At 30.9% G+C, this 57,671-nt stretch carries 62 protein-coding genes and 3 pseudogenes; 20 read left to right on the forward strand and 45 right to left on the reverse strand.

Translation table 11 applies throughout. The annotated features are described in order from the left end of the window. Positions 1-183: 183 nt before the first annotated feature. On the reverse strand, positions 184-801 hold the full coding sequence (locus LQK79_RS05250) for a carbonic anhydrase (protein ID WP_053241688.1): 618 nt from the start codon (positions 799-801) through the stop codon (positions 184-186). Positions 802-996: 195 nt separating this feature from the next. Between LQK79_RS05250 and cooS the strand changes: the two genes are divergently transcribed. Continuing rightward, the gene (gene cooS / locus LQK79_RS05255; RefSeq protein WP_053241687.1) at positions 997-2,916 is read left to right on the forward strand and encodes an anaerobic carbon-monoxide dehydrogenase catalytic subunit; all 1,920 of its coding nucleotides are present in this window, start codon (positions 997-999) and stop codon (positions 2,914-2,916) included. 38 nt (positions 2,917-2,954) lie between these two features. Further along, positions 2,955-6,479, forward strand: a complete 3,525-nt coding sequence (nifJ, locus tag LQK79_RS05260; RefSeq protein WP_053241686.1) for a pyruvate:ferredoxin (flavodoxin) oxidoreductase — start codon at positions 2,955-2,957, stop codon at positions 6,477-6,479. A 77-nt stretch (positions 6,480-6,556) separates the two neighbouring features. On the opposite strand, the gene LQK79_RS05265 is transcribed toward nifJ, so the two are convergent. Next, positions 6,557-6,724 carry a CDIF630_02480 family spore surface protein gene (locus LQK79_RS05265; protein WP_084756906.1) on the reverse strand — a complete coding sequence of 56 codons (168 nt, stop codon included), beginning with the start codon at positions 6,722-6,724 and terminating at the stop codon, positions 6,557-6,559. 237 nt (positions 6,725-6,961) lie between these two features. On the opposite strand from LQK79_RS05265, the gene LQK79_RS05270 reads away from it, so the two are divergent. Further along, positions 6,962-9,892, forward strand: coding sequence for a CIA30 family protein (locus tag LQK79_RS05270; protein ID WP_231015790.1), 2,931 nt, complete (start codon positions 6,962-6,964; stop codon positions 9,890-9,892). A gap of 96 nt (positions 9,893-9,988) precedes the next feature. On the opposite strand, the gene LQK79_RS05275 is transcribed toward LQK79_RS05270, so the two are convergent. Beyond that, entirely contained in the window at positions 9,989-10,489 is a 501-nt protein-coding gene (locus LQK79_RS05275) for a GNAT family N-acetyltransferase (RefSeq protein WP_231015791.1), read from the reverse strand. A gap of 28 nt (positions 10,490-10,517) precedes the next feature. Beyond that, complete coding sequence (locus tag LQK79_RS05280; protein WP_231015792.1) at positions 10,518-10,970, reverse strand: hypothetical protein; 453 nt, start codon at positions 10,968-10,970, stop codon at positions 10,518-10,520. Positions 10,971-11,093: 123 nt separating this feature from the next. Here LQK79_RS05280 and LQK79_RS05285 point away from each other — a divergent pair, with 123 nt between their 5' ends. Together LQK79_RS05285 and LQK79_RS05290 are read left to right on the forward strand one after the other, a co-directional pair. After that, a complete protein-coding gene (locus tag LQK79_RS05285; protein WP_053241683.1) occupies positions 11,094-11,699 on the forward strand; it encodes a TetR/AcrR family transcriptional regulator in 606 nt (201 codons plus the stop codon). A 525-nt stretch (positions 11,700-12,224) separates the two neighbouring features. Further along, positions 12,225-15,326, forward strand: coding sequence for an MMPL family transporter (locus LQK79_RS05290; protein WP_231015793.1), 3,102 nt, complete (start codon positions 12,225-12,227; stop codon positions 15,324-15,326). A 123-nt stretch (positions 15,327-15,449) separates the two neighbouring features. On the opposite strand, the gene LQK79_RS05295 is transcribed toward LQK79_RS05290, so the two are convergent. The 13 genes and pseudogenes from LQK79_RS05295 to LQK79_RS05355 all read right to left on the reverse strand — a co-directional run bounded on the left by LQK79_RS05295 (position 15,450) and on the right by LQK79_RS05355 (position 25,268). Next, positions 15,450-15,854 (reverse strand): nuclear transport factor 2 family protein, encoded by a 405-nt coding sequence (locus LQK79_RS05295; RefSeq protein ID WP_053241681.1) that lies wholly within the window; start codon positions 15,852-15,854, stop codon positions 15,450-15,452. A 44-nt stretch (positions 15,855-15,898) separates the two neighbouring features. Then, positions 15,899-16,435 (reverse strand): annotated as a pseudogene (locus tag LQK79_RS05300) (DUF1848 family protein). A gap of 39 nt (positions 16,436-16,474) precedes the next feature. Then, positions 16,475-16,831, reverse strand: coding sequence for a hypothetical protein (locus LQK79_RS05305; protein ID WP_231015794.1), 357 nt, complete (start codon positions 16,829-16,831; stop codon positions 16,475-16,477). Between the two features lie 224 nt (positions 16,832-17,055). Next, complete coding sequence (locus LQK79_RS05310; RefSeq protein ID WP_053241678.1) at positions 17,056-17,853, reverse strand: urease accessory protein UreD; 798 nt, start codon at positions 17,851-17,853, stop codon at positions 17,056-17,058. Next, positions 17,853-18,461, reverse strand: a complete 609-nt coding sequence (gene ureG / locus LQK79_RS05315) for an urease accessory protein UreG (protein WP_231015795.1) — start codon at positions 18,459-18,461, stop codon at positions 17,853-17,855. The genes LQK79_RS05310 and ureG overlap by 1 nt, the downstream gene beginning before the upstream one ends. Positions 18,462-18,648: 187 nt before the next feature. Continuing rightward, positions 18,649-19,335, reverse strand: coding sequence for an urease accessory protein UreF (locus tag LQK79_RS05320; protein ID WP_231015796.1), 687 nt, complete (start codon positions 19,333-19,335; stop codon positions 18,649-18,651). Beyond that, on the reverse strand, positions 19,328-19,789 hold the full coding sequence (gene ureE, locus LQK79_RS05325) for an urease accessory protein UreE (RefSeq protein ID WP_053241675.1): 462 nt from the start codon (positions 19,787-19,789) through the stop codon (positions 19,328-19,330). Before ureE ends, LQK79_RS05320 begins: the two co-directional genes overlap by 8 nt. A gap of 284 nt (positions 19,790-20,073) precedes the next feature. Next, a complete protein-coding gene (ureB, locus tag LQK79_RS05330) occupies positions 20,074-21,792 on the reverse strand; it encodes an urease subunit beta (protein WP_053241674.1) in 1,719 nt (572 codons plus the stop codon). Continuing rightward, a complete protein-coding gene (gene ureB, locus LQK79_RS05335) occupies positions 21,793-22,164 on the reverse strand; it encodes an urease subunit beta (RefSeq protein WP_231015797.1) in 372 nt (123 codons plus the stop codon). A gap of 56 nt (positions 22,165-22,220) precedes the next feature. After that, a complete protein-coding gene (gene ureA, locus LQK79_RS05340) occupies positions 22,221-22,523 on the reverse strand; it encodes an urease subunit gamma (RefSeq protein WP_231015798.1) in 303 nt (100 codons plus the stop codon). Between the two features lie 347 nt (positions 22,524-22,870). Beyond that, on the reverse strand, positions 22,871-23,254 hold the full coding sequence (locus LQK79_RS05345) for an OsmC family protein (protein WP_231015799.1): 384 nt from the start codon (positions 23,252-23,254) through the stop codon (positions 22,871-22,873). Between the two features lie 434 nt (positions 23,255-23,688). Next, positions 23,689-24,309: a manganese efflux pump gene (locus tag LQK79_RS05350; RefSeq protein WP_231015800.1), complete on the reverse strand. Its 621-nt coding sequence runs from the start codon at positions 24,307-24,309 to the stop codon at positions 23,689-23,691. 266 nt (positions 24,310-24,575) lie between these two features. Further along, positions 24,576-25,268 (reverse strand): YjgB family protein, encoded by a 693-nt coding sequence (locus LQK79_RS05355; RefSeq protein WP_231015801.1) that lies wholly within the window; start codon positions 25,266-25,268, stop codon positions 24,576-24,578. Positions 25,269-25,446: 178 nt separating this feature from the next. Here LQK79_RS05355 and LQK79_RS05360 point away from each other — a divergent pair, with 178 nt between their 5' ends. Together LQK79_RS05360 and LQK79_RS05365 are read left to right on the forward strand one after the other, a co-directional pair. Next, positions 25,447-25,587: a hypothetical protein gene (locus LQK79_RS05360; RefSeq protein WP_231015802.1), complete on the forward strand. Its 141-nt coding sequence runs from the start codon at positions 25,447-25,449 to the stop codon at positions 25,585-25,587. 129 nt (positions 25,588-25,716) lie between these two features. Continuing rightward, positions 25,717-25,980: a glutaredoxin gene (locus tag LQK79_RS05365; RefSeq protein WP_231015803.1), complete on the forward strand. Its 264-nt coding sequence runs from the start codon at positions 25,717-25,719 to the stop codon at positions 25,978-25,980. 123 nt (positions 25,981-26,103) lie between these two features. Here LQK79_RS05365 and LQK79_RS05370 read toward each other — a convergent pair whose 3' ends face one another. The 22 genes and pseudogenes from LQK79_RS05370 to LQK79_RS05475 all read right to left on the reverse strand — a co-directional run bounded on the left by LQK79_RS05370 (position 26,104) and on the right by LQK79_RS05475 (position 43,191). Continuing rightward, positions 26,104-26,766 (reverse strand): YjgB family protein, encoded by a 663-nt coding sequence (locus LQK79_RS05370; protein ID WP_231015804.1) that lies wholly within the window; start codon positions 26,764-26,766, stop codon positions 26,104-26,106. 129 nt (positions 26,767-26,895) lie between these two features. Next, the gene (locus LQK79_RS05375) at positions 26,896-27,615 is read right to left on the reverse strand and encodes an alpha/beta hydrolase (protein WP_231015805.1); all 720 of its coding nucleotides are present in this window, start codon (positions 27,613-27,615) and stop codon (positions 26,896-26,898) included. 30 nt (positions 27,616-27,645) lie between these two features. Beyond that, positions 27,646-27,819 (reverse strand): DUF5050 domain-containing protein, encoded by a 174-nt coding sequence (locus LQK79_RS05380; protein WP_231015806.1) that lies wholly within the window; start codon positions 27,817-27,819, stop codon positions 27,646-27,648. 274 nt (positions 27,820-28,093) lie between these two features. Continuing rightward, on the reverse strand, positions 28,094-28,426 hold the full coding sequence (locus LQK79_RS21180) for an HAD-IA family hydrolase (protein ID WP_407928520.1): 333 nt from the start codon (positions 28,424-28,426) through the stop codon (positions 28,094-28,096). Between the two features lie 178 nt (positions 28,427-28,604). Further along, positions 28,605-30,953 carry a sensor histidine kinase gene (locus LQK79_RS05385; protein WP_231015807.1) on the reverse strand — a complete coding sequence of 783 codons (2,349 nt, stop codon included), beginning with the start codon at positions 30,951-30,953 and terminating at the stop codon, positions 28,605-28,607. Between the two features lie 190 nt (positions 30,954-31,143). Then, a complete protein-coding gene (locus LQK79_RS05390; protein ID WP_053241659.1) occupies positions 31,144-31,467 on the reverse strand; it encodes a hypothetical protein in 324 nt (107 codons plus the stop codon). A 447-nt stretch (positions 31,468-31,914) separates the two neighbouring features. After that, positions 31,915-32,427: a YcxB family protein gene (locus LQK79_RS05395; RefSeq protein ID WP_231015808.1), complete on the reverse strand. Its 513-nt coding sequence runs from the start codon at positions 32,425-32,427 to the stop codon at positions 31,915-31,917. A 26-nt stretch (positions 32,428-32,453) separates the two neighbouring features. Beyond that, positions 32,454-33,209 carry a class I SAM-dependent methyltransferase gene (locus LQK79_RS05400; RefSeq protein WP_231015809.1) on the reverse strand — a complete coding sequence of 252 codons (756 nt, stop codon included), beginning with the start codon at positions 33,207-33,209 and terminating at the stop codon, positions 32,454-32,456. 43 nt (positions 33,210-33,252) lie between these two features. Next, positions 33,253-34,155: an NAD-dependent epimerase/dehydratase family protein gene (locus tag LQK79_RS05405; RefSeq protein WP_053243468.1), complete on the reverse strand. Its 903-nt coding sequence runs from the start codon at positions 34,153-34,155 to the stop codon at positions 33,253-33,255. A 358-nt stretch (positions 34,156-34,513) separates the two neighbouring features. Beyond that, positions 34,514-34,963 (reverse strand): GNAT family N-acetyltransferase, encoded by a 450-nt coding sequence (locus LQK79_RS05415; protein ID WP_053243467.1) that lies wholly within the window; start codon positions 34,961-34,963, stop codon positions 34,514-34,516. Between the two features lie 145 nt (positions 34,964-35,108). Continuing rightward, a complete protein-coding gene (locus LQK79_RS05420; protein ID WP_053243466.1) occupies positions 35,109-35,465 on the reverse strand; it encodes a YkvA family protein in 357 nt (118 codons plus the stop codon). A 12-nt stretch (positions 35,466-35,477) separates the two neighbouring features. Beyond that, positions 35,478-36,776: a hypothetical protein gene (locus LQK79_RS05425; protein WP_053243465.1), complete on the reverse strand. Its 1,299-nt coding sequence runs from the start codon at positions 36,774-36,776 to the stop codon at positions 35,478-35,480. Between the two features lie 58 nt (positions 36,777-36,834). Further along, complete coding sequence (locus tag LQK79_RS05430) at positions 36,835-37,278, reverse strand: hypothetical protein (RefSeq protein WP_053243464.1); 444 nt, start codon at positions 37,276-37,278, stop codon at positions 36,835-36,837. A gap of 46 nt (positions 37,279-37,324) precedes the next feature. Then, positions 37,325-38,188 carry a damage-control phosphatase ARMT1 family protein gene (locus LQK79_RS05435; protein ID WP_231015810.1) on the reverse strand — a complete coding sequence of 288 codons (864 nt, stop codon included), beginning with the start codon at positions 38,186-38,188 and terminating at the stop codon, positions 37,325-37,327. Positions 38,189-38,771: 583 nt separating this feature from the next. Next, entirely contained in the window at positions 38,772-39,167 is a 396-nt protein-coding gene (locus tag LQK79_RS05440; protein WP_231015811.1) for an HD domain-containing protein, read from the reverse strand. 45 nt (positions 39,168-39,212) lie between these two features. Beyond that, complete coding sequence (locus LQK79_RS05445) at positions 39,213-39,692, reverse strand: DUF1284 domain-containing protein (RefSeq protein ID WP_231015812.1); 480 nt, start codon at positions 39,690-39,692, stop codon at positions 39,213-39,215. A 242-nt stretch (positions 39,693-39,934) separates the two neighbouring features. Continuing rightward, a complete protein-coding gene (locus LQK79_RS05450; protein WP_231015813.1) occupies positions 39,935-40,189 on the reverse strand; it encodes a phosphotransferase in 255 nt (84 codons plus the stop codon). A 135-nt stretch (positions 40,190-40,324) separates the two neighbouring features. Further along, positions 40,325-40,711, reverse strand: a complete 387-nt coding sequence (locus LQK79_RS05455; RefSeq protein WP_053243121.1) for a fructosamine kinase family protein — start codon at positions 40,709-40,711, stop codon at positions 40,325-40,327. 131 nt (positions 40,712-40,842) lie between these two features. Beyond that, positions 40,843-41,295 (reverse strand): HIT family protein, encoded by a 453-nt coding sequence (locus LQK79_RS05460; protein ID WP_053243122.1) that lies wholly within the window; start codon positions 41,293-41,295, stop codon positions 40,843-40,845. 98 nt (positions 41,296-41,393) lie between these two features. Then, positions 41,394-41,864 (reverse strand): pyridoxamine 5'-phosphate oxidase family protein, encoded by a 471-nt coding sequence (locus tag LQK79_RS05465; protein ID WP_053243123.1) that lies wholly within the window; start codon positions 41,862-41,864, stop codon positions 41,394-41,396. A 268-nt stretch (positions 41,865-42,132) separates the two neighbouring features. After that, positions 42,133-42,588 (reverse strand): annotated as a pseudogene (locus tag LQK79_RS05470) (DUF4158 domain-containing protein); the annotation flags it as partial. Positions 42,589-42,615: 27 nt separating this feature from the next. Continuing rightward, positions 42,616-43,191 carry a tyrosine-type recombinase/integrase gene (locus tag LQK79_RS05475; protein ID WP_231015815.1) on the reverse strand — a complete coding sequence of 192 codons (576 nt, stop codon included), beginning with the start codon at positions 43,189-43,191 and terminating at the stop codon, positions 42,616-42,618. Positions 43,192-43,497: 306 nt separating this feature from the next. On the opposite strand from LQK79_RS05475, the gene LQK79_RS05480 reads away from it, so the two are divergent. The 13 genes from LQK79_RS05480 to arsA all read left to right on the forward strand — a co-directional run bounded on the left by LQK79_RS05480 (position 43,498) and on the right by arsA (position 51,943). Next, positions 43,498-43,593 carry a thioredoxin family protein gene (locus LQK79_RS05480; RefSeq protein ID WP_331000641.1) on the forward strand — a complete coding sequence of 32 codons (96 nt, stop codon included), beginning with the start codon at positions 43,498-43,500 and terminating at the stop codon, positions 43,591-43,593. 62 nt (positions 43,594-43,655) lie between these two features. Then, a complete protein-coding gene (locus tag LQK79_RS05485) occupies positions 43,656-44,468 on the forward strand; it encodes an arsenite methyltransferase (RefSeq protein ID WP_231015816.1) in 813 nt (270 codons plus the stop codon). A 195-nt stretch (positions 44,469-44,663) separates the two neighbouring features. Further along, on the forward strand, positions 44,664-44,957 hold the full coding sequence (locus LQK79_RS05490; RefSeq protein ID WP_231015817.1) for an ArsR/SmtB family transcription factor: 294 nt from the start codon (positions 44,664-44,666) through the stop codon (positions 44,955-44,957). Between the two features lie 30 nt (positions 44,958-44,987). Beyond that, entirely contained in the window at positions 44,988-45,227 is a 240-nt protein-coding gene (locus LQK79_RS05495) for a thioredoxin family protein (RefSeq protein WP_231015818.1), read from the forward strand. 114 nt (positions 45,228-45,341) lie between these two features. Then, positions 45,342-46,310, forward strand: coding sequence for a permease (locus tag LQK79_RS05500; protein WP_231015819.1), 969 nt, complete (start codon positions 45,342-45,344; stop codon positions 46,308-46,310). Between the two features lie 36 nt (positions 46,311-46,346). Beyond that, on the forward strand, positions 46,347-46,832 hold the full coding sequence (locus LQK79_RS05505; protein ID WP_231015820.1) for a permease: 486 nt from the start codon (positions 46,347-46,349) through the stop codon (positions 46,830-46,832). Next, positions 46,829-47,362 carry a permease gene (locus LQK79_RS05510; protein WP_231015821.1) on the forward strand — a complete coding sequence of 178 codons (534 nt, stop codon included), beginning with the start codon at positions 46,829-46,831 and terminating at the stop codon, positions 47,360-47,362. Before LQK79_RS05505 ends, LQK79_RS05510 begins: the two co-directional genes overlap by 4 nt. 67 nt (positions 47,363-47,429) lie before the next feature. After that, positions 47,430-47,669, forward strand: a complete 240-nt coding sequence (locus tag LQK79_RS05515; protein ID WP_231015822.1) for an ATP-binding protein — start codon at positions 47,430-47,432, stop codon at positions 47,667-47,669. Positions 47,670-47,890: 221 nt separating this feature from the next. Then, positions 47,891-48,274: an ArsR/SmtB family transcription factor gene (locus LQK79_RS05520; protein WP_231015823.1), complete on the forward strand. Its 384-nt coding sequence runs from the start codon at positions 47,891-47,893 to the stop codon at positions 48,272-48,274. 11 nt (positions 48,275-48,285) lie between these two features. Further along, on the forward strand, positions 48,286-49,341 hold the full coding sequence (arsB, locus tag LQK79_RS05525; protein WP_269144058.1) for an ACR3 family arsenite efflux transporter: 1,056 nt from the start codon (positions 48,286-48,288) through the stop codon (positions 49,339-49,341). A 31-nt stretch (positions 49,342-49,372) separates the two neighbouring features. After that, positions 49,373-49,783, forward strand: a complete 411-nt coding sequence (locus tag LQK79_RS05530) for an arsenate reductase/protein-tyrosine-phosphatase family protein (RefSeq protein ID WP_231015824.1) — start codon at positions 49,373-49,375, stop codon at positions 49,781-49,783. Between the two features lie 14 nt (positions 49,784-49,797). Continuing rightward, positions 49,798-50,178 carry an arsenite efflux transporter metallochaperone ArsD gene (arsD, locus tag LQK79_RS05535; protein ID WP_231015825.1) on the forward strand — a complete coding sequence of 127 codons (381 nt, stop codon included), beginning with the start codon at positions 49,798-49,800 and terminating at the stop codon, positions 50,176-50,178. A 13-nt stretch (positions 50,179-50,191) separates the two neighbouring features. Then, positions 50,192-51,943: an arsenical pump-driving ATPase gene (arsA, locus tag LQK79_RS05540; protein WP_231015826.1), complete on the forward strand. Its 1,752-nt coding sequence runs from the start codon at positions 50,192-50,194 to the stop codon at positions 51,941-51,943. Between the two features lie 562 nt (positions 51,944-52,505). Here the strand turns inward: arsA and LQK79_RS05545 are convergent. The 6 genes and pseudogenes from LQK79_RS05545 to LQK79_RS05570 form a co-directional block, all read right to left on the reverse strand. Next, entirely contained in the window at positions 52,506-53,540 is a 1,035-nt protein-coding gene (locus tag LQK79_RS05545; RefSeq protein WP_231015827.1) for a tyrosine-type recombinase/integrase, read from the reverse strand. Further along, positions 53,537-54,499 (reverse strand): tyrosine-type recombinase/integrase, encoded by a 963-nt coding sequence (locus LQK79_RS05550; protein WP_231015828.1) that lies wholly within the window; start codon positions 54,497-54,499, stop codon positions 53,537-53,539. Before LQK79_RS05550 ends, LQK79_RS05545 begins: the two co-directional genes overlap by 4 nt. Continuing rightward, entirely contained in the window at positions 54,496-55,743 is a 1,248-nt protein-coding gene (locus LQK79_RS05555) for a site-specific integrase (RefSeq protein WP_231015829.1), read from the reverse strand. Before LQK79_RS05555 ends, LQK79_RS05550 begins: the two co-directional genes overlap by 4 nt. Positions 55,744-55,940: 197 nt before the next feature. Continuing rightward, positions 55,941-56,330 (reverse strand): annotated as a pseudogene (locus tag LQK79_RS05560) (SdpI family protein). 163 nt (positions 56,331-56,493) lie between these two features. Continuing rightward, positions 56,494-57,189: a class I SAM-dependent methyltransferase gene (locus LQK79_RS05565; protein WP_231015830.1), complete on the reverse strand. Its 696-nt coding sequence runs from the start codon at positions 57,187-57,189 to the stop codon at positions 56,494-56,496. 58 nt (positions 57,190-57,247) lie between these two features. Continuing rightward, positions 57,248-57,643 (reverse strand): GNAT family N-acetyltransferase, encoded by a 396-nt coding sequence (locus tag LQK79_RS05570; RefSeq protein WP_231015831.1) that lies wholly within the window; start codon positions 57,641-57,643, stop codon positions 57,248-57,250. Between the last annotated feature and the right edge of the window lie 28 nt (positions 57,644-57,671).

Raw genomic sequence — 57,671 nt, forward strand, 5'->3', positions numbered from 1 at the left:
TTACAAGACTTCTTGGCAATTACCTTGACTGGACTTTCACCAGTTAGTATAGTCCAGCTTAGCTGGACGCACGAGCATTTTTTAAGCGAGTAAACATGCACGGGGCATGGGCTTTGCCAATTATCCTTCTATGCCCTGAGCAGGTACTCGCTTAAATTCACCACTTAGATTTATAGGATTCTTTTAACGCGACGAAGCATTGTTACTTTGCAATACCTTAACTTCTCCAGTGCTCAAAAAATATTTAGCTTTGTCTATAGCTATCTTTTCTTCTCTATAGAGTTTACTTAACATTTCACTGCTCAAAAGTTTTTTAACTCCTTCTTCTGCATTTTCCTCTTCAACTCTGGACGCCAAATCACTAATTAATATATTATTGTTTTTTAATCTAACATTATTTATTGCATTTTCCATAGGCTTTATAAAACCATGAAGCTTTTCACCAACTTTAATTTTTTCTACTGCTTCGGCTACTGCACCACACTTTTCATGTGCCATAATTAATATATATCTTGCCCCTAAATGGCTCACTGCAAATTCTACATTTTCTATAACACTTTTATCTACAATATTTCCTGCATTTCTTATTACAAATAATTCACCAAGTTCAACATCGAATATAAATTCTGGTACAACGCGAGAATCGGAACACGTAATTACTACGGCTTTAGGAAATTGACCTTTTTCATATAATTCTCTACGTAGTTTATCATAAGAATCCTTGCTTCTTAATTTATTCATTATAAAGCGCTTATTTCCATTCATAAGACCTTTTTTTATCATTAAAAGCTCATCACTCATATAGCCTCAACGTCCCCCTTTATTCTATATTAATTTATCTATATTATACTAATTTAAAATTTAAAATAAAATATTTTTATCAATATTCTTCTTAAATATATTCACTTATTAAATTTTTACATTATACATAATTAAATGATTAATAGGAAAACTTACTAATAATAGCTTAACTAAAATTAAGGAGTGATGTTTTTTATGAGTGAAACTATAATGGAAAAATCAGAAGGACGAGTAAGCTATCATGATTCCGTAGAAGAAATGGTAAAAAGAATAAGAAAAGACGGAATGTCTAATGTATTCGATAGATATGCTCTTCAAGAAAAAATAAGATGCAAATTTTGTCTTCAAGGTTTAAGTTGTCAGCTTTGTTCAAATGGTCCTTGTAGAATAAGCGAAAAATCTGGTCAGGAAAAAGGAGTTTGTGGAATAGGTCCAGATGCTATGGCCATGAGAAACTTTCTTTTAAAAAATATAATGGGTGCTGGTACATATAGTCATCATGCATATGAAGCCTTTAGAACATTGAAAGAAACTGCGGAGGGAAAAACACCATTTAAAATAACTGATGTGAATAAGCTTAAATGGATGTGTGAAAAAGTTGGTATAAACACCAATCAGGAAATAAACGACATGGCAATAGAACTTGCGGTACTACTTGAGGATCAGCAGAGAATTGGAATTGAAAAAGATAACATAATGGTAGAGGCTTTTGCCCCAACAAAAAGAAAAGAGGCTTGGAAAAAGCTAAGTATATATCCTGCTGGAACTGTACATGAAGAGCAAAACTGCGTTGCAAGCTGCCTTACAAATGTAGATGGAAGTCATGTATCCTTAGCTATGAAAGCTCTTAGGCTTGGAATTGCCACCATATATAACACTCAAATCGGTCTTGAAATGGTTCAAGATATACTTTTTGGAACTCCAACCCCTCATGAAGTAAATATGGATTTAGGAATTATGGATCCAGAATACGTAAATATAGTATTTAACGGACATCAACCTTGGGTTGGCGTTGCTACACTATTAAAAGCAAAAACCAGTGAAATTCAAGAAAAGGCAAAAAAAGCTGGAGCAAAAGGACTTAGAATTGTAGGTTCAATAGAAACAGGTCAAGAACTTCTTCAAAGATTTCCTGTTGATGATGTCTTCGTAGGTCACATGGGAAATTGGCTTGCTATAGAACCGCTGCTAGCAACAGGAACAGTAGATGTCTTTGCAATGGAAGAAAACTGCTCACCTCCTGCCATCGATATGTATGCTGAAAAATATCAAGTCACTTTGGTTTCTATAAGTACCATAATCGATTTACCTGGAATTAAATATAAATTTCCATATAATCCATCTGAAGTTGATTCTACTGCAGATAAATTAATTGAGCTTGGAATACAAAATTTCAAAAAGAGAAAAGAAAGAAATATAGAAGCTGTAGTTCCTAAAAAAATTCAAAAAGCTTTAGCTGGTTTCTCAACAGAAGCAGTACTTGGAGCACTTGGAAATAAGCTTGACCCATTAGTAGATGTAATAGCAAAAGGAAAAATCAAAGGAGTCGTGGCTCTTGCAAACTGCTCAACCTTAAGAAATGGTCCTCAAGATTGGGTAACAGTAAACCTCACAAAAGAGCTTATAAAAAAGGATATTTTAGTGGTAGCTGGTGGCTGCGGAAATCATGCTCTTGAAGTTGCTGGTCTTTGCACATTGGAAGCTGCAAATACCATGGCAGGAGAAGGTTTAAAGGAAATATGTAATGCTCTTAAAATCCCACCAGTATTAAGCTTTGGAACCTGCACAGATACAGGAAGGATTTCTATGCTTGTTACTGCTCTTGCTGAACATTTAAATGTTGATGTACCGGATCTTCCTATAGCTGTTACAGCGCCAGAATGGATGGAACAAAAAGCTACTATAGATGGAATTTTTGCTCTTGCTTACGGAACATATACTCATCTTTCTCCTACTCCATTTATGACTGGAGCTCCTGAACTCGTTGATCTTTTAACTAAGAAAGCAGAAGATGTTACGGGTGGAAAAATAGCTTTGGGAGATGATCCTGCAGAAGTAGCTAATAACATTGAAGCTCACATTATGGAAAAACGAAAGAAGTTAGGCTTAAGCTAAATTTATATATAACACAATTTTTAAGGAGGAAACAAATTATGGCAAAAAAATTAAAAACTATGGATGGAAATGAAGCAGCTGCCTATGCTTCATATGCTTTTACAGATGTTGCAGCTATTTATCCTATAACACCATCCACTCCAATGGCCGAACTTGTAGATAACTGGTCATCTCATGGTAGAAAAAATATATTTGGTCAGCCAGTTAAAATTGTTGAAATGCAATCAGAAGCTGGTGCTGCTGGAACAGTTCATGGTTCTCTTGCAGCAGGTGCACTTACAACCACCTATACCGCTTCTCAAGGTCTTCTTCTCATGATACCTAATATGTATAAAATGGCAGGAGAATTACTTCCAGGAGTATTTCATGTAAGTGCTCGTGCTCTAGCAACTCATGCTCTATCAATTTTTGGTGATCATCAAGATGTTATGGCGGCAAGACAAACAGGTTTTGCACTTTTAGCATCTTCAAGTGTTCAAGAAGTCATGGATTTAGCAACTGTAGCCCATTTATCGGCTATTAAGGCTAATATGCCATTTTTACACTTTTTCGATGGATTTAGAACCTCACATGAATATCAAAAAATTGAAATGATTGACTATGAAGATGTTGCGAAGCTAGTAGATTACGAGGCAATACAAAGATTTAGGAATAGATCACTTAATCCAGAACATCCAACTGTTAGAGGAACTGCTCAAAATCCTGATATTTATTTTCAACAAAGAGAAGGCTCAAATAGATTTTATGACGCTATTCCAAACATTGTAGAAAGTTATATGAGAGAAATAGAAAAAATCACTGGAAGAATATATCATCCATTTGATTATTATGGTGATCCTAACGCAGAAGAAGTTATAGTAGCTATGGGATCTGTTTGTGATACTGTAGAAGAAACCGTAGACTATCTAAGAGGAAAAGGAGAAAAAGTTGGAGTTCTTAAAGTTCATTTATACAGACCATTTTCTCCTGATTACTTCTTTAAATATCTTCCTACTACTGTCAAGAAAATTGCAGTATTGGATAGAACAAAAGAACCAGGTTCTGTTGGTGAACCTCTTTACTTAGACGTAGTAAATTTATTTTATAACAATCCAAACAAACCTATTATAGTTGGTGGAAGATACGGTTTAGGTTCAAAAGATACAACACCATCGCAAATATTAGCAGTATTTAAAAATCTTAAAAGTGTTAATCCTAAAAATAGATTCACAATTGGAATAGTTGATGATGTTACAAATACATCTCTACCAGAAGAAACAGTAATAGATACTTCACCTCAAGGAACAAAGAGATGTAAATTTTATGGCTTGGGTTCTGACGGTACAGTTGGAGCCAACAAAAGTGCTGTTAAAATAATAGGTGATAACACAAATTTATATTGTCAGGCTTATTTTTCATATGACAGTAAAAAATCAGGTGGAAGCACCGTATCTCACTTAAGATTTGGAGATAAACTTATAAAATCACCTTACTTAATTTACGAAGCAGATTACATTGCTTGTCACAATAAGTCTTTTATATATAATATAAACGTATTGAAAGGCTTAAAGAACGGAGGAACCTTTGTATTAAACTGTCCTTGGAATGATCAACAATTAGAAGAAAAACTTCCTGCATCTATGAAGAAATATATAGCTGAAAACAACATTCAATTTTATACAATAGATGCAATTTCAATATCTCAGCAGGTAGGTTTAGGTTCCAGAATAAACATGGTAATGCAGTCCTTATTTTTCAAACTCGCAAATATAATTCCAGTGGATAAAGCAGTTCAATACTTAAAAGATTCAGTTGAATATACTTATGGCAGAAAAGGTGCAAATATAGTAAATGCTAATAAGGCTGCTATAGATGCAGGTGTAAATGCTGCTCATAAGGTTACAGTTCCAGAAGCTTGGAAAAATGCTAAGGATGAACATAAACAGGTTAAAGACCTTCCTGACTTTATTAAGAGAATTGAAAGACCAATGGCAAGACATGAAGGTGATGAGCTTCCTGTTAGTGCCTTTAATGGAATGGAAGATGGAAGATTTCCTCTTGGAGTAACAGCCTATGAAAAACGTGGTATTGCAGTTACTGTTCCTGAATGGCAAATTGATAAGTGTATTCAATGTAATCAATGTGCATTTGTCTGTCCCCACTCTGTAATTAGAGCTTGTCTTTTAAATGATGATGAAAAAGAAAAAGCTCCAGAAAAGTTTATGACCAAAAAACCCGTTGGTAAAGAATTTACTGCATATCACTATCGTATTCAAATAAGTCCTCTTGACTGTACTGGCTGCGGAAACTGTGCTGACATATGTCCAGCTCCAGGCAAAGCTTTAATAATGAAACCAGCTCAAGAAGAAATTGAGGAACAATCAGAAAATTTTGAATATGCATTAAAACTAACTCCTAAAGAAGGAATAATGAGTCTTCACACTGTAAAGGGAAGTCAATTTGCTAGACCTCTCCTAGAATTTAATGGTGCTTGCCCTGGATGCGGTGAAACTCCTTATATAAAACTTTTAACACAGCTTTATGGAGACAGAATGATGATAGCTAATGCTACAGGTTGTTCATCAATTTGGGGAGGTAGTGCACCTGCAATTGCTTATACCACAAATAACTGCGGCAAAGGTCCTTCTTGGGGAAACTCACTCTTTGAAGATAACGCTGAGTATGGCTATGGAATGTTCTTAGCTGTAAAACAAATGAGAGAAAGACTTGCTGAATTAATGACTCAAGGATTAAATGCAGCTGATATTAATCCCCAGCTTAAAGAATCCTTTAAAGAATGGTTAGATGGCTTTGATGATGCAGATACATCGAAAAAGGCTTCTGCAAGAATCTTAGAATTACTTCAAAAAGAAAATTATGCTCAAAATAATATCTTAAATGAAATATTTATGAAAAAAGACTATTTAGTTAAAAAGTCTCACTGGCTGATTGGTGGTGACGGCTGGGCATATGATATAGGCTTTGGAGGATTAGATCAGGTTCTTTCCTTAGGTGATGATGTAAATATATTTGTTATGGATACAGAAATATATTCAAATACAGGAGGTCAATCTTCAAAATCAACTCCTACTGGTGCCGTTGCAAAATTTGCTTCAGCTGGCAAAAAGACCAGAAAGAAAGATCTAGGTTTAATGGCTATGACCTATGGAAATGTCTATGTAACCCAAATATCTTTAGGAGCAAATATGAACCACGCTGTTAAAGCTATTACAGAAGCAGAAGCTTACAAAGGTCCATCTCTAGTAATTGCCTATGCACCTTGCATAAGTCATGGTATCAAAACAGGTATGGGAACTAGCATATCTGAAGAAAAAAAGGCAGTTGAAGCTGGATATTGGCATTTGTATAGATATAATCCTCTGTTAAAGCAAGAAGGCAAAAACCCATTTGTACTTGATTCTAAAGAACCTGCTGCTTCTTATACAGATTTTATTAATGGAGAAATTCGTTATTCTTCACTCAAAAATACTTTTCCTGAAGCAGCTGAGGAAGCCTTCAAAAATTCTGAAATTAATGCTCATGAAAGATACAACTTGTACAAAAAGTTATCTGAAATAAAATAACAGTAAATTATATAAAAAGAAAGTGCTGCATTAGGAATTATTCAATTCACTAATACAACACCTTCTTTTTATAAGCATTATTTTTCATTAGAATCTACATATTCCTTGGCGTTTTTCATATCAAATTCACTTGGCACAGATACCTTAGAAATTGGCTTTAATTTTTCAATATTGGCCCACGCTGCGGTATCATGTTTTTCAATTGGCATTTCCATAAAACTATCCTTTAATCTATCTCCTTCCATATCCATTCCTCCCTTCACGTATATTATTTTCATTTTGGGGTGAATGTATTAACATTTTATAAAATTAAAAACAATAATTTTCTGTAAAGGTTTAAATAAATGAAAATATGTTAAGAAATACTAAAAAGTGTTATGTCAATAAAGTAAATATCTATTTATAATTTACTTTATGAGGGAAATTATGGTTATATACTGTAATTTAACTGTACTATATATAAAACGAAATGGGGGAATAATATGAATAAGAGAAAATTTATCTCTTTAGCTGTAGTTTTCACATTTATATTTACAACTATTAATCCAAGTGTAAACACCGTAGTTAAAGCTACAGACAACACACCAACAATAATTTACAATAATGATTTTGAAAATGCTTCAAATCTACCTTCAGGAAAAACCGCATCAGATCTTTCAAAAAATGTAAACGATAGCACAGCATTAAGATATGATGTTAAGTTTGACCCTAACTCAACCTGGGATGAGAAAGCTGAAATGGATTTAAACTATGAATATTCAAAGCCTATTAATTCTGGAGCTAAATTGCAAATTGATTTAATACTTCCAGCAAACAGCGCTTATACTGGTTCAATTAAAGTTGTAGGTGTAACTAAAATGGGTTCTGGCTGGACCTGGACTCAAAGTAATACTATACCAGAAGTAAAAGCAAGTGATTTTACTCAAAGTAATGGTTATTTAGTTAAAACCGCAGAAATTCCTTTTGGAGATGAAATTACCACTAATACAGGCTTACATCAAATAATCTTTAAACTTGCAGGATATAAGTGTAATTATAATGGAAAAGTTTATATAGATAATGTAAAATTAATTGATGGAGCAGAAAGCAGTCAAGATAATAAATACGTAGATAAAACAGTTCAGCCTATTAAACAAACAAAGGTTAACCCTAGTTTATTAAACATTCCTTCAGAAGTTAATTTAGTAGATGGAAATGCTATAAATCAAACTGCTTCACTTTATGCTTACTTAAAAGGTATTGGTACTTCAAATTATGTTATATATGGTCATCAAAACGACACTCACCATAAAGCATTTTTAACAAACAGTGGGACTAATTCTGATACAAAAGATATAACAGGTTCCATTGCTGGAGTTTGTGGCATAGATGGTCTTTCTCTTACCGGTTCAGAACTTTCACTTCCTCAGGGACAAACTGATTTAGTTACCGCCGCTGCAAACGTTTCAATAAATGCAGCAAAAGAGGGTTCCATTGTAAGCTTATCTGCACATATGCCTAATTTTGATTTAGTTGCAAAAAAAGGTTTAGTTAATGGTAATTATGATTATTCTGGATATACACCAGATATAACTAGTGGCAATGTAGTTCAAAGAATTATGCCTGGTGGAGATTTAAATAAAGTTTATGCAGGATATCTTGACTTAATTGCAAATTACGGTAGCAAGCTTCAAGATCAAGGTATTCCAGTTTTATTTAGACCTTTCCACGAAAACAATGGAAGCTGGTTCTGGTGGGGTGCTGCTTATTGTGACTCTGCAGCCTACAAAAATTTATATAAATATACTGTAGATTATTTACGTGATGTAAAAAATATTCACAACTTCCTGTATGTATATTCTCCAGGTGGCCCTTTTGAAAGCGAGGATGCTTACTTAGACCGTTATCCTGGTGACAATTATGTAGATATTCTTGGTTTTGATATGTATGATGACAATCCTGCAGCAGGCGATAATACATGGTTAAATTCATTTAAAAACACTATGAATGTAGTAGACAATATAGCTAAAGCTCATAATAAGCTTTCAGCTGTTACAGAAGTTGGAATACGCGATACTCCATCTATGAATGGAATGAAAGTTTCAGGCAACTCGACACCTGATTGGTTTAATGACATACTTAATGCAGTGTCTGGAACTAATATGTCTTATTTCATGACTTGGGCAAACTTTAGTGAGCAAAATTTTTATGAGCCTTATATGGTAAGTTCTACCAAGGGGCAAGAGATGGTTAACAACTTCATTAACTTCTATAACAACGAAGATTCTGTATTTGCTGATGGCATAGGCGATTACAGTAAAATATCTGTAACAAGTGCAAAACCTAGTACAACAGGTTTTATTACCTCGCCAGCTTCTGGTTCAAGAATACTTAATCCTACAACTTTAACCGCCAATATTAAAAATAGTGATAGCAGTAACGTAAGTTTTGTAATAAAAGATGGTGATGGAAATTTAAAAGGTACCATACAGGCGCAAAAATCTGATAATAGTACGTATACCGGAGAGCTTACACAGGATATTCTAAAAAACATAGCTCCAACTTATGGTTCTATTGAATTAAATATCGATGGTAAGCAGTACGATAAAATTAATGCATTAATTAATATACCAGAACAAGCCACAGATCCAGCACAAGTGGATAACTTTGAATCCTATTATGGAAATGATGCATTACTCCAAACAAATTGGACATCTAATGTTGGTCCAGGCTGCAGTATATCTCCTTCACTAACTAAGGATCCTTTGCAGCACAATAGCGGAAGTTATGGTCTTGCTTTTAACTATAATATCACTGGAACATCATCGTCAGAAGGTTGGGCTGGTATCACTAAAAAAGAAAATGTTGATTGGTCTAATTATGATGCTCTACAGTTATGGATTAAACCAGATGGAAAAGGTCAAAAATTAGTAGTTCAAATCACTTCAAATGGAGAAGATTTTGAAGTATACCTTCCTGAATTTGCAGCTACTACAGAGCCTAAACTTTTAACTTTACCATTTAGTAAATTCGTAGGAAAAAATAATGGTAAATTTGATCCTTCAAAAATAACCAAAGTAGGTTTATGGTGTAATACTATAGTACCTCAAGGCAGTAAAGATATTACTGTAAACTCTACAATGTATTTTGATGATATTAAAGCTGTAAATACAAAAGCACCTTCAAATGGGCAAGGATCACAGACTGGAAACTCTACTAGCACAAATACAAGCGGAAGTCAAAATGGAAATACAGCTGCCAATCAAGCAAGTACTACTAAAAATTCGTCAACTCAAGCTTCTAAAGTAGCTACATTACCACAAACAGGTTCAGCTATAGATGGATTTGTACTTGTTATATTAGGAACAATTTTAACCTTAATAGGTGCGGCATTTGTTGTTTTCTCAAAAAGAAAAGCCTTTATCAAAAAGTAATTTTCTAAAAAATTAAGGACAGTAAATAGAATAATACTATTTACTGTCCCTTTCTTTCATTTATAACCTCCTCGGACTTAACTGCATTTTTACTCCTCAATTTCTTACATACCTAACTTCATTCAACTTTTTTCCAATATTAATTTTATTAACTGTTCCATCAAACTTAAATCCAACTTTTTCATAGAACCCTCTGGCACTTAAATTTTCCTCAAGCACCCATAATGTAATTTTCTTATAGTTTCTTTTTTCAAGTTCAGCTAGTCCCCAATTTATTAGTTTAGTTCCTAGCCCTCTATCCCAATATTCTGGCAGCAAGTACAATCCACATATCTCACCATAAGAACCATCTTTATCCTTATCCCTACACTTTCCAATGCATATAAACCCAGCTGGCTTATTGTCTTCAAATATTATTGCATCCTCTTCAAGTTCTTCTGACAATGCCTTTTTAAAATATTTTTCTCTTTTTTCAGCAGTAATATTATCTAATATCTTATCTGGTATTATACTTTTATATGCAGCCTTCCAGGAACTAGAATGAATCTCACCCAAAGCCTTTGCATCACCTACGTTAGCATAACGAATCTTATACATAAAAAACCACCCCTATAAAATTACTAATCTACGCTTCTTCATACTTGTCAGTAATATACCACACATTATTTACTTTTTTAACCGTAAATTTTATAGGTACATTCCATGAACCACCAACTTCTTTATTTTCCGAATCTTTTATTTTTACAGAATATGTCATTTGTACATACACTGTATTAAATATTTTACTTTGTGAATTTTCCTTAAGTTTAAAATCCACCTTAAAAGGTTCTTTGTATTTTTTATCATTTACCGCATAGACCTTATACACATTTATATGATTAAATACCTTTTCTGATATATGTTTCGACAATTCATTAGAATATTCCTTATCCGTAGTAAAGGCTTCTTGTACTACATTGTAAATATCAACATACTTATTGTCCTTTCCGCAAGCCATAAATAGAATTATGCATATTACACATAAAATTAAGTAAATCTTTTTATCCTTTTTTATAATTATGTTAATCACACCTTTCATCTATATTTTGTTATTTTCATTATATACTTTTAAGCAATGCTAAAAATCACAAAACTATAAAAAACTATTTACATTTTTCCAAAAGTGATATACAATTAAGTAAAAATGAACGGAGGTTCACAAATGCAATATTTAAAAGATGAAGTAAGAGAAAAAATACTTTCATCAGCTTTGATAGAATTTAAAAATAATGGATATTTAGATGCATCAATGAGAAATATTGCATCAAAATCAGGAATAGCTTTAGGAAGTACATATAGATACTTCAAAAACAAAGAAGAGCTTTTTAATACATTAATAGAACCTGTATATAATAAACTTCTTCTATATGTTGTTAAAATACAAGTGCAGATAAATAATTGTACAAATGAAAACTGCCCTGAAATTGCAAAATACATAACAGAGATATTAAATAATATAACATCCTTCGTAAAAGAATCAAATAATGAACTACTCATTATATTCAATAAAAGTAAAGGTTCAAAATTTGAAAACTTTAAAAAAGAATTAATATCTTTAGTTAACGATATATTTATTAAATATCCAACAGCAGAAACAACAGATGAAAATACAAAAATAATAGTTTATACAGTATCACATGATTTAATTGAAGGAATTTCTTTTATATTAGAGCAGGACTATGATGGAGACAAAATAAAGATTCTAATTAATAAACTTTTGTATTTTTATATTACAGATATGAATAGACTATTTAGCCCTAAAGTTTAATATAAGGTTTTACAATATATATCATTATAGATAGACACCTGAAAATTTAAAATGATGGATGTTATAATTTTACAAGTAATATTTTGTATGATTTAATCAGTTGACAATGGACAGAGAACAATTGACAGTTAAGGATGATTTACATTTTGCTTTGCTCACGTAAATCTTAAAACTTAATAATGTCAGCTGCACTGAATACTATATTTTATGCCATGCGCAAACATTAAATTTAAGATTTTTCGAAGCGATAACGGAGAAAAATCATCCTTCACTGTCCTCTGTCAATTGTACTCTGTGCTCTAAGTCAAATCTTAGTTTGTCAGAATAAACTTGGAATTTGTAGTTTTCAAATTTCAAGTAATCTATTAATACGCTAATAATGAACAATTGTTCACAATCAGCATTTATTTTTTTGCTATAATAATGAACGCTAGTTCACTTGCAGTTTTAACTGCATTTTATTTGAAGTCAATAATGAACTTCCGTTCACTACAATAATAAATATTACATTAAGGAGGAAAAATTATGCGTAAAATATTAAAAATGAGGTGGCTCCTATTTGTTGTATGGATAATTTCCCTAGCATTATCCATAACTTACTCACCAGATTTAAACAAAGTACTTAGATCAAAAGGTCAGCAATATCTAAGCAGCGACACCCCCTCTGTTAAAGCTGATAATATCCTAAAAAAAATGGATAAGACCTCTGGGAACACAGACATAATAGTATTTAACAGTAAAAATGAGTTAAGTTCCAGTAATATGGACAGTATAGAAGCTGGAATAAACAACATAAAAAGTGATAAAAGTTCTCTTGGAATAAGCAATTTAATTGATCCCTTTAATATCCCCTCTATAAAGTCAAAGCTTATATCTAAGGATAAAAAAACCCTCATGGTTACTTTTAAACTCAATAAAAAAGGCAGAGAAGTAAAAGATATTAAAAATGAAATTAACAGCAAACTAAAAAATGTAAAATCAAATCATTATCTAACAGGAACAGATTTCATAAGTGATGATTATATGAGAACAGTTTCCACTGGTGTTGATAAAAGTGCACTCTTGACTATATTTTTTATTTTAATAGTTCTAATAATCTTATTTAGATCTGTAATAACACCGCTTATATCTTTATTTGCAGTTGGAATATCCTATTTGGTTTCATATGCAATAGTAGGACAGCTTGTTTATAGATTTGATTACCCTATTTCTTCACTTACACAATTAGTACTTGTACTTATACTTTTTGGAATTGGTACAGATTACAATATACTTTTATTTAACAGATTTAAAGAAGAAATGTCACACAGTGATTCTATAGATGAAGCAATTATAAGCACATATAAAACAGCAGGAAAAACCATAGCCTTTAGTATTCTCACAGTATTTGTAGCCTTTTTAAGTTTAACTCTAGCAAAATTTGGTTTGTATCGTTCAGCAAACTGTGTTGCTATTGCAGTTGTAGTTCTGCTGCTTGAAATACTCACATTTACACCAATTATAATGAAAATTCTTGGCACAAAACTTTTTTGGCCATCTAAAAAAATTACCAATCACGGTGAAAACAAGCTTTGGGCTAAAGGAGCTGCATTTTCAGTAAAAAAGCCTATTTTAGTTTCGAGTATTATAATTCTTATACTAATTCCAATAGTTTGTTTTAATACACAGAAATTTTCCTATGACACAGTAAACGAGCTTGGAAACTCTGTAGATTCGGTAAAAGGCTTTAATCTAATCACTCAAAATTTTGGAAAAGGTGAAGCACTTACTACAACAGTTGTTATTGATAATAGCAAACCTATGGATAATAATAACACACTTACAGTTATTGATAGCTTGACAAATAAATTAAAAAATATAAAAGGTGTTAAAAGTGTATCAAGCATTACCCAGCCACTTTCTAATCCAATTGATTCACTTTATCTAGGAAGTCAGACTAAAACCGTGTCAGATGGCCTTTCAAAATCTAAAGATGGTGTTGACACCATAAATAATGGTATAGGAAAAATTAATGAAAGCTTAAATTCAGTAAATTTAAATAATCTATCAAAAACAGATGCTCTTGTAACAGGAACAGGTAAAGTTCAAAATGGACTAAATGCTATAACTTCAGGTCTTAAACAAATAAACTCTGGTATTTCAAGTGGAGCTGATGGTGCTGATAAAATAGCAGCTGGAATAGCTGAAGCCAAAAGTGGTATGGATACAATATCAAAATATACAAAACAACTATCTGACAACTTAGCAATAATTCAAAAAGGTTATAGTGATCTTGGAAATGCTATACCTAATGTTACTGAACTCCAGCAAGCTGTAAGGCAAATGAATGATTTAATGGTTTTATTATCAAAGAATTATGGATTTTCAAATGACAAGAGCTTTCAAGGTGTTGAAGCTTTCTACAACAATATAAACGCTGGTCTTTCAAAGTTAAATTCTGGTCTTAGCATTTTTAAACAAAACTATACAAAGCTTACTTTCGGCTTAAGTGAAGTTACATCAAATTTAAATCAAATAAATGCTAAACAAAATGAGTTATCAAATGGTCTTACGCAGCTCCAAAATGGCTCGACTGCTTTAAGTGACGGACTAAAAAAAGGAGCAGCTGGTCAAAATACGGTAATTGAAAATATGGCAAAGTTAAACTCTGGTTTGGATCAAGTTAAGGCTGGACAAACACAACTTAACAGTATGCTAAATAAGCTTGGATCAAGTGTTCCTCAGCTTAAAGATGCCTTAAACAAAAGCAGCAATGGATTATCTCAAATTTCAAACGGACTTTCAAAAACTAACAATTATATGCAGGAACTTAACGATTCTAAAGACTTTTTTGCACCAAAAGAAACCTTTAGTAATGCATCAATAAAAGAAGCCTTAGATATGTATATGAACAAAAGCAGAACAATAACTAAACTAACAATTGTTTTAGATGCTGATCCATATTCAGCAAAAGCTATGGATACAACAAATGAAATTAACGATACAATTCCAGGCATACTTAAAGGTACCGTCCTTAGAAATGCTAAGTTTGGAACCTCTGGAACAAGCGCTTCGGACTATGATTTAAACAAAACAGCTACAGGCGATTTAAATACAATGAAAGTAATTGTTTTGGCTAGTATATTTGTAATACTTTTAATAGTAATAAGATCTCCATTAATTTCATTTTATATATCCGCAGCATTAATGGCAGCTTACTATATATCCTCCTCCGTTTTAAACTTTGTAGTATTTAATATTTTCAAGTTAGATGGAGTATCCTGGAATGTGCCATTTTTCTCCTTTGTAATGATTGTAGCACTGGGAGTTGATTACAGCATATTCTTAATGATGAGATTTAAAGAATACAAAGATATGGATGCTAAAGAAGCCATAGTTTTAGCTTCTAAACACATAGGTACAGTTGTTATGTCCGCTGCTTTAATTCTTGGAGGTACTTTTGTAACACTCGTTCCAGCAGGAGTTAAACTTTTAACGCAGCTTGCCATTGCAGTAGTTGTCGGCTTAATAGCTCTTTCAATTATACTACTACCTCTGTTTTTACCTGCACTAATAGCACTTCCAGCTGCAATCAAAAATATTTCTAAGAAGAAAAGTAATTCATATAAGGAGGATATTAGTGCTTAACATGATACATTTAGGAAAAAGCTCAGATAACTTACTATAGATTCTTAAAAAACAGAACACATTAATTAAGGAAACTTCAAATTAGAAGTTTCCTTAAAATTTTTAATTAATTTGGCTATTATCTTATTCATTCTTTTTTCCCATCTTCAACCAATTTGATTTGGGAACTAGCGTCCCCTGATGAAAAATCATCTTCCAACTTCCATCAATATATTTCCATATTGAGCTTCTAAGAGAGTATCTTCTATCTTCATTTGGTTCATCATTTTTTATCATTTTGTATGTCGCTTGTACATATTCATCGGAAAGTTTTTTTATTTCAAAATCAATTATTTTGCCATACACTTTATTTGAAATTATCGGCCCATTTATAGTTTCTTCTTTATTCTGATGATATTCATAACCAGAACTACAATATTCAATAAAATCATCTGCAAGTATTTCATTTGATTTTTCTGTTGAATTTCTTACTTCTGGCTGTAATAAATCATTTTCTAGCTTTAATAATTGTTCTTTAATCAAATTCATATAAGCTCCTCCATACATTATACATTTATTTTGACATGCGATATTTACAACTTTATTTGCTTAGCTTCACACTTTATAGATTTCATATCTCTCACAGTAATTTTCTCATCTCCAATTAAGTGTAAAGCTAAAATATTTGATTTTGAATCATGCATCGAATAGTTCTTTTCTACTGTATTATAATTAAAATTTGCATAGCAATACAAACAATTATGTTTGCAAGTATTATACTCACCTATGTCTATACTCTTGATATTACACATTTTTTAGTATATCCCGAAAGTTCTCTGCAAAATTTTTCAAACCATCTGTAATGATATTCCTTAGTATAAAATTCATTCAATAGTAAATTGAAAGTAATAATTAAATTCTTTAAGCTCATCTAACCTTTTAAGCATTGGCTCTGCATCTTTGGTCCAGAATACAAATAAATCCACTGCTTTAGGTGTTAGTTCAACTTTGCTTATCTGTTTTCTGTTAAATGGATTGATTACATATACAAAACCTTCTTTTATTCTGTTAAAAAACCATTCACTATAAAAAGCAGGAATATCGGTTATCCTACTTGCACTAACTATCATTATTTAGCTTTCACACTCCAATTATATATTAAAATTCACTTAATAAACTTCTAAATTACAACCTAAAATAGTATCAATATTACTGTATAATTCAAACAATGCTTTTAATAAATCTTTATCATACTCTAAATCAAGAAGCTCATCTAAATAATAAACTTCATCGTTAAAAGCTCTAATCTTAAGCCTAAACTTATTTTTTCGTACTGATATGTAAAATTTGATATTTTCTGTAGATGCCTTTAAAATATATCTGTCCATTTCAAAATAATTGTATTTATTTTCCTTACAAATATCATCAAATCTAGCTTCAATTTTCTTAAGTTTTTTTACTAAAGCTGCTTTGTCAAACTTTAGCAAAGCCAAATCATTTTTCTTATCAATTTCATCTTCACCCATAATCTCATCCCCTGTAAGTTTTATTCATTAAGCTTTTCATTCTATCATTATATAACTATAGAGGTAAAATTTAAAGCAATTGCTCTTTTCACAATATTATTAAAAAATAATTTATGGAACTTCTATAGATATACCGCTTCAACTATTGAAATTTATTTGTACCATAATGCCCAGAAGACAGCATTTTGGTACAAATAAATTTCAAGTTTTCAGATGATTTATCTTTAGAAGTTCCACAAACTCATAAATTCATGATATATACTTTCTGTAACATCAATTAATTTTTCTGAACCACTGCCAAGTATTCTTATTAATATACCGAATTTAAAGCTCATACTTACACCAAAATTTATATCTTGAAATTGATCAAGTAGCTTTACAAGTGACATTTTAAAATTTTCATCTACTTTTTCACTTATTATTATCATATTAGCTTGATGAGTAAACTTACCATAAAGCCCAATACTATTTAATTGTTGTTCCTTTGGTATTAGCACAGTATTATCCATAAAAATTAACTTATCATCATAAAATATCTTTGTTCTGGACTTAAAACTTTTAAAGCTAAAAACTTCATTTTTCTTGTATCTCCCGCAGGAAATTATTTCTCTAAATATAACCTTACAATTTTTAGAAAGCCTTATATTAGTTTCTCCTCTAAAATCAGAATCCTCATAAGGAAGCGTTGGCTTTAACATATATGCTAAAGTACAATCTTCCTCCATATTAATGTCTACTTTTTGAGCTGCAAACCCACCGTTCATCTTAAAAATTTTACTGTAGGATTGAGAGTATAGTTCCAAAAAAGACTCTTTTTTCATGTCTACAGTTAGATTATAATTATCTCCTTCAAGAATACCAGGAGATACATTTACAAGACACAATCTCATAATATTGTTTTCACCATAAAAAGGCTTTAAAAGTTTAAATGGCGGTGTAAAATAACTATCGCTAAGTATTGTTTTTTCATGTTTTACTTTTGTTTCAAGTTTAAGTACACTTTCCTTACTATAATGATTCATCATAAGTCCTCTAATAACGCATTTTTCTTAATCCAGTTTATAACCTCTTGAAGTCCTTTTTTCTCATTCAAATTAGTAAAAATAAAAGGCTTATTTCCCCTCATTTTCTTAGAATCTCTTTCCATAACTTCAAGACTAGCTCCAACATATGGTGCAAGGTCAATTTTATTTATTACAAGTAAATCCGAACGTGTAACACCAGGACCACCTTTTCTTGGAATCTTATCTCCTTCAGAAACATCTATTACATATATAGTTGCATCCGCAAGTTCTGGACTAAAAGTTGCTGAAAGATTGTCTCCACCGCTTTCTATAAATACTATTTCTATATCTGAGAACTTTTTCACAAGCTCATCTACAGCTTCAAGGTTCATTGATGCATCCTCTCTTATAGCTGTATGTGGACATCCTCCTGTTTCTACACCTATTATTCTTTCAGCTGGAAGAACACTATTCTTAACTAAAAATTCCGCATCTTCCTTTGTATATATATCATTAGTTACAACACCTATGCTGTAATCTTTACTCATTTCCCTTGTTAACTTTTCTATTAAAGCAGTTTTACCTGAACCAACAGGACCCGCTATACCAATTCTAACGTAACCCATTTCTACCTCCTTAATCAATTCACAATGCACAGTTCACAATGCACAATGAAGGTTGATTTTCCGCTAACGCATAAAATCTTAAAACTTATTTCGTTTGCTTAGGCAAACGTGAAGCATTCCTCAAGTTCAAAGATTTATCCGACGTAAGGAAGATAACTCCACCTTCACTGTACTCTTTACTCTGCTTCTATGACATGTACAGTCTAGAATACAAATTTTCATGCTGCATTGCCTTTATATCAAAACCAATGGTACACCTTCCAAGGTCATCTAAACTTAAATCCTTTATTTCCTCGGCTATATTTTTTAATAACTCACTGCTCTCAAAAAGTATAAGCTGACCCTCCATTTGCCCAAGTGGAATAAGCTTTGCACAGTTATTTACTATGCAGGACGCAGAATTATACAAATACGCACTTATACTTTCCATTTTATCAATACCATATTCTGCACAAAACATGCCAAACACAATGCTGTGCTGACCTGTACATTTTCCTTGCTTTATAAGCTCAGCGTACTTTAAAAGCATTTCTTTTTGACCAAACTTTTCAGAAATTTTTAAAAATCTTGCACACATTTTAGCACTTCCCTCTTTAACTTCACGAGGTGCCTTAAGTGCATAAAGTATTTGATCAAGTTCTATTAATTTATGAATATCCTTATCTAAGGTATATTCATAAGCTAATTTAAGTGCAAGAACATCTGTATATTTAATTCCATATGAAAGCATATTGCAAAGATACTCTTTAGCTGTTTTTCCATCTTTAACTATTCCATTTTGAACATAAGTTTCAAGCCCATTAGATTGAGTGTATGCTCCTATAGGAAATATGGAATCAGCTACCTGAAGCAGCTTAAAAAAAGTACTATTCATGCTCATGATGGTTATGAGCATGCTTATGACATTCAACGCCATTTACAAGCTTTCTCATTTCCTTTTTAGGATTAAATCCTTTTTTCTCTAAAAGTTCCATCAAAGGTTTTTCATATGGAATCATTATGCTGCTTTCTGTTAAAAAAAGTGGCACATGCTGATTTCCTATTTCATAGCACATTGTTCCCATATCAACCATATTTTTAGGCTCAATTAATATAGCTTCACTTTCAGGAATATTTACAGCTATAACCTCATTTTCATCCATATAAAGTATATCACCATCATTTATTTTTTTAAGTTCTGAAAGCCTTATTCCTATTTCCTTTCCAGAAGTAGTATCTTTTTTTAATATTTTTTTATTTACTTCATACCATTCCACATCAACAGTATCAAGCCTTCTATTATTCACTTCTACATTTTTTAAATTGCCAAGTATTTTTTCTATTATCAAAATTTTAACCACCCCTTTAGGCAGAGTACAGATAACAGAGTACAGTGATGGTTAGTTTTCCGCTAACGCAGAAAATTTTAAAACTTAATGGGCTAATCGCCCAAACCCATAGCATATCCCTTCAGCAAAGCTGAAGTTATTAACTTATAGATTTATCCGACGCAAGGAAGATAAATCATCCTTCACTGTACTCTGTACTCTGTACTTTGTACTCTGAATTTTTCTAGATTACTTGTATAACCTCAATAAATATACTCCAACTCTTTCCGCTAATATAATAATTCCTAGAACAAGAAGTATCTCTGTCCTAATGCTACTTCTTCTATAGGTTCACATATTATTTTTTCACCATCAACCTTTACCTCGTAGGTTTCTGGGTCCACATCTATTTTAGGACATTTATCGTTTAATATCATATCCTTTTTTCCTATACTTCTACAGTCCTGTACGGGATATACAAGTTTATCAAGATGTAATTTTTTTATGTTTCCATTTTTAATTGATTCTTTTGAAACAAAAGTTATTGATGTCTTTCCCTTAGCTTTTCCAAAAGCACCAAACATGTTTCTATAAAATACTGGCTGAGGTGTTGGTATTGAAGCATTAGGGTCACCCATTTTAGCTGCAGTTATAAAGCCACCTTTTATAATCATTTCTGGCTTAACTCCAAACATTGCTGGTTTCCACAAAACCAAATCTGCAAATTTTCCTACTTCAATTGAGCCAACATATTTTGATATTCCATGAGTTATAGCTGGATTTATAGTGTATTTTGAAATATACCTCTTAACTCTAAAATTATCATTATCTCCAGTTTCTTCTTTCAAAGCTCCTCTTTGCTTTTTCATCTTATCAGCTGTCTGCCAAGTTCTTATTATAACCTCTCCAACTCTTCCCATAGCCTGAGAATCTGAGCTAAGCATGCTAAATACCCCCATATCATGAAGTATATCCTCTGCAGCTATTGTTTCTGGTCTAATTCTTGAATCTGCAAAAGCTACATCCTCTGGAACCTTGCTGTCTAAATGATGGCATACCATAAGCATATCCAAATGTTCATCTATTGTATTTACAGTATATGGTCTTGTTGGGTTAGTTGAAGATGGAAGTACATTTGGGAAAGCCGCTGCTTTCATTATGTCAGGAGCATGACCTCCACCTGCACCCTCCGTATGATATGTGTGAATAGTTCTCCCATTTATTGCATTCATAGTATCCTCTACAAATCCACCTTCATTAAGAGTATCTGTATGTATTGCTACTTGAACATCGTATTTATTTGCAACAGTAAGACATGTATCTATTGCTTTAGGTGTACTTCCCCAATCCTCATGAAGTTTAAGTCCAATAGCTCCTGCTTCTATTTGTTCTTCAAGAGCTTTTTCTGATGAGCAGTTTCCTTTTCCCAAAAATCCTAGATTCATAGGAAAAGCTTCCGCTGCTTCAAGCATTTTTTCAATATACCAAGAGCCTGTTGTACATGTTGTTGCATTAGTTCCATCTGCGGGACCAGTTCCTCCACCTATCATAGTTGTTATTCCGCTGTAAAGTGCAGTTTCTATTTGCTGTGGAGATATAAAATGTATATGTGAGTCTATTCCTCCCGCTGTTACTATAAGTCCTTCTCCAGCTAAAGCTTCTGTTGCTGCCCCAACTATCATATTAGGAGTTACTCCATCCATTATAGATGGATTTCCAGCCTTACCTATGCCAATTATTTTTCCATCCTTTATTCCTATGTCAGCTTTTACAATTCCCCAGTAATCTATTATGAGAGCATTGGTTATAACTAAGTCAAGAACACCTTCATCTCTATCTGCTACTGCCGATTGTCCCATACCATCTCTTAGTGTTTTTCCACCGCCAAATTTACACTCCTCACCATAAACGGTATAGTCCTTTTCAACCTCAATTATAAGATCTGTATCTGCAAGTCTTATTTTATCTCCTGTAGTTGGTCCATACATATTTACATAATCCTTGCCTGAAATTTTAAAGCTCAATTATTCCGCCCCCTTAAAGCCTAATTCTTTAGCTGTCTTAAAGCTTTTTTCTCTTATTTTATCATCACTTATATTTCCTTCAGTAAGTCCACTAAAACCGTGTATTTCTTTATTTCCACCAATTTCAACGAGAGTAATTTCCTTTTCTTCTCCAGGTTCAAATCTTACTGCTGTTCCAGAAGCTATATCAAGTCTCATCCCAAAAGCAGCTTTTCTATCAAATTCAAGTGCCTTGTTAACTTCAAAAAAGTGAAAATGTGAGCCAACTTGAATTGGCCTGTCTCCTGTATTTGAAACGGTGATTTTTTTAGTTCTTTTTCCTGCGTTACAAACTATCTCTTTATTTTTCACTATAATTTCACCAGGTACCATAATTAACACTCCTATCACAAAAATTTTAAAGAAAATCATCCATTTACTAATTAAAATTACTTAATTGGATTATGTACTGTAACAAGCTTAGTACCATCTTTAAAGGTTGCTTCTATTTGAACTTCTGAAACCATGCTAGCTACACCTTCCATAACATCTTCCTCTGTTAAAATTTTAGTACCATACTGCATAAGCTCACTTACACTTTTTCCATCTCTTGCCCCTTCCATTAATTCCGAGCTTATAAGTGCTATAGCTTCTGGATAATTTAATTTAAGGCCTCTAGCCTTTCTTTGCTTGGCCAATTCCCCAGCGTAATGAAGCATTAATTTTTCCATTTCTTTAGGTGTTAGATGCATACATTAACACGTTCCTTTCTTCTATATATAGCTATGTTTAAAACAATTACTTATTTTAAACATAGTCTTACATATTTATTCAAATCATATATATAAATAAAAGTTAAGCTGGCGTGTAGATAAACCATTTCAACTACCAAAATTAATTTGTATCAAAATGCCCATAAAACGGCATTTTAATACAAATTAATTTTGAAGTTTCAAGCATTTTATCTTTAAAACCATCTTAACTTCAAACGCAAAACTCGAAATAGCATAAAATTATATCGAATATTTATACATTTCATCAAAATCAACTGCTATTTTTTATTAATCTAATATTATAATTTGATTCTATCATTATTTTGTCAAAAGTCAATAGCCTGAAATTCTATTTGTCTAGATAAGGTTTTTCTCACAGGACAATTTTTAACTATATCTAATATGTGCTGCTTTGCTTCATCAGAAATATCACCTAAAATGTCAACTGAATAAAGAAATTTAGTTTTATTTTCATCACTTTTATCTAAATCTATTTTAACAATTACTTTTTCATATTTTATATTTTTTCGATCCAGCACCATTCTAGTCGTAATATTAAGACACGAGGCAAAGCCAGCACATAGCAAATCATGTGGTGCTAAATATCGCCCTGTTCCACCTCCTTTTTCTGTTACATCGGAAAAAACAAATGCATTTCCATTTGAAATTTCAGTGCAGTAATTTTCATTTTTACTCTCAGAAACTATCATTACTTCCTCCTTATCAATTAGTACGACATCAACCTTTTTTTTCCTCAATTTTTTTATTGGTCTTATATTTTGTGTAAGCTCTAATGTTCCTATTGCTCTTCGTTATTACCCTTTACAGCAAAATAACTAATATAAACGTGTAACTCACCCATTTTAATTCAAGTTTCTTAATATTATTATTAATTAAATTTTTTTCCCATATTCTCTACTATTAATCGATTGGTTCATATATACTACTCCTTTCATAAATAGTATTTGTATTATTTTTTATTCTATTAACTTAGGATAAAATAATTTTATGTTATGATAAAATTTCTCATATAAAAATACATCTAAATTAAAGATGGATTTCATCCCGCCTCAATTTAGATGCATTTCTAATTAAATTCATTAAATATAGTAAGAGAATATATGACTTACTATAAAAATGTGTCTTAAAACAATACCTGGTATAATGCAACTAATAATAGCACAACACCTGGTATTATAGATATTTTTCCATTTATCTTTTTTGAAAACCCTTTGAGTGCTAAAAAATTACCACTCAAAAGCGCAACTACTTCTGCAACTTCCAATAAACATACAGTTAAGATAATTGGGAAACCTGCTACAGCTAAACCTAAAGCCTGAGCAAAGTCATCAACTCCTAATCCAACTCCAACCAAATACACTTCCAAAAAATTAGCTGTTTTCAAATTACTTGAATAGATGTGTTCAGTTTTAATTAATTCAGCCGGAGTACTTCTTTCTTTCCACCCATCGTATATCATTTTACATCCTACTGCACCTAATATAATTGCACTTAACCAATCAGTTACATAATCTGGCATAGAAGTAAAAATAAATTTACCTATTAGCATTATGCCATAGGTAGATGTTGCAGATCCCAACACCATTATCATTAGTGATTTAAAAGGTAGGCGTGTTTTAAAAAGACCATAAGCTACACCAACTGAAAAATCATCAGCGCTTAGTGTTAAAGCTAAACCAAGGATTGCAAAAAACGTTATTAAAAATTGCACAATCCCCAAAAATAACACCTTCTCCTCATCCATATATTTCCCACTTTACATCTTTTGTTTGTATATACTATGAAACTTGCAGGAGAGTGTGCTATTTAATTTTGATATTATATGTTGGAACTTAGAACTGCAACTTACAATTTGCATAGTTTCCTATAACGACATACAAATCCATTTATTTAAGCATCATAACGACGCATTTAAATGAGTAGCAAATTATAAACGAGCAATTCTTAGTTTCCATTAGTGACATAAATTTTTATCAACATTCTTTTAAAACGCAGCCTTACTAAAATATATCACCATTGTCTTCCTGAATCATTTGCCATAGAATTTACAGTAGCTGCTGGATATAAAACAGAATAGTGACGCATAAAAGGATTTGGTACATTTTTTGTAGGTTTCGGGAATACAAACAAGATTTTGAATTCCTTACTTACAACATAGCCTATTATTTCCTCTCCATTAGCTAGCACCTTATGCTCGGGAACTCCAAATTTTTCTTTTACCATGGAAAGTGATATTTTATTTAACTTACTATCGAGTGATCTAACTTCAAACACCTGTGCTCCTTTATTGGAACCAAAAATCACACTATGCTTTAAATAAGTTGAATACATCCCTTTAGCACTTGTTACCCAATTTGAACTATCTGCCTTCCCCCATTTTTCTTCTACACTATAAACATTTGTGGTTTTAACAGGGTACTCACAATTAATGATTTTTCCTTGCACAGCAAATTTTTTAATGCTCTCAAGGAGCTCATTTTGTAAAGCATTATTTTGATTTTTTTGTTTTTCACTACTTTCAGGAACATTATTCTTAAGAGCATAGTTTGAAGAAGATCCGTTAGAATTTACCTTATTAGCCTGATTTTTGTTCTTATTTACAGAATTATTAGAAGTTTTATTCTGACTTGAACAGCCTACAATAAAAAGCAGTGATAAAGCAATTGAAAACTTTACAATTGTTTTTCTATTAAATAATCTCATGATATTTCCCTCCTAAAATTACATTAATATATATTACACCTTTAATTTGTTTTTAACCATTATTGTACCAAATAGAAAATATTTTTAACCGTTTTGTAACTTTTGTTTTTGACATAAAATATTTACTTAGTATTCAAAAAATATATAATAAGATCATAAATGTAAAAAAAAAACTCTAATGTATTATCAATTATATTATCCTAAGACGGATTTTGTTATTTGTCCTACTGAAACACAAGGTGTAAACAGAGAAAACTGGTTTAAATCAGATTACGGTATTGATAAAGTAATTGGAGAATTAATGGGATGCGGTCATTAATTTAAAGATATGTTTAAAAATTCTAAATCTCTAATAAATTTATATTGAAAAATATAATTTTTTATCTTATGATTAAGTTGTAATATCTATCTTATAATAATTATTATGCTTATATAGGTGGTGAATAATATGAAACCTGTAACAATGTTCATAACCAGCTGGTGTCCATACTGCAAGCAAGCTATGTCAATTATGGATTCATTAAAAAATAAAAATCCTAAATATCAAGATATTGATGTTAAAATAATTGATGAAGAACTTGAACCAGAGATTTCAAAAAAATATGATTACTACTATGTGCCTACATATTATGTAGATGACATAAAAGTTCACGAAGGAGTACCTTCAAAGGATATAGTAAAAAAAGTATTTGAAAAAGCTCTTGAAAATTAAAAAATAAAAAGCGGATTAAAAACAATCCGCTTTTTATTTTTTGACAAAGTTATTTTATTAACCAAAGTATTGCACTTTCAAATCTCTTAGGTATTTCTGTAACTTATTTATAATAATTTCTTACTACCACTGTCTTCCTGGATCATTTGCCATAGAATTAACTGTACCTGCCGGATATAAAACAGAATAGCTACGCATTAAAGGATCTGGCGTATTTTTTGTAGGCTCAGGAAATACAAATAAAAGCTTATAATCCTTCCCAATAGTGTAACCTATAGTTTCTTCTCCACCAGCTTTTACATCATGCTGAGAAGTTCCATAAATAGACTTTACCATGGAGAGTGAGATTTTTCTTAGCTTTGGATCAAGTGACCTAGCCTCAAAAATTTGACCGCCTTTATTTGATCCAAAAATAACATTACGCTTTGAATAAGTTGAGTACAATCCCTTAGCACTTGATATCCAAGCTGACTTATCAGCTTTACCCCATTTTTTTTCAACAGTACTGATGTTTGCATCCTTAACAGGGTATTCAGAATTAATTATTTTTCCTTGAGCAGAAAGTGTTCTAATATCTCCAAGAACTGCATTTTGAGCAGCATTTTTTTGCTGCTTTTGATTAGTTTTATTTATGTAAGACTTGTTAGACATATTGTTGATATCGGTTTTGATTTTCCTTGACTCATTATTCATAGATGATTTTTGAGTATTGGTGCAGCCTACTAAGAAGATTAAAGAAAAAACACTTGCAGCCTTTACAACTAATTTTCTATTTAATACAGACATAATAACATATCCTCCCAACATAATAAATTATATTTTTAATTATTTTATAATCTAGTGTGCCCAATACTTTAAGCATTATTCTAAAATAAATGCTGCATCAAATAGTTTTAAACAAATCCATCTTATAATTTAATTCATTAGCCATAGTAAAGCCTTTTCAAATCTCTTAGGTATATCCATAAAATGCCCACCATTATTCAACTCAAAAGTTAAATTTTCTTTAACCGAAAGCTGACTTTTAAGTATATGAAAAGCCCTTCGAGTGCAATCTCCAACCTTAGCTATGCGCTGATTTCGGCTTTTTTCCTCTATCTTTCCAAGAGACATATACACCTTTGCTTTATTACTTACAGGTCTATTAGCTTCCATAAATTCTATAAAACCGTCATACCACATTGAAGTTGAAATGCTTCCGATTTTTCCAAAAGATGAAGTTTTATAAAGTGTATATAATGCAGCCAGACCTGCTAAAGAATAACCTACAATTACAGTGCTATGCGGTTCTGGCTTTGTTCTATAGTTTTCATCTATAAAAGGTTTCACCTCATAAATAAGCTTATACAAATAATTATCCGCTTCTCCTTTAAAAGCTTCTGCTTTCTTTGTCAAGGCAGGAGCTGGCCATGGAGTATAATCACTGTTCCAATTGTGGGATTCAATACCTACAAGTATAAATGACTGACAATCGTGCTTAAAATGAAGTTCTATTTTATTCATGATTTCGCTTATGTCTTTCTCGCCATTTACATACACTACAGGATATTTTTCATCAGAAACATTATATTGCTCTGGAAGATATATTTCACAATTAAAGCTGCTTATTTCAATTTTTTGTATAGTTCCGTTCATGTTTTTACTCCTTATTTAACAACACAATAGTCATTTTAAATCAAGTATACCATGTATAAACGATGGCAACAAAATTTTATATAACCCGCTATAAGCACCACTATAATAAACAAATCCATCTTTCTCACAAGTTTCTCCACCATTAGATATATTCCCATTTGTATTTCCTTTTTCTTCTACATCATTCTTTATAAAAAAATCCATTTTAGCTTGTTCACTTATTTTTTTCCATTTACACTATGTACGCCATTTCCAACCATAAGCTCATACTTTGCTCCAGCTTCAGGTGCTCCTACTACAACTGATTGATTTGTTATCGCTGCCCAAATTTACAGATACATTCACTTTGTTTCCCCTACTGTCAGTTACAACTATTGCATTTTTAGTTAAATCATCAAAAGCCACATACTTATGTAAAATAAAAATGCTATCAAACTAGAATTTGGTATTAGTAATTTTAATCTTCCAGCTTATTTATCTATATTATATTTAGCAATTCATTCAATTCTCTTATCTCAAATTTAGGTTGTATTTTAAGCTTATTAATTTTACCTTTAGAATTAAACCAGCAAGTGTCAATTCCGTATTCATTTCCACCAAATACATCAGTTATAAGGGAATCTCCAACAATTATTATTTCAGATAAATTCGATATTCCTGCTCTTTTTATTGAATAATCAAAAAATTTTTTACCTGGTTTAGTACAACCTGCATCTTCAGATATTAAAATATCAGTTATATATGGTTCTATTTTAGAATTTACAATTCTTAATTTTTGAATGTGTGAAAGACCATTAGTAACTATAAAAATTTTATATTTTAAACTTAGAAAAAATTCCTAGTACAAATAACCAACTTATAATATTTATTTCTCTTTTCCATACTTTGCTCCCCTCAGATAGAACTCCGATATTTTTTAGTACACAACAAAAAACTTTTTACTAATTTTAAAGTTCCAAGTTATTCATCTATTGAAAACGATAATCCTATTATAAATAAATATCAGAAAACTCCACTGTAGTAACTTGCACAAGTCTATTGTCCAATAAATCTGCCGTTGAACATATATCATCTTCTTTTGAAACCGTTTCATCAGGAAGAAGAATAGTAAATGTACTTCCTTCTCCTTCTTTACTTTTAACTGATATACTGCCATCTAGTACGTCAACAAGTTTTTTAACTAGAGATAGACCTATACCTGTACCTTCTGCCTGCCTTGATAAGGAACTGTCAACTTGCCCAAATCTCTCAAATATAACATCGGCTTTATCTTTCGGTATACCAATTCCATTATCCTTAACTTCAATACATATGTTATCTTTTACAATACATAGTTTTACAACTATAATCTTACCTGTAGGAGTGAACTTAATTGCATTTGAGAGAAGATTTAATAGTATTCTTTCATATTTTTCATCATCCATTGCAATTATTTTATTTTTAATGGAAGTCTTAAAGAATACTGTAACTCCCTTTTGAGATGAATATGTTTGCACAGATTCTACAATTGAATTTGTTAAAAACACCATATCTATATTTCTTTTGTGAATTTTAATTCTACCTGCATCTGCACGAGTAATATCCAGAAGATTATTTACCAATCTCAGCTGACGAAACATATTTTGCCTTATTATACTTATATATTTTTTTGCCTTATCGGATAGTTCATTACCACAAAGACAGTTTAAAGCTTGTATTGCTGTATTGATTACATTAAGTGGAGTTTTAAACTCATGTGATATTACCGATAAAAATTCATCCTTCATCTCAATTGCTTTTTCTAGAGCTTCACTTTTTTCTTTTTCAGACCGTATTATTGCCTTTTGATGATACTCTATAGCTTTATCCTTCAATATTTGCTGAGTTATATCTCTAATAGATAAAATAGCCTCCCTTACTATATCATTATCGCTTTTAACAGCACTTCCATTAACGCTTGCATAAATTTTTTTATCTGGACGATCTATTGTTAATATATAATTTTGAAAACTGCCTTTATTTAAAACTCTAAATGCAGGCAAATCCTCGCGTGGAATTTCATCACCATCAATTCCATAGTAGTATTTATTATATTTTAAGCAGTCACCAGCATTAATTTTTGCAACTGGATTATAAAAGAATTCCTTTGCCGACTGGTTCAAAAATGCGATTTTCGTTTTATCGTTTACAAGTTCTAAACCATCTGACATGCTATCAACTATTGCATTAAGTTCTTTATATTGATGCTTAATTTTCTGATCTTGTAAAACCCTTGTTGTAATATCCTGTATTAACATTATACCTGCACTGAAATTTCCTTCATTATCAAGTATTGGCTTTGCATTAACACACAAATATCTTTTATTAGGATCATAAATTATAATCATTTCATCCTTTATGGATTCACCCTTTGTTAACCTTGCAATATAGGTACTATCAAAATCGATTTTATTTCCTACTAAGTCATATAGTTTAACTCTCTCTAAATATTCTTTAGAATTACTAAATTCAAATGATAAATATTTCTTTTTTAAAGCCTTGTTTAACTTTAAACAATTTCTGTCTTTATCTACAATATATATTTCTTCCGAAATGTTATCAATAATTGCTTCTAACTGCTTGTTCTGTTGATTGATAATTTTTGCTTGTTCCTCAATTTTTCTTGTACGCAAAACCTCTTCTGTTATTTCTGTAGCCATTACAAAACAATATTTTATTTTATTATCCTCATAAATAGGAATCATTGAAAGCTTCCAGTAGGTATCGCCTCTATTAAAGCCTTCATATTTATACATATCAATGTTATACGACTTTCCAGTTTTAATTATGGTTCTCCAGATGTCTTTACATTTACTTTCTGTAAGACCTGTTACAAATTCGTATGCATGCTTTCCAATGCAATTTTCTCTTTTATTATACGGTTCATCAAAAAAGCTCATATATTTATCATTAGCATTAAGAAGTGTCGTATCTGGAATACTATACATACTGGTTCCATAATAATCATCTAAACATAATTTATTAGCCAGCGGGAATTTAATATCAAACCTGGAATTAGGCTTCTCTAAAAAAAAGTATATGCTTTCTTTTAAAATACTAATTACCTGTATATTGACAAACCTGACCTCTAAAGATTTGGTAAACAAAAAATAGTCGACAGTATCATCTATATTTTTATAGCTGACATCTGGACCGACTCTTAAAATTTTAAATACATCCGAAATATCCTTATTTATAAAATCTTCTATTTTAAACTGCGTCATATCAACAAAAGACTTACTAAGTTCAATAATTTTACCATCACTTACAATAATAAAAGGAATTTCCTTAACGTCTCTTAAGGAAGTTACTCTGTCCATAAGTATGCCCTCCAATTCTGTAATGAATTAATCTTCCTAAAATCATACTATATAATTATAACATATTATTCCATAGTTTTATATATTTTTTATTTATTTCAATTTTTTCATTAAGCCTTATATTTTTTCTATTATTTTAATACACTATAGATTTCGGCCACTAGGCTATACTTAAAGATCTCCTTTAGTATCATTTGGTGATTTCTTTAATTATATCAGTTTCAATAGTTTTAGCTACAAAATCAACAATTTCCTTTATTTGAGTTTTTGACAAATGATCTCCATATTTATTATCTAGCTTATCTAGTAAATCTACAATTTTGTTCTCTGCAAAATCCTCTGGATGCAGTTCAGCCAACTGCATTAAGAATTTTTTACATTCATTATATTTTTCATCGCCTATCTTACCCTTAACTAAGTTCAATTCAATTCTTACTTTTGTGACCACCACCGGTACCATAAGCCCTATAATAAAACCCAAGCCACCGTAAATGTAATTAACATAATCCTCCATCCTTTATATAACCTCTCTTAAAATTTCTAAATAACACAAAAAAGCTGCTTACTATATTTTATAAGCAACTTCATGTAATAGTTCCGTATTTATAAAGATAAACAAGCTGAAAGGTTGAATTTGCTAATACCAAATTGATCCTACTAAACTGGAATTTAACTCAGAGTACAAAGTACAGAGGACAGAGTACAGTGAAGGATGATTTTTCTCCGCTGTCGCTACAAAAAATCTTAAACTTAATGCACGCAAAGCGCTTAAAATATAGTGCTCAGCGTAGCTGACACTATTAAGTTCTAAGATTTACCTGAGAGAAACGAAAGGTAAATCCACCTTCACTGTACTCTGTACTTTGTACTCTGTGCTCTGAATCAACTTCCAGTTTAACAGCATTAATTTGGCATTAGTCATTTTAACCTTTCAAGTTGTCTATATATATTTCTCATAATTTTAATTATTAATATTCTGTTTTACAAATCTATAAAATTGTTTAAATTCAACATAATCCTTAAATGCATTTCTAGGTATAAACATAACTTTGTCTTCAAAGGTTACTACAAAAATATAATTACTTGTAATTACTACATCTTTAATTAATGGCCATTTATACTCCAAACTGCAATATTTTAATTCCCTTTTTATAAATTTTTCATTAATAATCAAGTGGTGATTACCATTTATATACTCTTGTTGTTTTAAAAAATATATTTTATTTTTTCTCCCTAATCTATAGAATAAAAATAATATTATAATTAGTAATAGTATATATATGCAAGTTTTATCTAAATCAAATCCAGATAAGAAGTAAAAAACTATTATAGAAACAATTAATTCAATAAATACAACAATTATATTATTTTTAATAGCTTTATTTTTTTTTATTTTTTTTGTCACTTCATGCGTTTCTTTAATTGCTTGCTTGTACCCATCTTCGTCAAGAATAAAATTAAATTCATACTCCAATAAATCCATCTCCTACTTTTCTAATCTCATTTTTTAATTGCCCTTGTGGCATAAAAAGACGGAACATTAAATTCATGAAGTCTACCTATACCATTTGTATCCTGGTATATATTCGTAAGCACAAAACCTGCTTGTAATTGTCCACCAATTTGTTCCTCAATGGTATGTGAAAATTGAATTCCCCAATCATTTTTAATTGAATCTTCGTATAGTTTTTTATTCTTTAAAGGATTAAATGGCAACTTATTTATTATCATTGTCTCTTCATCATTAAAAATATAATTAATTCCGTTATCTAAACCTGCTAATAAAATTCCTCCTTTTTTCAGTATCCTATAACATTCCTTCCAAACAGGAACAACCTCCTCAATATAACAATTAGAAACTGGATGAAAAATCAAATCGAAGGATTCATCTTCAAAAGGCAGAGGTTTAGTCATGTCTGCTCTAACTATTTTTATATCATAATTTTCCCTTTTCGCTACCTCTTTCTCACTTAACAGTTGTTTTTCTGAATAATCTAGTACTGTACACTTTGCACCCAATGCAGTAAATATAGGCATTTGTTGACCCCCTCCGGATGCCAAGCCCAATATTTCAGCGTTCTTAATTTCACAAAACCATTCTTTTGGTACGGGTTTAGTAGGTGTTAACAGCATAGACCAATCATTATTTTTTGCTTTTTCAAAAACTTCATGGCTAACAGGCTGTCCCCATTTCCAACCTTTATCAACCCATTTGTCAAAAAAATGAGAGTTTATTTCCGTATATTTTTTATCCATATAAAAATCAATCCCCTTTAAATTACTGAATTTCATCTTTATATTACTCAAAATTTTGCTTAATAAATTCCATATATCCCTTTCTCGCAACTTCATAAGAATTATCCTTGTACCATTCATAAGATTCCTTTAGCCCATCAAATAAATTTTTTTGTTTTGGTAATAACTCATTTTGTCTTGAAACATCAAGTATATATTCATAATTATAAAAACTAAAATAATCCCTTTGATTATCATGATTAGTTACATATACTTTTTCTAAAGGAGCTCCAACCGCTTCATAGCATAATTCAACAAATGTGTTTATATCCACTGCTTCCGCATTGCCAACATTTAATATATGATCCTTGGGATGTTTTTCTAGAATCTTTTCAATAACTTTACATAAATCCTCTACATGAAAAAATTGTAATTTCATCTTTCCATCGTTAGGAATATAAAATTTTCTATTTTTCAAAGCACATTCAAACACAAATGGCTCTCTATATAGGTTTTGCATTGGTCCATATAAATAAGGAGGTCTTAAAATATATGCATTAGGAACTCTTGAAAGTAAATATTCTTCTGCTTCAACCTTGTCAGCTCCATATTTACCCCAGATAGAATTCAAACCAATCTTTTGATCTTCAGAAAATGGCTGCTCATTTGTTTCTGGATAAACGGCAGATGAACTAATAAATATATAGTCTTTAAACTCGCCTAATGCATCTAATATATTTGTAATATCCTTTTGATTATATGCACATACGTCTATTACGGCATCAAAAGAATAGTTTACTAGACAAGCTTTTAAATTATTTCTATCTGCACATATTAAATTAACATTTTCTACTTGTTGTCTAGTGCCTCTGTTTAAAACATACACTTCATAATTCTTTGCTTTAAAATATTTTGCTACATATTTACTGACAAATACGGTTCCACCTGTAACTAATATACGTTTCATAAAAGCCTCCTTGAAATTATTATTTATATTACTTCTCTTTAGCCTTGTTATATAATTCTTCCCATATATTCTGGTTACCTTTTGGTACATTGAACATTAGGTTTAGTGATCTTTATGTCTTGTAATATTGCTTTTGCTTCTTTTATTGGTATATCAGAAAGATTTAGAAATTGTACTATAGTAATGGTATAGGTAAATCTTTTTCCTCCATGTTAAACCCAATCTTCGCCTGTACGCGACCCGAGTTCATCGACCACAAATCAGTGGTTTCTTCAATCTCGTAATACTGATGCAAACCTTCTCTAATTCCAGGAATTTTAGGATAGTCAATATCTACATCAAGCTCATCAGCATTATTTTAAAGCACAGCCTTTGCAAAACAAACCGCTTCAGGTCTATTTATATACTTGCCATAATTAGGAATACGATAATAGCCTCTTTTTTCGTAGAATGCTACTGCTCTTTTATTTACCAATCGTGTCTCAAGCCAAAGAGTAGAGTAACCCAGCTTTTGTGCTTGCTTTTCTAAGTAACTCAAAATTTTACTTCCAACTCCAAGCTCCTTAGTCTTAGCAAACATTCTTTTAACCTCAGCAACATCTTCATTTATAGGGCGTATTGCTCCACAACCTACGGCTTCACCAGCTTCATCATATGCTACTACAAATAAGGAACGCGGAACACAAACATCATTTGGATTAAAAGAACTTTTTCCACTGTCACCTGTTATAAGTTTTAAACTTTTAGATAGTTCTTCCATCAAATCAATAGCATCTTGTGTATTCGGCTGTGTTTCTATAATTCTCATAATTAATTATATCCTCCATTCACGTGAATCTAGATCTTCCTCTAAAAACTTCAAAGCATTAATTTGTATGCTATCAATGGTGACAATACTGCCAACTTCAGTCAATCATCATCCTTATTTTCAAATTTATTGATTATAATATAACTTATTTGATAATAAGGAATATTAATGCTATCCATACTAATATAATTGGTATTGCAAAATACCACTTTTTAGGTTTTCCATTGCCCCATAAATTTTCTGCTTCAATTCTACATTGATCGAATATTTGGGGTGGAATAAATTTTATTGTTATTGATATAAATATTGGAAGCAAAATCAAGTCATCTAATAAACCTATAACTGGTATAAAATCAGGTATAAAATCAATAGGCGACAACGCATATCCAATTGTAATACCTGCAAAAATTTTTGCTATTACAGGTGTTTCCTTCTTCCTTAAAGCAATGAATACAGCAGGTATATCTGATTTTAATTTTCGTGCTCTATGTTTTAAATTCACCCTTCAAATCTCCTACACACTTTTATCAATCTGGTCATAAATAACACTGGCAGTATTATAAATTTCTGCTTTCTGACGAATATATGGTATTCCTTCTTCCTTAAGAATTTTCTCAAATTCATCTACGTACCTCGTTGAAGCAAAACTCTGAAGAAAATCAATAGTAAACATATTATTAACGCAATTCATCTCTATAAGGTAAGTAGTAGGAATAACTATGTTATGAATCTCACGAATATACTGGCTAACTGAACCAAATGGGTCTCTGCCTGTTGAGCTTACTGAAAATGTTCCAACCTGAAACACCGAATCTGCTTTTCCAAGTTTATCAAGCTTTTCTTGAAGTCCTTCAATTCTGTCATTACTTATATACTCTCTGACCTGTCTGCTTACTTTCTTTAATATCTGCTCTTTAGAAGTTTTTTCTTTCTGCATTTTACGATACTCATAGGTCCGCTTGCCAAGTTCTAATTTTTTCATCTCTTTTGTAAGGGGAAGTTCTACCGATGTAACCAAGCATCCTCCCGCTTTATCCCTATCAAGCATAGGTCTGCTGTTCACATACATTGTAGTAACAATTGGCAGGTTTTCAACGGCACATAGCCGCCTAATAACTTCAGAAAAAAAGGTTGTTATCACTATTCCAGGAGTTCCATGATACTTTTTTACATAATTCATAAACTCCTCCTGTGGTAGTAGAAATGATATTCTTGTGGCACTTCCTTTCCAAACTTCGGGCAGCTGATAAGCTTCATAAGAATCGCCAATATCATCGTTTGGTAAAATTAGGTCATCTGTAAATGGTTCCTGCCATTCCTCATCCTCAATGCTGTTTTCCATTGTTGTAATGCCATCTGGCGATAATTTTATAGCATATTTCTCACTACAATAAAAGAAAAGTACTGTTTTCAAAACTTCCAGCATAGAAATTCCATCAAGAAGTCCATGTGAAGCATCTAAATAGATGTTTTTTTCACTGTATGACCAAGCTATCATATGATAATTTACTTCCGCGCTGCCAAGGTTTGCTGGTTTATCAGTATGCTTTACTACGATAGGTCCACTGTTATGTATATTAATATATTTACCGTCATTTTGAACAACAGCAATATGATAATATGGGTATCTCTCCATTGCTTTTTTAACACTATGTATAAGCATATCACCATCAACTATATCTTTCATAACAATCATAATTCTTATGGTCTGCGGATCACGCTTGTTTGACGCATAGTATATTGCACTAGCTGCGCGATTTGGCAGAATCATCTTCTTAGTATTATTAGGTAATTTGCATCTTTCGTTTTCCATAGTCCTCCACCTCTTTCCTTATTATAAATGAATTTTTGCCTTTTATGTAACTCTAAATTTAGCGTTTAATTTGTCTTAGTGTAGATAAAATATCTTTGTATACCAAGGCTTGCATACTATCACTATATATTGTAACATCTGCTTTCAATAAAGTTTCTTGTATATATTCTACTAAACTTGATTTATATTTTGCAATATTCGGTAATGACTTAATACATTGTCTTGCTGTAATTGGTTTTTCATCTAAAATATGTTTTAAATAATTCTCTATAATTTCATCAATTTTGTTTTCCGTATCCCATTTAGCATTAGCAGATATTAAAATAATGCCCCTACTTCTTATATACGAATTGTTATTTTCAATCATTTCAGCAAACCTATCAAAAAACTTATAGACAGCATTAGATTTTTCACTTTCAGTTTCTAACATCTGTAATGCTTGGTATGCAACTTTATTATCTTTAGAAAATAAGCTTTCAATTAATTCTGTGATACTCTCCATTGTTTTCACCCTCTATTAATTACTGTATAGCCGCTGAACTTCTTATTTAAACCTTGTTTTTCATGCAAATCATTTTCTTTTCCTCAACACCAATGTCCTCTGCAATTACATCACATTTTGTCATTAATAAGAAATAGATATTTTTGTTTTCTTCGCTCAAACATTCATAATTGGCTTGCCCCTTAGCAATTACTACATCTGACTTTTTATAAACTTCTTTAAACTCAGTACTTGTTCGATTAAGCACAGTTCCAAGAGAGCCATCGCCGTTATCTATAACTTCTGCATATTCATCAATTCCTACAGCATATGCATCTTCAGCTATAGAATCATTTACAACAGGTTTACCACGTACTCCAAAAAATATTCTAACATGTGAATTCAGTTCTTTTATTTTCTTTATAAAAAGCTTGTCCATGCAGATTTCTCCACAATTATCGCCTAAGTACAATAATGTCTTTGCATTCAAAATATCTTGCATTAGTACCTTAGAATCATCTATAGCTAGTTTTGCCTCTTCCATTTTTTCGAAATAATCAAAAATATCCTCCAATAGTGTATTGTGAATAGGATTAAAATCTATTATATTACCAATAATAGCATATCGCACCGCTAATTGAAATGAATTTTCAGCTTGCTTAAGCTTTCTTTCAAATTTGGGTAACATTTTTAAAAGCAATGTATTATAATAATTTCTAGTTTCTTTATATGGATCTGGATTATTAATATATTTTTTTATTATGTCAAAAATTTCTCCTATAATTTCTGGTGTCGTTACCTCAAAATCCATTTTACTTAGATAGGTAAAAACTTCCCTTAGTAATTCTTCCTTTTTATGAGTTCCCGTAATATCCGCCACTTTAATAGCTTGATTAACCACACATGGCAAGCATTTATCATGTATTTTCAAATTCCAAACCTCCTAAAATCTAACAACTTACTTCTATAAATAGACAAGCTGAAAGTTTAAAATTGCTAATACCAAATTCATCTCACTAAACTGGAATTTAACTCAGAGTACAAAGTACAGAGGACAGAGTACAGTGAAGGATGATTTTTCTCCGCTGTCGCTACAAAAAATCTTAAACTTAATGCACGCAAAGCGCTTAAAATATAGTGCTCAGCGTAGCTGACACTATTAAGCTCTAAGATTTACCTGAGAGAAACGAAAGGTAAATCCACCTTCACTGTACTCTGTACTTTGTACTCTGTGCTCTGAATCAACTTCCAGTTTGTAGAGATAAATTTGGTGTTAGTAATTTTAGCTTTTCAGCCTGTTTATCTCTATATTAAACTCTCATAAGAATTTTCTATTACGTTTGGCAGAAGCGTGTATATATTGCAACCACATAATTTATCAAAGTACTTTTTTAACTCTAAAAATGCTTTCCATTTATCAATAGTAAAATCCGGCAACCATGTCTAAGTGCCACATCAATTAACCTTTTCTCCATAATACAAGCACCATTCGGCAATGATATTGCATCACACAATTAAATTAATCGATCATAATCATCATATACTGCATTCTTTATAAAGCTGGACAAGAAAACCTTTTGTTCTTCTGTGCAATCAAATTTTCCAAAAAACGTATTTACATCTTGTATTGGATATGAATGTGTTAAGCATATTTTTCCAATCTCTTTTTCATTTAAACTCATCATATAATCATACCCATCAATTGTATGCATGATTGATTTTATACCTGCTCTACGTCCTATATCATGCAATAATCCCATAACATAAGCCTTATTACTATCTAATATATCAATCTTATCCGCAATTAATTTAGCGTTTAAACCAACTGACATGCTATGTTTCACCCATGGTCCCGGGTTTAGCTTTGCAGCTATTTCTAACTCTTTTTCTGCTTCTTTGGGATTTAACATAATATCTTCCTCCATAAACTAAATTTTATGATTTATTATACCATATTAACCCTCAATACTCATATAATTCAAAAATACCTTGTATGATCCCATAATTGTAAATGCATTCCTAAATTGAATAGCATATTCTTGCTCATATTTCCATACTTTTTTAAATAAATGATAATTTAGTTCTTTTGAAAGCATCACTAAAATATCTTTAAAATTATAATCCATACCAAAACGCAGACTCCAAATCTTAAGCAGTTCATCGTCTATTTCTTTATTATACTGGTCTTTACTATATCCATTTAAAAAAGCAACAACATCGTAACATTTTTCTGTTTTACAATACTTACAGGGCCTGCAAATATCATCACAATCTCTAGTAAACCTTATAAATTCTACTTTTCCATTTACAATCATATTTGCGATTAAATAAAAGTTATGCTTATAATTAATATCTGGGACAAAATTTTCTATTCCTTTTCCGTAAAGTTTTAAAATATCTAATAAATGATGTGGTTTTATAACAATATTCTCCATAATTTCTCCTTTAAATTCATTTCGAATAATTATCTAAAATATAACCTAATACTAATTTACACCATTACCTTAGGTAAGGAACAAGTTTATTTAAAAATTATAATAATCTCTTTAAAAAATCTATATTACTAGTATAGTAATCATTGGCTCTTATGTATGACCAACTACAATGGTCTATTATCAAACGAATTAAATAAACCTTTAATTTTTTATAAAACTCACTTTGAATTACCATATATTTGTTATACCCATTGAGAAATGCCTTTTTCATACTGTTTATTATCCAAAAAATACTTAAAATATAAATTTACTAAGTCATTTTCACAATTTTCAGGATAACACGATTCAAAATCAATTATTGCACTTATTTTATATTTATCATTTGCATTTGTAACTAAAATGTTCCTGCCATCAAAATCACCATGAGTTAATCTGGATTCTTTAATATTATTATATAGAAATCCATAATTATCTCTTAATATTTTAATTCCCTTCATTAGCAGTTTAATATCGGGCAAACCTTGATTGGAAATTTCCTCTATGCTATTTTCAATTTTGCTAATTGTATAATCTACATATTTATCAAGCTTAATTTTATTATTCCAATCACCTATAAAGTCAAACTTTTGAGATCAATGTATTTTTCCAAGTTCTTCTCCCATTTGCGCAAATAATAATAATTGGTTGTCCATATCAATGCGAGTGTACATTTTTTCAAATAGCTCACCGTCTATATACTCCTTTAAAATCCATTCACGAGAATTTGATTCTCCATATTTAACAACTTTAGGTACTACCATATTACTTTTTCTTAACAACTCTGATGCTTCTATTTCCCTCATTCTTCTTTTAGCTAAAGAGTATATCTTAAAAATATACCGATTCTCACCACCAACTACCACCTTATAAACTAAGTTCCTACCTATATCGTGGTTTCCTACAGGAATAATAGTAAACTCAACGTCTGTTATTATTGTAGTTAAAATATCCTTTATATCTTTATCTGTATATGGCAACATAAATAAACACCTCTATTTTATATATAGATAAACAAGCCAAAAGAATGAAATGGAGGAAAATTATCTATACTTATAGAAACCTAATTTGTTAAATTTATACCATTCGTTAATTTTTTCTACAGATTTAAGCTTCAAACACAACATAATTTCTCTAGCTCTATTCTTAAACTCTTTTTCATTTTTTCCAGTTCTTCATCAGAAGGTATATACTTTTCATTATACATTTCCTCTTTTGGTAATCTCCAAACCGGTCCAGGGTTTGGCGTGTCTCCTATGTACCTCGGGAAAAAGTGCCAGTGCATATGTACACCTTCTCCTTGACCTAATAACTCATAATTTAATTTATCAGGCTTAAATGCATTGTAAGTAGCCTCAGCCACTAATGACATTTCATTTAAGAATTTATTTCTAAAATCTTTTTCTAGAAAATGTATTTCAGTAGCATGTACCTTACATAAAAACAAAGTATATCCCTTAAAACGTTGATAATCCCCTAGTACAACATAACCTGTTTCTAACTCCTTAACAAAATATCTGTTTTTTCCTTCAAGCGTTTCCTTAATTCTATTGCATACTCCACACATACATATGCCCCCTTAAAATTCACTATTTTAGTTGTACCACAATACCTAGAAGAAGGCACCTTGGTACAACTAAATTTGAAGTTTTAGATGTCTTACCTTTACTCAACTGTTACAATATCAAATGCAAATGGAAATTCCTCAGCTTTTCTATTTTCAAAATCAACCTTATATCCAGTTCCATCTTTATAAAAGAAACCTTGTTTTAATTCTATTTTTATATAACACATATTTTCATCATTTTCGTTATTGTGTGCAAAATACCAAGTGTCAAAAGCCTTTATTAGTTTTTCCCTAATTTCATGATTTTCTTCTAATAATGGATGTCCAGCATTATTAGCAATTCCAGTAAAACGATACAATTTATTGCACATTGAAATTCTAGAATTTTTCTCAATCTCTTTTACTTTTTGTGACTTTGCATAAGAAACAATATAAAATGCGCCATTATCATAAAAGGTATCCACAAATCTAACAGAGGGAACGTTATCATCGCACGTTGCTAAAGCAAATTGATAATCTTTTGCAAACAGCTGTGTTAAAACTTTTAAACTTTTTTCGTAACTAGTCATTTTTAATATCCCCTTTACAAATTATTATTTTTTAATTAATCTAAGCTAGTTATCATTTTTATATCATCAAATTTTGTTTCTTCATTATCTCTGTTTATCCAAATACCCTTCATGCCTATTTCACTATTATCCCTAATTCAAGATAATCAGGATTATCCCGATATTGTTGTTATCCCGAAGTTTTGATACTAATTAAAATAGACCTTAGAAAAACTTAATTTTTCTGGAAAAGTACCATAAAAACTTCGGAATAACATTATGTTGGCGCTACCCCATTGATTGCTAATTTTATGAGATTTATAACATTGTCATTTTCCATGGCATATGGAATTAATGTTTGAACTAAAGATAAATTATTTTCTTCTTTATAGTTTTTAAAGCCATAAATTTCTCTGATTTCTTGCATATGCTCTAATTTTGTATTTTCTCTTTGAGCATATAATTCAAACTCTTTAGGATCTACTTCAATTTGATTAGCTATATACCTCAAAACACTTTCAGGAATATCAGACGTGTTGCTTAATGACCAACCAGGGTTACGCAGCAATGCTAATTGAACAGCAAAGCCTAATCGATTATAATTTCTTCTATGTTTATTTATGATTTTAATATCATCGGGAGAAAAAGTATAAAATTTAGCAATATCATATTCACTTATATTTTGAGGAATATTTATTAGCTCAAGACGCTGATCCTCAGTTAATAGTATTTCTGCAGCAGCCATATAATATCATCACCCTTACAATAAATTTTAAAGCTTAATATTTTTTAGCGCATTATCTTTATCCAATTGGTTAACTCCAAAATATCTTTTTGATACAGTTAAATTTGAATGATTATAAATTTCCATTATAACTGCAGGGCTTATCCCATTATTCCATAAATGGTAGCCCATGCTTTTACGCATGGTATGACAATTAACATTTTCTTTAATACCTACAGCTGCGCATGAGCTTTTTATGATTTGAGAAACTCGTTGCCTTGTTAATGGTTTAGAGATTCCTTCTCTACTTTTAAAAATATATTCATCTTCTTCATTTAGATTTAATGAATTCAAATACATTTTCAAACCTTTTACTGCCATATCATTAAGTACTAGTGTATTTAACTTGCCAGTTTTTTTCTCTTTAACAACTATGTGATCATTAAAAGTTCTTTTTTTATAATCATAGACATCTTTCCATTTTAGGCTAAGTACATCACTAACACGTAAAGGTACGTTAATCATAAAATTTATTAAGCAGTAATATTGCAAATTCCATCCAAGTAAATATTTTTTTAATGCATCTATTTGTTTTTTGTCTCTTATTGGTTCAACTTTAGACATAGAAATCATCCTTTCATTAATTTTACTTTTTATATTTATATTATATTAAAATGTAAAATTCAAAAATGAGATTACATTTTTTAAGAAAGATAAAAGTATTGTAAAGCTAATCATATCAATATTTTAAGCTATTTTTTTGAGTTTTACAATTCTTATAAATTGTAAAACTCAAAAGAAAAGCCATGTTATAAAAAATTTCTTAGAATATTTTTATATTGACATTTCATAATAATAAGTAGTATATTAAGTTTATAAGAATTTAATTATATGCTTATACATTGAAGGGAGAACAATTGATAAACAAGAATTACAAAAGTAGAAAATACTAAAGAAATTATGAAATATGGAGTTATGAGAACTCCTGCGATAGTTGTTAACAAAAGTTATAGGTTTTACGATTAATTTTGTAGTATGCTCATATTCATGTATGAGAAAAATAATTTATAAGTTTGGGAGGTATATTTATGTTTAATAATAAAGAAGAAATAAGAGGTAATATTCGTAAAAGGTATGCTGATGTTGCTAAGAATACTTCAAAAGGTTGTGGCTGTAAATCTGGCTGCTGTGGAGAAAATGAAAATACTTTAGAGTACAATCCAAATTATATCGAAGAAGTCTCTAGTAGAATTGGCTATACAAAAGATGATCTTATGAATGTGCCACAAAATGCTAATATGGGATTAGGATGTGGAAATCCTATTGCTATTGCAGGGCTTAAAGAAGGAGAAGTGGTCCTTGATCTTGGAAGTGGAGGTGGTTTTGATTGTTTTCTTGCAAGGAGGCAAGTCGGAGAAAGCGGATATGTAATTGGAGTAGATATGACTCCAGAGATGATTCAATTATCAAGAAAAAATGCTGAAAAGAGTAAGTATACTAACGTTGAGTTTAGATTGGGAGAAATAGAACACTTACCTGTTAGTGATGAATCAATTAATGTTATTATATCAAATTGTGTAATTAATTTGTCTTTAGATAAAGAACAGGTATTTAGAGAAGCTTATAGAGTTCTAAAATCTGGTGGAAGATTATCAATATCAGATGTTGTTGCAACAGCAGAGCTACCAGAGAATATAAGACAGGATTTATCTATGATATCTGGCTGTATGGCAGGAGCAGAATATGTTGACAATATAAGAGTTATGCTAGAAAAGGCAAAATTTAAAGATATAAAAATGATACCCAAAGATAATAGCAAAGAGATAATAAAATCATGGGCACCAAACACAAGTATCGAAGATTATACAGCTTCTTTTATTATTGAAGCTAAAAAAGAATAGCAGTAATAAATTTCTAGACGAATTGTTGCTAATATTTCTAACAAAATTCATTGTAATACAAAAGATTATTAAAATGTTTAATAATCTTAATTTATCACATTTACGAGTACTTTTGTGTTGACATTTCATTAAGATAAGTAGTATATTATGTGCATAAGCATTTAACTATATGCTTATGCATTAAGGAGGATAACAATGGATAAACAAGAATTAAGCGTTAAAATTTTTAAAGCTTTAGGCCATCCTATAAGATATAAAATAGTTAAGTTTTTATATAATGGTCCTATGTGCGTGTGCAAACTAAATGAGGATATAGAGTTTAGTCAAGCTAACTTATCTCAACATTTAAAAATACTTAAAGAAGCAGGTATTTTATCATGCGAAAAAATAGGTATGAATATACACTATAGTCTTAGTAGTGATGAAATTAAAAATATCATTGACAGTGTAGATAAATTTGTTATGAGCTATACTGACAATTCTAAGTAAAAATATTATAAATTTTAGGAGGATAAAATTATGGAAATAAAAATTTTAGGAACTGGATGTTCAAAGTGTAAAAAGCTTGAAGCAAATGCAAATGAAGCTATTAAGGATCTTAAGGTAGAAGCTAAGATTACAAAGGTAGAAGATATTAAGGAAATTATGAAATATGGAGTTATGAGAACTCCTGCGATAGTTGTTAATGAAAAAGTTAAAATGTTTGGCAAAGTTTGTACTGTTGATGAAATTAAGAAATACATTAGTGATGAAAAATAGAAAATACTACTGAAAAAGGACTTAATTCTATATTCCTTTAGAAATAAAGTCCTTTATATTAAAATATTATATAAGCATTTAATTATATAGTTATAAATTGAATGGAGGATTAATATGTTTACACCTATACAAATTTTTGCTGATTGGCTTATTTACAATGCCTTTGGAATTGCTAAAGAAAGTAAACTTGGGAGTGCCCTTGATTTCTTTGTATTTGATACTATAAAAATATTTATCTTGTTACTGATAATAATTTATGCAATTACATTTATAAGAAGTTTTTTTCCACCAGAAAAAACAAGAAAAATTCTTGCTAAAAGTAAAGGAAGTACTTTTATAGGTCACATTCTTGCTGCTCTACTTGGAATTGTCACTCCATTTTGTTCATGCTCAGCAGTTCCACTGTTTATTGGCTTTGTTGAAGCAGGAGTACCACTTGGAGTTACATTTTCATTTCTAATAGCGGCACCAATGGTAAATGAAGTTGCGCTAGGACTTCTTTATGGATTGTTTGGATTAAAGATAGCCATAATTTATGTTTTATCTGGAGAAGCAATAGCTATTGTATCTGGAATAATAATAGGAAAACTAAAAATGGAAAAACATGTAGAAGGTTATGTTTATGAAATGCAAGCAAATTCAGGTATAGAAATGCCTGATCCAACACTTAAAGAAAGATTACTTGATTCATGGACTTTTACGAAGGATTTAATAAAGAAAATATGGATATATGTAATAATAGGTATTGCAATAGGTGGGGTTATGCATGGCTGGATTCCAGCAGGTGCTTTGGCAAAATATGCAGGAAAAGATAATCCATTTGCAGTATTTGTAGCTGTTGTAATAGGAATTCCATTATACTCTAATGCAGCTGGTGTAATACCACTAGTTAGTGAGCTTACAAGAGCAGGTGTTTCAATGGGAACTTCTCTAGCATTTATGATGGCTGTAACAGGTCTTAGTTTGCCAGAAGGAATTCTTTTAAGAAGAGTTTTAAAACCTAAGCTATTAGCAGTATTTTATGTTGTTGTAGGATTGGGAATTATAATCACTGGATATATGTTTAATTTCATAATAACGTAATACACAAATGTATAGCGAAAGGACGAATAGTATTTAATGAGTAATTATATTTTATATGGAATAACATTAATTCTTTTAACTATTTCATTTTATAAAGACAAGAAAAAAACTAGGATGGCGCTTAAGAAAGCCTGGAAGTCATTTGAAAATATTTTGCCAGAATTTTTAGGAGTTATAATGCTCGTAGGTGTATTATTAGCTGCATTAAATGCAGAAGTAATATCAAAAATCATAGGAAGTAGTTCTGGATGGATTGGAGTTATAGTTGCTGCATTAGTTGGTTCCATAACATTAATACCTGGATTTGTAGCTTTTCCAACAGCTGCAATGCTTATGAAAAATGGAGCAGGCTCTATGCAAATAGCTGCCTTTATATCAACCTTAATGATGGTAGGAATTGTTACTATGCCAGTTGAAATAAAATATTTTGGCAAGAAACTAACTATCCTAAGAAATTTATTTGCATTTATTTTTTCTTTTATAGTTGCATTTATAATTGGAAAGGTGGTTACTGGCATATGAAAAAATTATTTATAAGATATAGATTTTTTATTGGAACATTTATTTTAGTTGGTATTATCACCGTATTTAATATGCAACTTGGACTTAAATCATTTAGTATTGCCGGATATAGTTTTAAAGAAATGGCCTTAGTTATACCACCAGTTTTTGTACTTTTAGGGTTACTTGATATATGGGTTCCAAGAGAAACTATGATGAAATACATGGGTGAAGGTTCTGGAATTATTGGAATAGTACTTGCTATAATTATTGGGTCAGCAGCAGCAGGACCACTTTATGGAGCTTTTCCTGTAGCAACAGTTTTTATGAAAAAAGGTGTGAAGTTTAGTAATATTCTTATATTTATTGGAGCATGGTCTACTACAAAAATACCTATGCTGTTATTTGAAATGTCTGCACTAGGAAGTAAGTTTGCATTAACAAGATTAATTATTGATATTCCAGGTATCATAATAATCGCATATATATTATCAGCATTTTTTTCTAAAGATGAGATAAAAAATATCTATAATAATTCAGAAAATCTATAAAAAATAAGAAAGCTACAAAGTGATTTCTATCACTTTATAAATAACTATTTTAGGGAGGATTAAATATATGTCAAAAACATGGTATCCAGTAATCGATTATGAACTTTGTAAAGAATGCGGAGCTTGTTTTAACAAGTGTAAACATGGAGTTTATAAGAAGGATGAAAATAGACCAATTGTAGTTTTACCAGAAGGTTGTGTTCAAGGGTGTAAAGGCTGTCAAACACTATGTCCTTCTGGAGCTATTCAATATGTTGGTGATAACGGACAAACTAGTGACTGTACTTGTGGTTGCTGTAATAGTTAAATACATTTTAGAAAAACGTACACGATTAATTAATTTTAGAAGTGTACGTTTATTTTTTTATATGTTAAATTCAGTAATTATGTTTTAAAAGAATTGGCACTTTCATTAAATAAAACTTAAATGTTAATACTATAGTTAAAAAAATATTAATTTAGGGTTGCAAAAGTAAATGAAGTATCATATGATTATAATTGAATATGTTCATATAGGAGGCGAAAATGATGGACTTGATACAAGTGATAAAAGCATTATCTGACGAAACACGTATGAGAATATTAAATATACTTAAGGATGGAGATCTGTGTGTTTGTGAAATAGAGACAGTATTAGATATTAGTCAATCTAATGCTTCAAGACATTTAACAAAGCTTACAACAGCTAAAATTCTCGATTACTATAAGGTAAATAAATACGTGTACTACAAAATAAATGAAGATACTATTAAAGAATTTTCATTTGTAGATGAAATTATAAGGGAACATGCAGTTAAATTAGAACAATGTAAAAAAGATTTACAAAGATTAAAAAAGTATAAAGACAGTGGCCTTGGTTGTGATGAATTGAAAGAAGGCAAAGTATGTTTTAATAATAATTGCATAGATTAGGAGTGAATAAATTGAATAATAAAACATCGAAATTATCTTGGCTTGATCGTTATTTAACGGTATGGATTTTCTCAGCTATGGCACTTGGAATATTTTTAGGATGGGCTGTGCCGAGTCTTTCTAACACATTATCAAGCTTATCCGTAGGAACGACATCTATTCCTATGGCTATAGGACTTATAGTTATGATGTATCCACCGCTTGCAAAAGTTAATTATAAAGAACTCCCTAAAGTTTTTAAAAATCCTAAAGTTTTAGGGTTATCACTTTTACAGAACTGGATTATAGGACCAATTTTAATGTTTATACTTGGAATTATTTTCTTAAGGTCATATCCAGCGTTTATGACAGGACTTATATTAATTGGTCTTGCAAGATGTATTGCTATGGTTATTGTTTGGAATAGTCTAGCTGATGGTGACACAGACTATGCAGCTGGTCTTGTAGCTTTTAATTCAATTTTTCAGGTTATTTTTTATTCAATATATTGTTATATATTTATAACTGTTTTACCAACTTGGTTTGGACTTACTGGCTACAAAGTGGATATTTCTATGGCTAAAGTAGCAGAATCCGTAGCAATTTATCTTGGAATACCATTTGCAGCAGGTTTACTTACAAGGCTATTCCTTGAACCTAAAATGGGAAAAGAATGGTATACAAAAAAATTTGTGCCTAAGATAAGCCCACTGGCATTAATTGCATTATTATTTACTATTGTAATTATGTTTACGTATAAAGGTAAATATATAGTTGATCTCCCACTTGACGTTGTAAGAATTGCAATTCCACTTTTAATATATTTTGTCATAATGTTTTCAGCTTCATTTTTTATAAGTTATAAATCAGGAATAGATTATCACAAAACTGTAAGTCTTTCCTTCACTGCAGCAAGTAATAATTTTGAACTTGCAATAGCTGTTGCAGTTGCAGTATTTGGAATAGAATCAAAAGAAGCTTTTACAGCAGTTATAGGGCCATTAGTTGAGGTTCCTGTAATGATAGGTCTTGTAAATATAGCACGACATTGGGGGCGAAAATATTTTAAAATGCCTACAAAACAATAGATAAAAATTAGATTAGATGGAGGAAGATAAAATGAAGCCAAAAGTAGCATTCATATGCGTACACAACTCTTGCAGATCTCAAATGGCAGAAGCACTTTCAAAATTATTTGCAAGTGATGTATTTGAATCTTATTCTGCGGGAACAGAATTAAGAGATACCATAAATCAAGATGCAGTTAGAATTATAAATGATTTATATAACGTTGATATGAATAAAGAGCATAAATCAAAGTTACTGAAGGATATTCCGAGTGTTGATATAGTAGTAAAAATGGGCTGTAATGTAGTATGCCCTTTCCTACCTGCAAAGCATACAGAAGACTGGGGATTAGATGATCCTACAGGGAAAAATGATGAAGAATTTATAAAGATAGCAAAAAACATTGAGAAAAAGGTTAAAGATTTGGCTGAAAGAATTAAAAATAATGAAATTAAATTATAAGAGGAGCGATAAATATGAGTAAAATAGAAATTTTTGATCCAGCTATGTGCTGTTCAACAGGAGTTTGTGGACCAAGTATAAATAAAGAACTTTTAAGAGTCTCAACAGTTATAAATAATATGATTAAAAAAGGTGCTAATGTAACACGCCATAATCTTTCCAGTGAACCACAGGCATTTGTAGATAACAAGAAGGTTAACAAATATTTAAATTCAAAAGGTGCTGACATTCTTCCAATAACACTTGTTGACGGTGAGATTAAAAAGGTTAAAGAATACCCAACAAATGAGGAATTTGCTTATTGGTCAGGACTTTCTAAGGAAGAAATATCTAATATGACAATAAAAAAACCTACTAAAAGAAGCTGCGGCTGTGGACATAAAGGCTGCTGCTAGAAAGAGGGATTAAATGAATAAACTATTTAACCTAGAAGATATTAACCTAACAAAATATATTTTTTTTACAGGAAAAGGTGGAGTTGGCAAAACTTCAACGGCTTGTGCTACTGCAGTTACTCTTGCTGATCAAGGCAAAAATGTACTTTTAATAAGTACTGATCCAGCATCTAATTTACAAGATGTATTTGGTATTGAGCTTAATAATAAAGGAACTTCTATAAAAGAAGTTCCCACTCTTGTAGTAGTAAATCTTAATCCTGAAGAAGCAGCTAAAGAATATAGAGAGTCTGTTTTAGAACCTTATAGATGTAAACTTCCCAAATCAGTAATAGATAATATGGAAGAACAACTTTCTGGTTCTTGTACCGTTGAGATAGCTGCATTTAATGAATTTTCAAATTTTATAACGGATGAAAATCTAAAGAAAAAGTATGATAATATAATATTTGATACAGCACCAACTGGTCATACTTTAAGAATGTTACAACTCCCTTCAGCTTGGAGCAATTTTATCAGTGAAAGTACTCATGGAGCTTCATGTCTAGGTCAATTAGCTGGACTAGGAGATAAAAAAGAAATGTATAAGAAAGCTGTTGAAACTTTATCAGATGCCGAAATTACTACATTGATATTAATTTCAAGACCTGAATATTCTCCGCTCAAAGAATCCGAAAGAGCCTCACTTGAATTAAAAGATATAGGAATTAGCAATCAAATCTTAGTTATTAATGGTGTAATTGAAGAAAGTCTTGAAAATGATGAAATATCAAACGGTTTATATGAAAAACAAAATGAGGCTCTTAAAAATATTCCTGAAAATTTAAGAAATATTGAAACTTATAAGATACCTTTAAGGTCATATAATGTCACAGGGATTAATAATGTACGAATGTTGCTAAAGAAAGATATTAAAGAAGATAATGATAATAAACTTAATACAGAAGATTTAAAAGGTATAAAAAATCTTATTGACGACTTATATTTTAACAAAAAGAAAGTGATTTTTACTATGGGAAAAGGCGGCGTTGGAAAAACTACTTTAGCTGCAACCATTGCACTAGGTCTTTCAGAAAAAGGCGTGAAAGTTCATTTAGCAACCACAGATCCAGCTGCTCATTTAAAATTTGTTATTAGTGAAGGTAATAACATAACTTTAAGTAAAATAGATGAAAAGAAAGAGCTTCAAAAATATAAAGAAGAAGTATTAAAAAAAGCCAGAGAGACTATGGGTGAAGAAGATATTGCTTATATAGAAGAAGATTTACGTTCACCTTGTACTCAAGAAATTGCAGTGTTTAGAGCCTTTGCAGATATAGTGGATAAAGCAAAAAATGAAGTAGTAGTTATAGATACTGCACCTACAGGTCATACTTTATTGTTATTAGATTCAACTCAGAGTTATAATAAAGAGATTAAAAGGTCTGAAGGAGATATTCCTGAATCAGTTTTAAGGCTTCTTCCTAGATTAAAAAATGAAAAAGAGACAGAAGTTGTAATAGTAACTCTTCCAGAAGCAACTCCTGTATATGAAGCTATGAGACTCCAGGATGATTTAAAAAGAGCTGGAATTAATAATAAATGGTGGGTAATTAATTCAAGTCTATTTATTACTGATACTAAAAGTGATTTTTTAAAGACAAAAGCTAAAAGTGAAATTCAGTGGATAAATAAGGTCAATGAAATCTCATCTGGAAACTTTGCTGTTGTTGCATGGAATAGTGGTGAGATTAAAGGAGATAACCTTAGAAACCTGATAAAATAATTTAATGAGTCCATATAAAACACTATGATAGCCTTTTGGCAAGGATATCATAGTGTTTTTGTGTTTTGCAAATATTGATTTCTACTTTGCACAAATAGCACCTTCTCTGGTACTACCCCAAGTAAAATATTTTTAATGGTAATATATGTCTTAAAGTGGGTGGAAATTTGATTTTTGATCCATTTTTTGTCTTAGCGTGGGTTTTGTCGGATTAACTATACTATAAAAATATATATTAAACATAGTAAACTAAGAATCATAACTCTTTAAATTTTATACTTTGTTTACTATAAAACTATACCTAAAACTCATAGTAAAGAAAGTACTTGCATACTTATTCATTTGACCATATTAATCATATTTCTGAATTGTAAATTTTGTCAAGGTCGTGCTTTTCAACGTTCATTTTAACCTTGATTAAATTTATAATTCAGAGTACCTTTTTCAAAGGTCAAATGCTGGTATACCTTCCGTATATATAAACAAAGTTATACACATTGATTTTACTAAGTTAAAGTAATCTTAATATAGATAATCCGACAATGTTGGCGCTACCCCATGTTTACCTAAGTCCGTACAGTTTGCGGATCAAGTTATCATTATTTTCCCAAACTGGTTGTTCTAGAGGTAAAGTGTCATTTTTCATGGTGATCTTTTGTATAGCCAAGCGTTTCATTTCAGTATCAGCATAAGCGTAAATTCGGGTTGTATTTACGTCAGAATGTCCTAGAAACTCGGATAATAAAGGCAATGGCATTCCACCACGATATAAATGAATTGCTCTTGTATGCCTCAACTGGTGCGGATGAACCTTATTAGGAACTTCATCACAACTTTGTTTTGCCAACTTTCCATATCTATTCATAAAACTTGCAACATTATCAGGAGACATTTGATTCTTTATACCGTGTATTATTGTGTAAAAAAGATAGTCATCATTTTTACGAATTTCAATAGGGTGGAATTTATCTAAATAGTACCGAAAATGTTCCACGGTTTTATCCATAATAGGAACTAGTCTTGTTTTTGAACCTTTTCCAGTTAGTTGAACAATTGAACTTTTAGGTTGTACTTGAATATCCTTGACCTTTAGATTCAGCATTTCCCCGCAACGTGCTGCTGTATCATACATTAAAATCATAAAAAATCTATCTCTAATACCATATTTACTGTTTAATGGCTGCTGCAGCAATGCTTGTAGTGCTTTTTCACTCATGTATTCTACGATAGTAGAAGTACACTTTTTTACAGGAACTTTTGAAACTTCTGACTGAAGTATAATATAAGATGAATCAACCATTCCTGCATATTTAAAAAATGATCTGAGTACCATCAACCTTTGATTCCTAGTAGAAATGCTACAACCTCGAGTCTCTTGTAACCAATCTAAATAGCTACAAATAGTTATATTATCCAGATATTCAAAAGATATTTGAGTTATTGGAATTTGTTTTTCATCCTGCAAATAATCTATCAAGAGATTCAATGTTTCTTTATATGATTTTATAGTGTTAAAACTATAGCATTTTTGTTTTGGAAGGTAGGTAGTTAAAAAACTTCGTATAATCTTAAAGAAAGTATCATCTTTAAATTTCATTGTTCTACCTCCGGAATTAGGCATTCAAACTTATTAATATCCATTTGTGCCATTTGAGGAAAAAATTCTGGAACTAGGTGTATATAATATGCCGTATCAGAGAGCTGTGCATGCCCCATATAGGCACTTAAATAAGGTAAACATGCTGTTAAATCTTTCCCTTCATTTAACCATTTATACAACCTGTTTGTAGCAAAGGTATGCCTAAAATCATATACTCGGGGAGGATTTCCTCTAGAACGTTGAATACCAGTATTCACCCAACATATTCTAAAAGTTTTTTCCATCCATCCTTTTGTATACATGCTGCCATCTGAGCTAGGGAAAAAATATTCACTTTGTGGAAAAATAAGTTGCTTTACTTTATAATATTTTTTACATAGATCCAAAACGTCATCGGCTAGAATTACAACACGATCTTTGTGCCCTTTAGATTCTAAGATATTAAGTCTACCATTTTTTAAGTTCACATTGCATACTTTAAGCTTGCGAGCTTCTGATGGCCTAAGTCCACAACAGTAAATAACTCTAAATATAACAGGTATAACAAGATGTCTTAAAGGAAATTTTCTTTTGTATGGAATTTGGTCTAGTACATTGAAAAAAGATGACAATTCTTCTTTAGTGTAAATATGAGGAATGTATCGTTGTCCTTTTTTTACTAGATCTACAGGAATTATATATGCTTCAATACCGATACGATTCATATATCTAGCAAGCTCGCGAATAGGCATAAGTCTATTTCTAAAACTATTGTTTTTCTCTGAATGATTAATTTGTGCCCAAGCAAGCCCGATTTCTTTTGTGAGATTGACCTCTGTATCAAAATTTTTTATGCAAAATTGGTCAAAATTATAAAGAATGCGTTCACTTTCTTCATACGGATACCCTAATAAGTGTTTCTGATCTACTAAACCCCTTATATGTTCTTTAAAATGACTGCTAAATATATACTTCATTGTAATTCCTCACTAGACACTTCAATTCCACATAGTTCCAAGGCACATTCTTTAAGTTGTCTTTCATTGGTACTGAGATATGGCTTTGATGAATCTATATTTGAATGTCCAAGAAATTCGCTAATTAATGATAGAGGCACTTCAGCTTCAAGCATTTTTGCCCCAACATATCGGCGAAAACTATGCATACCCTTCCTTTGAGTGTTATCATTTTGAACGCCTGACCTTTTAATATATCTTGATGCAATAGCACTGACAGAGCGCTCTCTAAGCTTTTCATAAGGTGGAGAAGAACGCAAAAAAATATATAGTGAATCTGATTTAGGTCTACCATTCAAAATATACTCTACTATACTATTACCAACAACAGGTTCAAGTGGCAATAGTAATGGCTTATTTGTTTTATGTTGAATGATTTGAATTTCATTATTATTCCAATCAATATTGCTATATTTTAAATTTGATATATCAATTGCTCGTAAACCAGTATTCTTTGCTAAAGTTAGAATGGCATAATCCCTTTTCCCACAAGGAGTTTCTCTATTTACTGTAGATAGAATATTTTCAGCTTCTGATTCTGTAAAACCATCATGGATTTTTCTTCTTTTAGGGATAGTTGCCATAAGAACAGGTACCATATCAACATTCATAAGTTGTTTTTCATTAAGATATTGTCCAAAAACACGTAATATAGATATAATATTTCCCATACCACTTGGATGAGTCCTTGCTGCAAAAGAAATATATCTATTTACATCTTCTAAAGTTACATTTGAAAAATTTTTATGACCATTTCCTTCAAGGTATAATAGAAACTGACGTATCTCCACTTTATGCCCTTTTAGTGTGCCTATGCTGTAAGTACTACTTTCAATTTTATTTTGTAAATACAATGATAAAATTTTTTCAAAGTATTTATTTAATTTTTTAGTGTACCAATTTGGTAAGCAGGACCAGTTGACAGTTCCTGTTTCGAAACATTCATCCATCATAGCTGCGACTTTTCTAATGTTTTGGTATTTGCTTCTATTAATAAGTGACAGTTCATATTGCTTACGTGCTTGAAACACTAGATTATCAATTATTTCTTTTGAATAATACTCTTCATGATGTTCAGTAAAGTAAATGCTTAAGATCCTAAATCCTTCATAATCATAGTTACTTAATGTCTTGTCACTTAATCCAAAGGTTAGCATCTTCTCTTTAGTCATTGCTATTAATTCCGATAGTTTAATTTTGTTCAATAAATACACCTCAAATTCTAGTAAGTCGAGACTTTTCTCGCTACTATAATTATTGGCAAATCGTAGAAAATTATTCCGATGTTTTGTTGATATTTTGATTTAGCATACTGATTCAATGCACTTTTTTACATTTTGCATTCCAATCTTCGGAATAACTGTTTCTTCGGGATAATCACTACAAGGAATAATATCTATAACTAAAAATCATGCTTTTTTCTATTCCCATGTTTATCAAAGTTTTTTCTTAAGGCTACCTCCGTAGGAAATATTGAAGCAATTAAAAAAACAAGTTGTACAAAGCAAAGTATACCACCAAAGCTACCTACAGTACCTTCATCTTTTCCGATTGCAAACAACATTGATATTACAGAAGGAACAATCATTATACCTCCTATAATCATCCACAATTTTCCGCAGTAATGGTGTGCAAACTTCTAGGTATCTTTGTTTTTCGTAGACATAGATGTTCTATATCCAAAAATCTGATTAATTTCCTTTGGTGGATTTTTAATAAGATATTTACCGAATCCAGCCATCGTAAATGGAATTAATAAATCCATTACCATCATAGAGCTCCAAAATTCCATCTTTGTATCACCCTTTTAAATATAAATAGTTTCTTATTATATTGTATTTCCAAGATATCCATTTACACCTATAATCAATATCCTCACAATTAATTCTCCTTCTAAATTTCATATATAAATCATTTTAATCCCAATTTACGTAACTGCCTTACATAAAAAACAACTAATTTTTTCGTAAAATAACATGATGAAAGGATGCTACAGCTTTATACACTTCCAATTCACTTACCTTTAATTCTATTTTAAGCATTTGCTCCTGCCAGGTTTTATCCTTTTGAATTTCTTGATTTTGCTGCAAATCCCAAAAGGTTCTCATTCCTAAGATTTTTTCTACTCTAAATTTATCTGACCATTCCAATATATCTGAATCCTCATAGTAATTAATTTCACCAAACTGCTGTGCATGTCCATTTTTTCCTTCTAACAATTCATTTGCATGTTCAAAGTTATTTAGCAGTACTACCATCTGTATAACCCTTCCAGCCCTATTATGTTTTAAAATAGACAAATATCCATTTTTCTTCAATACTCTTGAAAATTCATTTATAATTTCTTTTCTTTCATCTGCATATTCAAGAACATTGTGACATAATATCACATCAAAGGATTCGTCTTCGAAATTCTTAAGTTCATTGATATCCCCTTTTATTTGTGTATAATCATTTTCTGTAAACCTATCGCAAAGCATCTTTTCATTTGGCTCAATTGCAACAACCTCATTATCTACAGCAAAATGATTAGCTGTTATACCATGTCCACTTCCAAAATCCAAAACTCGTTTATTATGTATATATTTTAATTGTTCCCAGGTCATTTTCTTTTGCAGTAACTCCCAGGTAGCAACATCTTTAATCTCCATCATCAATGCCTCCTATTCACATAACATTATCTCAGCGGCCTACTATTTCTTATTTCCATCAAAAATCCATAGGTCTAGCAGTAGGCTTGAAACCAACCTTTTCATAGACACCATGGGCATCCTTTGTAATTAACAGCCATTGATACACATCTCTTAATTCTTCATGCTGCAATATATAATTTATAATTTTTTGACCTATTCCTCTTTTTCTAAACTTCTCTTCTATATATACGTCTGTTATATATGCAAATCTTGTTTTATCAGAAATCACTCTGGCATAACCAATTTGTTCACTGCCATTCGCAAAAGCTCCAATAACCAAGGCCGAATTAATAGCACCTTTTTTTATTTCTTCAATTTTAATCTTAGGACTCCAGTATGCCTTTGAAAGCATCTCTGTTATCCTTTCAAAATCCATCTTTTCAATTCCATCTTTTATAATAATGTTTTCCATAGTAATCCCCTTTCCTAAAAATATAATC

It is taken from the genome of Clostridium guangxiense, assembly GCF_021043395.1.
Classification (GTDB): domain Bacteria; phylum Bacillota; class Clostridia; order Clostridiales; family Clostridiaceae; genus Clostridium_S; species Clostridium_S guangxiense.

Excerpts from the sequence above, each read along its gene's own strand:
- LQK79_RS05500 (WP_231015819.1), top strand. The coding sequence starts at position 45,342 with ATGTTTACACCTATACAAATTTTTGCTGATTGGCTTATTTACAATGCC.
- LQK79_RS05425 (WP_053243465.1), bottom strand. The coding sequence starts at position 36,776 with ATGGAAAACGAAAGATGCAAATTACCTAATAATACTAAGAAGATGATT.
- LQK79_RS05285 (WP_053241683.1), top strand. The coding sequence starts at position 11,094 with ATGCAATATTTAAAAGATGAAGTAAGAGAAAAAATACTTTCATCAGCT.
- LQK79_RS05550 (WP_231015828.1), bottom strand. The coding sequence starts at position 54,499 with ATGAAGTATATATTTAGCAGTCATTTTAAAGAACATATAAGGGGTTTA.
- LQK79_RS05545 (WP_231015827.1), bottom strand. The coding sequence starts at position 53,540 with ATGAAATTTAAAGATGATACTTTCTTTAAGATTATACGAAGTTTTTTA.
- LQK79_RS05530 (WP_231015824.1), top strand. The coding sequence starts at position 49,373 with ATGAAGCCAAAAGTAGCATTCATATGCGTACACAACTCTTGCAGATCT.
- LQK79_RS05520 (WP_231015823.1), top strand. The coding sequence starts at position 47,891 with ATGGACTTGATACAAGTGATAAAAGCATTATCTGACGAAACACGTATG.
- ureG (WP_231015795.1), bottom strand. The coding sequence starts at position 18,461 with ATGGGTTACGTTAGAATTGGTATAGCGGGTCCTGTTGGTTCAGGTAAA.
- LQK79_RS05505 (WP_231015820.1), top strand. The coding sequence starts at position 46,347 with ATGAGTAATTATATTTTATATGGAATAACATTAATTCTTTTAACTATT.
- LQK79_RS05570 (WP_231015831.1), bottom strand. The coding sequence starts at position 57,643 with ATGGAAAACATTATTATAAAAGATGGAATTGAAAAGATGGATTTTGAA.
- LQK79_RS05250 (WP_053241688.1), bottom strand. The coding sequence starts at position 801 with ATGAGTGATGAGCTTTTAATGATAAAAAAAGGTCTTATGAATGGAAAT.
- ureB (WP_231015797.1), bottom strand. The coding sequence starts at position 22,164 with ATGGTACCTGGTGAAATTATAGTGAAAAATAAAGAGATAGTTTGTAAC.
- nifJ (WP_053241686.1), top strand. The coding sequence starts at position 2,955 with ATGGCAAAAAAATTAAAAACTATGGATGGAAATGAAGCAGCTGCCTAT.
- LQK79_RS05430 (WP_053243464.1), bottom strand. The coding sequence starts at position 37,278 with ATGGAGAGTATCACAGAATTAATTGAAAGCTTATTTTCTAAAGATAAT.
- LQK79_RS05490 (WP_231015817.1), top strand. The coding sequence starts at position 44,664 with ATGGATAAACAAGAATTAAGCGTTAAAATTTTTAAAGCTTTAGGCCAT.
- LQK79_RS05280 (WP_231015792.1), bottom strand. The coding sequence starts at position 10,970 with ATGAAAGGTGTGATTAACATAATTATAAAAAAGGATAAAAAGATTTAC.
- LQK79_RS05310 (WP_053241678.1), bottom strand. The coding sequence starts at position 17,853 with ATGAATCATTATAGTAAGGAAAGTGTACTTAAACTTGAAACAAAAGTA.
- ureA (WP_231015798.1), bottom strand. The coding sequence starts at position 22,523 with ATGCATCTAACACCTAAAGAAATGGAAAAATTAATGCTTCATTACGCT.
- LQK79_RS05450 (WP_231015813.1), bottom strand. The coding sequence starts at position 40,189 with ATGAAGGGAATTAAAATATTAAGAGATAATTATGGATTTCTATATAAT.
- LQK79_RS05515 (WP_231015822.1), top strand. The coding sequence starts at position 47,430 with ATGTCAAAAACATGGTATCCAGTAATCGATTATGAACTTTGTAAAGAA.
- LQK79_RS05400 (WP_231015809.1), bottom strand. The coding sequence starts at position 33,209 with ATGGATAAAAAATATACGGAAATAAACTCTCATTTTTTTGACAAATGG.
- LQK79_RS05510 (WP_231015821.1), top strand. The coding sequence starts at position 46,829 with ATGAAAAAATTATTTATAAGATATAGATTTTTTATTGGAACATTTATT.
- LQK79_RS05485 (WP_231015816.1), top strand. The coding sequence starts at position 43,656 with ATGTTTAATAATAAAGAAGAAATAAGAGGTAATATTCGTAAAAGGTAT.
- LQK79_RS05415 (WP_053243467.1), bottom strand. The coding sequence starts at position 34,963 with ATGAGAATTATAGAAACACAGCCGAATACACAAGATGCTATTGATTTG.
- LQK79_RS05295 (WP_053241681.1), bottom strand. The coding sequence starts at position 15,854 with ATGAATTTGATTAAAGAACAATTATTAAAGCTAGAAAATGATTTATTA.
- cooS (WP_053241687.1), top strand. The coding sequence starts at position 997 with ATGAGTGAAACTATAATGGAAAAATCAGAAGGACGAGTAAGCTATCAT.
- LQK79_RS05390 (WP_053241659.1), bottom strand. The coding sequence starts at position 31,467 with ATGGAGGATTATGTTAATTACATTTACGGTGGCTTGGGTTTTATTATA.
- LQK79_RS05360 (WP_231015802.1), top strand. The coding sequence starts at position 25,447 with ATGTATTATCAATTATATTATCCTAAGACGGATTTTGTTATTTGTCCT.
- LQK79_RS05355 (WP_231015801.1), bottom strand. The coding sequence starts at position 25,268 with ATGAGATTATTTAATAGAAAAACAATTGTAAAGTTTTCAATTGCTTTA.
- LQK79_RS05440 (WP_231015811.1), bottom strand. The coding sequence starts at position 39,167 with ATGTTAAATCCCAAAGAAGCAGAAAAAGAGTTAGAAATAGCTGCAAAG.
- LQK79_RS05375 (WP_231015805.1), bottom strand. The coding sequence starts at position 27,615 with ATGAACGGAACTATACAAAAAATTGAAATAAGCAGCTTTAATTGTGAA.
- LQK79_RS05275 (WP_231015791.1), bottom strand. The coding sequence starts at position 10,489 with ATGTATAAGATTCGTTATGCTAACGTAGGTGATGCAAAGGCTTTGGGT.
- LQK79_RS05385 (WP_231015807.1), bottom strand. The coding sequence starts at position 30,953 with ATGGACAGAGTAACTTCCTTAAGAGACGTTAAGGAAATTCCTTTTATT.
- arsD (WP_231015825.1), top strand. The coding sequence starts at position 49,798 with ATGAGTAAAATAGAAATTTTTGATCCAGCTATGTGCTGTTCAACAGGA.
- LQK79_RS05305 (WP_231015794.1), bottom strand. The coding sequence starts at position 16,831 with ATGGGTGAAGATGAAATTGATAAGAAAAATGATTTGGCTTTGCTAAAG.
- arsA (WP_231015826.1), top strand. The coding sequence starts at position 50,192 with ATGAATAAACTATTTAACCTAGAAGATATTAACCTAACAAAATATATT.
- LQK79_RS05455 (WP_053243121.1), bottom strand. The coding sequence starts at position 40,711 with ATGTTGCCATATACAGATAAAGATATAAAGGATATTTTAACTACAATA.
- LQK79_RS05370 (WP_231015804.1), bottom strand. The coding sequence starts at position 26,766 with ATGTCTGTATTAAATAGAAAATTAGTTGTAAAGGCTGCAAGTGTTTTT.
- LQK79_RS05350 (WP_231015800.1), bottom strand. The coding sequence starts at position 24,309 with ATGGATGAGGAGAAGGTGTTATTTTTGGGGATTGTGCAATTTTTAATA.
- LQK79_RS05270 (WP_231015790.1), top strand. The coding sequence starts at position 6,962 with ATGAATAAGAGAAAATTTATCTCTTTAGCTGTAGTTTTCACATTTATA.
- LQK79_RS05465 (WP_053243123.1), bottom strand. The coding sequence starts at position 41,864 with ATGACTAGTTACGAAAAAAGTTTAAAAGTTTTAACACAGCTGTTTGCA.
- LQK79_RS05380 (WP_231015806.1), bottom strand. The coding sequence starts at position 27,819 with ATGGATTTTTTTATAAAGAATGATGTAGAAGAAAAAGGAAATACAAAT.
- LQK79_RS05265 (WP_084756906.1), bottom strand. The coding sequence starts at position 6,724 with ATGGAAGGAGATAGATTAAAGGATAGTTTTATGGAAATGCCAATTGAA.
- LQK79_RS05495 (WP_231015818.1), top strand. The coding sequence starts at position 44,988 with ATGGAAATAAAAATTTTAGGAACTGGATGTTCAAAGTGTAAAAAGCTT.
- LQK79_RS05290 (WP_231015793.1), top strand. The coding sequence starts at position 12,225 with ATGCGTAAAATATTAAAAATGAGGTGGCTCCTATTTGTTGTATGGATA.
- LQK79_RS05365 (WP_231015803.1), top strand. The coding sequence starts at position 25,717 with ATGAAACCTGTAACAATGTTCATAACCAGCTGGTGTCCATACTGCAAG.
- LQK79_RS05460 (WP_053243122.1), bottom strand. The coding sequence starts at position 41,295 with ATGTGTGGAGTATGCAATAGAATTAAGGAAACGCTTGAAGGAAAAAAC.
- LQK79_RS05475 (WP_231015815.1), bottom strand. The coding sequence starts at position 43,191 with ATGTCTAAAGTTGAACCAATAAGAGACAAAAAACAAATAGATGCATTA.
- LQK79_RS05320 (WP_231015796.1), bottom strand. The coding sequence starts at position 19,335 with ATGAATAGTACTTTTTTTAAGCTGCTTCAGGTAGCTGATTCCATATTT.
- LQK79_RS05345 (WP_231015799.1), bottom strand. The coding sequence starts at position 23,254 with ATGATAGTTTCTGAGAGTAAAAATGAAAATTACTGCACTGAAATTTCA.
- LQK79_RS05405 (WP_053243468.1), bottom strand. The coding sequence starts at position 34,155 with ATGAAACGTATATTAGTTACAGGTGGAACCGTATTTGTCAGTAAATAT.
- LQK79_RS05445 (WP_231015812.1), bottom strand. The coding sequence starts at position 39,692 with ATGGAGAATATTGTTATAAAACCACATCATTTATTAGATATTTTAAAA.
- LQK79_RS05565 (WP_231015830.1), bottom strand. The coding sequence starts at position 57,189 with ATGGAGATTAAAGATGTTGCTACCTGGGAGTTACTGCAAAAGAAAATG.